The sequence below is a fragment of the Gardnerella sp. C0684A1 genome (assembly GCF_055326835.1).
In genome coordinates this window covers 115343-173013 of sequence record NZ_JBLTSX010000001.1, presented here as the reverse complement: position 1 = coordinate 173013, position 57671 = coordinate 115343, and the positions used below count along the sequence as shown (strand labels likewise).

At 42.7% G+C, this 57671-nt stretch carries 52 protein-coding genes (1 of these 52 cut by a window edge); 15 read left to right on the top strand and 37 right to left on the bottom strand.

Going from position 1 to position 57671, the window contains the following annotated elements; translation table 11 throughout:
• The 21 genes from ACNEUN_RS00720 to ACNEUN_RS00620 form a co-directional block, all read right to left on the bottom strand.
• Positions 1-22, bottom strand: the 5' portion of a protein-coding gene (locus tag ACNEUN_RS00720; RefSeq protein ID WP_463630183.1) for an ABC transporter ATP-binding protein. Its footprint begins 680 nt before the window's first position; 22 of the gene's 702 nt are visible here — the first part of the coding sequence; its start codon is at positions 20-22; its stop codon lies off the left edge, out of view.
• A gap of 126 nt (positions 23-148) precedes the next feature.
• A complete protein-coding gene (locus ACNEUN_RS00715; RefSeq protein WP_427875909.1) occupies positions 149-775 on the bottom strand; it encodes a DUF5701 family protein in 627 nt (208 codons plus the stop codon).
• A gap of 52 nt (positions 776-827) precedes the next feature.
• Positions 828-1895 (bottom strand): aspartate-semialdehyde dehydrogenase, encoded by a 1068-nt coding sequence (locus ACNEUN_RS00710; protein ID WP_463630181.1) that lies wholly within the window; start codon positions 1893-1895, stop codon positions 828-830.
• Positions 1896-1955: 60 nt separating this feature from the next.
• Complete coding sequence (locus ACNEUN_RS00705) at positions 1956-2525, bottom strand: ACT domain-containing protein (RefSeq protein WP_427875911.1); 570 nt, start codon at positions 2523-2525, stop codon at positions 1956-1958.
• 87 nt (positions 2526-2612) lie between these two features.
• Entirely contained in the window at positions 2613-3377 is a 765-nt protein-coding gene (locus tag ACNEUN_RS00700) for an aspartate kinase (RefSeq protein WP_463630180.1), read from the bottom strand.
• Positions 3378-3515: 138 nt separating this feature from the next.
• A complete protein-coding gene (gene recR, locus ACNEUN_RS00695) occupies positions 3516-4124 on the bottom strand; it encodes a recombination mediator RecR (RefSeq protein ID WP_427875913.1) in 609 nt (202 codons plus the stop codon).
• 3 nt (positions 4125-4127) lie between these two features.
• Positions 4128-6416: a DNA polymerase III subunit gamma/tau gene (gene dnaX, locus ACNEUN_RS00690; RefSeq protein ID WP_463630178.1), complete on the bottom strand. Its 2289-nt coding sequence runs from the start codon at positions 6414-6416 to the stop codon at positions 4128-4130.
• 101 nt (positions 6417-6517) lie between these two features.
• On the bottom strand, positions 6518-6925 hold the full coding sequence (locus tag ACNEUN_RS00685; protein WP_463630176.1) for an Rv3654c family TadE-like protein: 408 nt from the start codon (positions 6923-6925) through the stop codon (positions 6518-6520).
• Entirely contained in the window at positions 6922-7323 is a 402-nt protein-coding gene (locus tag ACNEUN_RS00680) for a TadE/TadG family type IV pilus assembly protein (protein WP_427875916.1), read from the bottom strand. The genes ACNEUN_RS00685 and ACNEUN_RS00680 overlap by 4 nt, the downstream gene beginning before the upstream one ends.
• Before the next feature lie 44 nt (positions 7324-7367).
• Positions 7368-7643: a DUF4244 domain-containing protein gene (locus tag ACNEUN_RS00675; protein ID WP_427875917.1), complete on the bottom strand. Its 276-nt coding sequence runs from the start codon at positions 7641-7643 to the stop codon at positions 7368-7370.
• Between the two features lie 173 nt (positions 7644-7816).
• Entirely contained in the window at positions 7817-8389 is a 573-nt protein-coding gene (locus tag ACNEUN_RS00670) for a type II secretion system F family protein (RefSeq protein WP_463630174.1), read from the bottom strand.
• 43 nt (positions 8390-8432) lie between these two features.
• Positions 8433-9077 (bottom strand): pilus assembly protein TadB, encoded by a 645-nt coding sequence (locus tag ACNEUN_RS00665; protein ID WP_463630173.1) that lies wholly within the window; start codon positions 9075-9077, stop codon positions 8433-8435.
• A gap of 29 nt (positions 9078-9106) precedes the next feature.
• Positions 9107-10093, bottom strand: a complete 987-nt coding sequence (locus ACNEUN_RS00660) for a CpaF family protein (protein WP_463630397.1) — start codon at positions 10091-10093, stop codon at positions 9107-9109.
• A 100-nt stretch (positions 10094-10193) separates the two neighbouring features.
• Positions 10194-11300, bottom strand: a complete 1107-nt coding sequence (locus tag ACNEUN_RS00655; protein WP_463630171.1) for a hypothetical protein — start codon at positions 11298-11300, stop codon at positions 10194-10196.
• An 83-nt stretch (positions 11301-11383) separates the two neighbouring features.
• Positions 11384-12727 carry a ClC family H(+)/Cl(-) exchange transporter gene (locus ACNEUN_RS00650; RefSeq protein WP_463630396.1) on the bottom strand — a complete coding sequence of 448 codons (1344 nt, stop codon included), beginning with the start codon at positions 12725-12727 and terminating at the stop codon, positions 11384-11386.
• Between the two features lie 71 nt (positions 12728-12798).
• Complete coding sequence (locus tag ACNEUN_RS00645) at positions 12799-13215, bottom strand: fluoride efflux transporter FluC (RefSeq protein WP_463630170.1); 417 nt, start codon at positions 13213-13215, stop codon at positions 12799-12801.
• Complete coding sequence (locus ACNEUN_RS00640) at positions 13215-13736, bottom strand: FluC/FEX family fluoride channel (protein WP_463630169.1); 522 nt, start codon at positions 13734-13736, stop codon at positions 13215-13217. The genes ACNEUN_RS00645 and ACNEUN_RS00640 overlap by 1 nt, the downstream gene beginning before the upstream one ends.
• A gap of 159 nt (positions 13737-13895) precedes the next feature.
• The gene (locus ACNEUN_RS00635; protein ID WP_463630168.1) at positions 13896-15197 is read right to left on the bottom strand and encodes an adenylosuccinate synthase; all 1302 of its coding nucleotides are present in this window, start codon (positions 15195-15197) and stop codon (positions 13896-13898) included.
• Positions 15198-15315: 118 nt separating this feature from the next.
• Positions 15316-16371: a class II fructose-bisphosphate aldolase gene (gene fbaA, locus ACNEUN_RS00630; RefSeq protein ID WP_463630166.1), complete on the bottom strand. Its 1056-nt coding sequence runs from the start codon at positions 16369-16371 to the stop codon at positions 15316-15318.
• Positions 16372-16480: 109 nt separating this feature from the next.
• The gene (locus ACNEUN_RS00625; RefSeq protein ID WP_463630164.1) at positions 16481-16840 is read right to left on the bottom strand and encodes a chorismate mutase; all 360 of its coding nucleotides are present in this window, start codon (positions 16838-16840) and stop codon (positions 16481-16483) included.
• A gap of 17 nt (positions 16841-16857) precedes the next feature.
• The gene (locus tag ACNEUN_RS00620; protein ID WP_463630162.1) at positions 16858-17319 is read right to left on the bottom strand and encodes an Lrp/AsnC family transcriptional regulator; all 462 of its coding nucleotides are present in this window, start codon (positions 17317-17319) and stop codon (positions 16858-16860) included.
• A 383-nt stretch (positions 17320-17702) separates the two neighbouring features.
• Between ACNEUN_RS00620 and ACNEUN_RS00615 the strand changes: the two genes are divergently transcribed.
• The gene (locus tag ACNEUN_RS00615; protein ID WP_427875928.1) at positions 17703-18908 is read left to right on the top strand and encodes a pyridoxal phosphate-dependent aminotransferase; all 1206 of its coding nucleotides are present in this window, start codon (positions 17703-17705) and stop codon (positions 18906-18908) included.
• A gap of 202 nt (positions 18909-19110) precedes the next feature.
• Here ACNEUN_RS00615 and rho read toward each other — a convergent pair whose 3' ends face one another.
• The 7 genes from rho to gatC form a co-directional block, all read right to left on the bottom strand.
• A complete protein-coding gene (gene rho / locus ACNEUN_RS00610) occupies positions 19111-21105 on the bottom strand; it encodes a transcription termination factor Rho (RefSeq protein ID WP_463630160.1) in 1995 nt (664 codons plus the stop codon).
• 305 nt (positions 21106-21410) lie between these two features.
• Positions 21411-23030 (bottom strand): NAD(P)/FAD-dependent oxidoreductase, encoded by a 1620-nt coding sequence (locus ACNEUN_RS00605; protein WP_463630158.1) that lies wholly within the window; start codon positions 23028-23030, stop codon positions 21411-21413.
• Positions 23031-23118: 88 nt separating this feature from the next.
• Positions 23119-23433 (bottom strand): DUF2469 domain-containing protein, encoded by a 315-nt coding sequence (locus ACNEUN_RS00600; protein ID WP_004105898.1) that lies wholly within the window; start codon positions 23431-23433, stop codon positions 23119-23121.
• Positions 23430-24341, bottom strand: a complete 912-nt coding sequence (locus ACNEUN_RS00595) for a GNAT family N-acetyltransferase (RefSeq protein WP_463630154.1) — start codon at positions 24339-24341, stop codon at positions 23430-23432. The genes ACNEUN_RS00600 and ACNEUN_RS00595 overlap by 4 nt, the downstream gene beginning before the upstream one ends.
• A 211-nt stretch (positions 24342-24552) precedes the next feature.
• Positions 24553-26052 carry an Asp-tRNA(Asn)/Glu-tRNA(Gln) amidotransferase subunit GatB gene (gene gatB, locus ACNEUN_RS00590; protein WP_463630152.1) on the bottom strand — a complete coding sequence of 500 codons (1500 nt, stop codon included), beginning with the start codon at positions 26050-26052 and terminating at the stop codon, positions 24553-24555.
• A 32-nt stretch (positions 26053-26084) separates the two neighbouring features.
• A complete protein-coding gene (gene gatA, locus ACNEUN_RS00585) occupies positions 26085-27626 on the bottom strand; it encodes an Asp-tRNA(Asn)/Glu-tRNA(Gln) amidotransferase subunit GatA (protein ID WP_463630150.1) in 1542 nt (513 codons plus the stop codon).
• A gap of 3 nt (positions 27627-27629) precedes the next feature.
• The gene (gatC, locus tag ACNEUN_RS00580; RefSeq protein WP_391496148.1) at positions 27630-27926 is read right to left on the bottom strand and encodes an Asp-tRNA(Asn)/Glu-tRNA(Gln) amidotransferase subunit GatC; all 297 of its coding nucleotides are present in this window, start codon (positions 27924-27926) and stop codon (positions 27630-27632) included.
• A 106-nt stretch (positions 27927-28032) separates the two neighbouring features.
• Here gatC and ACNEUN_RS00575 point away from each other — a divergent pair, with 106 nt between their 5' ends.
• Positions 28033-29133 carry an ABC transporter ATP-binding protein gene (locus ACNEUN_RS00575; RefSeq protein ID WP_463630147.1) on the top strand — a complete coding sequence of 367 codons (1101 nt, stop codon included), beginning with the start codon at positions 28033-28035 and terminating at the stop codon, positions 29131-29133.
• Positions 29130-30260, top strand: coding sequence for a hypothetical protein (locus ACNEUN_RS00570; RefSeq protein WP_463630145.1), 1131 nt, complete (start codon positions 29130-29132; stop codon positions 30258-30260). The genes ACNEUN_RS00575 and ACNEUN_RS00570 overlap by 4 nt, the downstream gene beginning before the upstream one ends.
• A 124-nt stretch (positions 30261-30384) precedes the next feature.
• Here the strand turns inward: ACNEUN_RS00570 and ACNEUN_RS00565 are convergent, their stop codons facing one another.
• From ACNEUN_RS00565 to clpB, 6 genes are all read right to left on the bottom strand, one after another.
• Positions 30385-31368, bottom strand: coding sequence for an ABC transporter permease subunit (locus tag ACNEUN_RS00565; protein ID WP_463630143.1), 984 nt, complete (start codon positions 31366-31368; stop codon positions 30385-30387).
• A complete protein-coding gene (locus ACNEUN_RS00560; protein ID WP_463630141.1) occupies positions 31365-32357 on the bottom strand; it encodes an ATP-binding cassette domain-containing protein in 993 nt (330 codons plus the stop codon). Before ACNEUN_RS00560 ends, ACNEUN_RS00565 begins: the two co-directional genes overlap by 4 nt.
• Before the next feature lie 133 nt (positions 32358-32490).
• Positions 32491-33297, bottom strand: coding sequence for a TrmH family RNA methyltransferase (locus tag ACNEUN_RS00555; RefSeq protein ID WP_427875938.1), 807 nt, complete (start codon positions 33295-33297; stop codon positions 32491-32493).
• Between the two features lie 51 nt (positions 33298-33348).
• On the bottom strand, positions 33349-34197 hold the full coding sequence (locus ACNEUN_RS00550; protein ID WP_463630138.1) for a hypothetical protein: 849 nt from the start codon (positions 34195-34197) through the stop codon (positions 33349-33351).
• A 58-nt stretch (positions 34198-34255) separates the two neighbouring features.
• Positions 34256-35596, bottom strand: coding sequence for a DNA recombination protein RmuC (locus ACNEUN_RS00545; protein ID WP_463630136.1), 1341 nt, complete (start codon positions 35594-35596; stop codon positions 34256-34258).
• Positions 35597-35756: 160 nt separating this feature from the next.
• Complete coding sequence (gene clpB / locus ACNEUN_RS00540) at positions 35757-38351, bottom strand: ATP-dependent chaperone ClpB (RefSeq protein ID WP_463630134.1); 2595 nt, start codon at positions 38349-38351, stop codon at positions 35757-35759.
• Between the two features lie 326 nt (positions 38352-38677).
• Here clpB and ACNEUN_RS00535 point away from each other — a divergent pair, with 326 nt between their 5' ends.
• A complete protein-coding gene (locus tag ACNEUN_RS00535; protein ID WP_463630132.1) occupies positions 38678-39493 on the top strand; it encodes a fumarylacetoacetate hydrolase family protein in 816 nt (271 codons plus the stop codon).
• 25 nt (positions 39494-39518) lie between these two features.
• Here the strand turns inward: ACNEUN_RS00535 and ACNEUN_RS00530 are convergent, their stop codons facing one another.
• The 3 genes from ACNEUN_RS00530 to ACNEUN_RS00520 all read right to left on the bottom strand — a co-directional run bounded on the left by ACNEUN_RS00530 (position 39519) and on the right by ACNEUN_RS00520 (position 42296).
• A complete protein-coding gene (locus ACNEUN_RS00530) occupies positions 39519-40307 on the bottom strand; it encodes a YggS family pyridoxal phosphate-dependent enzyme (protein WP_463630130.1) in 789 nt (262 codons plus the stop codon).
• Between the two features lie 35 nt (positions 40308-40342).
• Positions 40343-41392, bottom strand: a complete 1050-nt coding sequence (locus ACNEUN_RS00525) for a glutamyl-Q tRNA(Asp) synthetase (RefSeq protein WP_463630394.1) — start codon at positions 41390-41392, stop codon at positions 40343-40345.
• A gap of 172 nt (positions 41393-41564) precedes the next feature.
• Positions 41565-42296, bottom strand: coding sequence for an MIP/aquaporin family protein (locus ACNEUN_RS00520; RefSeq protein WP_463630128.1), 732 nt, complete (start codon positions 42294-42296; stop codon positions 41565-41567).
• Positions 42297-42962: 666 nt separating this feature from the next.
• Here ACNEUN_RS00520 and ACNEUN_RS00515 point away from each other — a divergent pair.
• The 11 genes from ACNEUN_RS00515 (at position 42963) to rplJ (ending at position 57637) form a co-directional block, all read left to right on the top strand.
• Entirely contained in the window at positions 42963-45200 is a 2238-nt protein-coding gene (locus ACNEUN_RS00515; protein ID WP_427875945.1) for an RNA degradosome polyphosphate kinase, read from the top strand.
• A gap of 289 nt (positions 45201-45489) precedes the next feature.
• Positions 45490-46932: a cell division protein gene (locus ACNEUN_RS00510; RefSeq protein ID WP_463630126.1), complete on the top strand. Its 1443-nt coding sequence runs from the start codon at positions 45490-45492 to the stop codon at positions 46930-46932.
• A gap of 96 nt (positions 46933-47028) precedes the next feature.
• Entirely contained in the window at positions 47029-48363 is a 1335-nt protein-coding gene (locus ACNEUN_RS00505) for a C1 family peptidase (protein WP_463630124.1), read from the top strand.
• A 257-nt stretch (positions 48364-48620) separates the two neighbouring features.
• Positions 48621-49805, top strand: a complete 1185-nt coding sequence (locus tag ACNEUN_RS00500; protein ID WP_463630122.1) for a 3-deoxy-7-phosphoheptulonate synthase — start codon at positions 48621-48623, stop codon at positions 49803-49805.
• A 195-nt stretch (positions 49806-50000) separates the two neighbouring features.
• Positions 50001-50702: a 5'-methylthioadenosine/S-adenosylhomocysteine nucleosidase gene (mtnN, locus tag ACNEUN_RS00495; RefSeq protein WP_427875949.1), complete on the top strand. Its 702-nt coding sequence runs from the start codon at positions 50001-50003 to the stop codon at positions 50700-50702.
• Between the two features lie 189 nt (positions 50703-50891).
• On the top strand, positions 50892-52136 hold the full coding sequence (pstS, locus tag ACNEUN_RS00490; RefSeq protein WP_463630120.1) for a phosphate ABC transporter substrate-binding protein PstS: 1245 nt from the start codon (positions 50892-50894) through the stop codon (positions 52134-52136).
• A gap of 70 nt (positions 52137-52206) precedes the next feature.
• The gene (gene pstC, locus ACNEUN_RS00485) at positions 52207-53178 is read left to right on the top strand and encodes a phosphate ABC transporter permease subunit PstC (RefSeq protein WP_463630118.1); all 972 of its coding nucleotides are present in this window, start codon (positions 52207-52209) and stop codon (positions 53176-53178) included.
• A complete protein-coding gene (pstA, locus tag ACNEUN_RS00480; protein ID WP_463630116.1) occupies positions 53178-54206 on the top strand; it encodes a phosphate ABC transporter permease PstA in 1029 nt (342 codons plus the stop codon). Before pstC ends, pstA begins: the two co-directional genes overlap by 1 nt.
• Before the next feature lie 57 nt (positions 54207-54263).
• Entirely contained in the window at positions 54264-55043 is a 780-nt protein-coding gene (pstB, locus tag ACNEUN_RS00475; protein ID WP_427875952.1) for a phosphate ABC transporter ATP-binding protein PstB, read from the top strand.
• Positions 55044-55330: 287 nt separating this feature from the next.
• Positions 55331-56734 carry an NCS2 family permease gene (locus ACNEUN_RS00470; protein ID WP_427875953.1) on the top strand — a complete coding sequence of 468 codons (1404 nt, stop codon included), beginning with the start codon at positions 55331-55333 and terminating at the stop codon, positions 56732-56734.
• 381 nt (positions 56735-57115) lie between these two features.
• On the top strand, positions 57116-57637 hold the full coding sequence (gene rplJ, locus ACNEUN_RS00465) for a 50S ribosomal protein L10 (protein ID WP_427875954.1): 522 nt from the start codon (positions 57116-57118) through the stop codon (positions 57635-57637).
• Positions 57638-57671 lie beyond the last annotated feature (34 nt).

Genomic DNA, 57671 nt, shown 5'->3' with positions numbered 1-57671 from the left:
GATCAAACGTTATATATGCCACGATGCACTCTCTTTATCACTGAACAAGTACCCAACTTATGCAAATAATTATAAAACAATATTACTAGAATTATTATTGCACCGCATCAAGCAGACACGTTATGTGCAACATATTTTTGTTGGCATATTAAAGATTAGCCAAAGATGATACACCGCAACGTTTAATACAATAAGCATTGCCAAGCCAAGTGTGACGAGAATTAGGCCAAACCGATCCTAATCTAGGAGCACCCTGGCTCATCCAAATACTAGGAACTCTACCATCTGCACTACGTGAACCTAGCAAGTTAAAACCATTCTTGCTTTCTAAACAATCAGTGTGCTGTGTTACCATTGCCAATCCCTCTTCAAGAGTAAGAGGCAAACGCTCATCTGAATCAATTAGTTTCAAAGCAACATCTGGTTCACGATTCAAATACGAAGTGCCCATATGCGGTTCAATTACCAAATAAAACGACTCGTTCTGGAAATCAAAATCATCGCGCGGAAGAAAACTTAGAATATCTCTCGGCGGCATAGTAGTAAAACCTGCCATACGGTTTATGCTAGTTCTAGCAATAAGTGATTCCGGAGACACAAGTTTACGAGTAGGAACAAGAAGAATATTCTCGCCAAGATTACTACTATCAAGCGCATTAAGCAGAGGATTAGCAAGAATTCTGAAATCCGATTCACTCATATCCGCAACATCCGGATATCCGAGAGCTACAATGCGGTTCAACTGCTGCTTTACTACTTCTGATGCTATTGACATGTTTCCAGTTTACGCAAAGATTTACACAATCGCGAGCATAACAGTATGGAAATTAATCTACAAAATGTCGCTTTTTAGCTACTATTTCTGCTAATTGCACAGCGTTCAAAGCTGCTCCCTTACGCAGATTATCGTTCGAAATAAACAAAGATAATCCGCGTCTACCTTCTACAGCTTGATCTTGACGAATTCTACCAACGTAACTTGCTGACTTACCAGCAGCTAACTGTGGAGTTGGAATATCATTAAGTTCAACTCCTGCAGCATCTCGCAATACTTCTCGAGCCATATCTGGAGTTACATCGCGCTCAAACTCAGCATTAACGCTCATACCGTGGCCTGTAAAAACGCCAACTCGCACGCAAGTGCAAGAAGCTGCAAGATTAGGCAAATGCAAAATCTTACGACTTTCGTTACGCAACTTTTGCTCTTCGTCTGTTTCTTCTGAACCGTCATCAACGATTGCGCCAATAAACGGAACTACGTTAAAAGCGATAGTTCGAACAACTTTTGTAGGTTCAGGGAAATTAATTGCACTTCCGTCAAAAACTAGCTTATCTGCACCCTGATCTAGCGCAGCCTGAGCTTCATTCATAAGCTGCAAAGCACCAGCGCGACCAGCTCCAGAAACAGCTTGATACGATGATACAATCAAACGCTTCAGACCAAAAGCATCAGAAAGTGGCTTTAATACAGGCATGCATGCCATAGTTGTGCAGTTAGGATTAGCAACTATTCCGCTAGGAATATTATCGAGATCTTCCGGATTTACTTCAGAAACTACCAGCGGCACGTCATTATGCATACGCCATTGAGAAGAATTATCTACTACGATTGCGCCAGCTTCAGCAAAGCGAGGAGCCCACACTTTGGAAGTACCACCACCGGCAGAAAAAATAGCGATATCAATACCATGCAAATCAGCTTTTTCCACGTCTTCTACAACTACGTCTTTACCACGGTATTGCAAAATAGTGCCAGCGGAATGAGCAGAAGCCATAAAACGCAAGTCACGAACAGGAAAATCACGCTCGTCAAGTACGCGACGCATTACCATACCAACTTGACCGGTAGCTCCCAAAACTGCTACATTTACGCCGATTTCATTGATAATTGTCATCTCTATCTCACCTTTATAAAACTCTCTACGTAACTTTCAAAATATGCGATTCGACTAATTTCAGCGACCGCTTCCGCCATAAACTACGGCTTCTATTTTACTTGCGTCCAATCCATAAGACGTGTGCAAAGCGCGAACAGCGTCATCAAGCTGCTCAATTGGCACAAGAGCAGCAATACGAATTTCAGAAGTGGAGATCATTAACACGTTAATATTATGTTCACTAAGCGCTTTAAAGAACTTTGCAGCCAAACCTGACTGAGTTTTCATACCAACTCCAACAACCGCAACTTTTCCTACAGTTGGATCTACGTCCATAGAAGTGAATTGCAACTCACCATGCGCTTCTTCAAGCACTCGACGCATATCTTCCAAAGATGAACTTGGAGCTGTTAAAGAAATATCAGCAGTACCGGTAGACGCGCTAGCTTGCGCAATCATATCGACGTTAATTCCTGCTTTCGCAAGAGCAGTAAACACTTTAGAAGCCATACCAGGCATATCAGGAATTCCGCGTACCGTAATCATGCATTCGCTACGATCGTGAGCAACACCTGAAATAACAGGTGCTTCCGGACCCAAATCCGGGAACAAGTCACCCATGGTAGAACGAATATCTTGACTTACCATTTTTACCGCCCTTATTTGTTGAGTACGTTTTAATTAGTTTTAATTTTCGTATTTTCGTTTTATTTTGCGTTTAACTTTGTTTTAGATTCAACCCAAATTCGGCAAACTATTTAAATCTGTGCCTTTAGGAACAATTAATGTGCCATTGCGATGAGAGAAAGAACTTCTCACATGAAGAGGCATGTTAAAACGTTGCGCATACTCTACACAACGAAGTGCAAGAACTCTAGAACCGCATGACGACATCTCTAACATTGAATCGTAATCAATAACTGGAATTCTTTTAGCTGTGGGAACAATACGAGGATCTGCAGTAAAAACGCCATCAACATCAGTGTATATTTCGCAAACATCCGCACCTAAAGCAACCGCGAGCGCAACGGCAGAAGTATCTGAACCACCTCTGCCAAGTGTAGTATCGTCTCCAACTTCGCTAATACCCTGGAATCCGGCAACAATAGCGACACTACCCTTGTTTAGTGCTCTACGTACGCGATCTGGTTTAACAGCACGAATATGAGCTGCACCGAATTGAGTATCAGTCATAAAACCAGCTTGTGAACCGGTAAAAGAGTAGGCGTGAGAACCCTGAGCATGAATTGCCATCGCTAGAAGGCTCATAGAAATTCTCTCGCCAGCAGTCATCAGCATATCCATTTCTCGAGCAGGAGGGTTAGCATTAACACTCATTGCCTGATCTATAAGATCATCTGTGGTATCTCCCATAGCAGAAACAACTACCGCAACATCATTACCTGCAGCTTTAGTGTCAAGAATCCGCTTAGCTACGCGCTGTATTGCTTCAGTATCTTCTACTGACGAGCCGCCGTATTTTTGTACAATAAGCGCCAATTTTCACCCCTTAAGCTCGGGTAACGCGCAAAACGAGTTACAAGCTTACCAACCAATATCAAAATTAGATTACCAACTATGCTCTATTTTAATAAAGTTTCAGATACGCATAAAACACTTTCATCAGTTTGCGTTAAATTAAACGCTTTGTCTTCCAGCAAAAGCTCTACCTAGTGTTATCTCATCCGCATACTCTAAATCTCCTCCAACAGGAAGACCACTTGCTAAACGAGTAACATTAACCCCAAGCGGTTCAAGTAAACGAGCTAAATACGTAACTGTAGCTTCACCTTCTATATTCGGGTCAAGAGCGAGAATAATTTCTTTAATTTGCGTATCTTTTAGTCTTTCTAAAAGTTTAGTAACTGTTAAATCACCTGGACCGATATTTGCCATTGGATTAATAGCACCACCAAGCACATGATACACACCTTTATACTCGTGCGTGCGCTCAACGATCATAATATCTTTAGGCTCTTCTACTACACAAATCTTTGTATGGTCTCTTCGTGGGTCTGCGCAAATAACGCATGGGCTTTGCTCGCACACGTTACCGCATATTTCACAAAATCTTACGCTCTCTTTTACATCATTAATTGCTTCTATAAGCATTTGAGCATCAGAATCTGGAGCAGAAAGAATATAAAAAGCGATTCGCTGCGCACCTTTAGGCCCAATTCCAGGAAGACTAGAAAAAGCGTCAATAAGGCGACCTATAGCGCCATCATAAGACGATGCATTATGCACGAATTACTCCTCCTGCCTCTTTTTTGCTGCCAAAACCATATTTTTTGGATTTTTTGGATCACTTGCAGCAAATTCTTCTACTGCTTTAACTTCAAAAATCTGCTTTAGTTCGTCAACGTTTACATTCGCTGAAATATCTAGCGAATCGTCATCCATAGAACATTCGTCTTCTTCAGCTCCTGTAGATATGGTTTTAGTTGAAGAAGTTTCCTGCAGCTTAGATGAGTCAACTTCAGATTCATTCGCTCCACTGTTAGCAGCATCGTTATTAAAATTACGAGTAATAGATGAGTAATTTGCAGAAGAAGCATTTTCTACAGTGTTTTTAGCTACAACGCTTTCTTGCTCTTGTTTAGAGCTAAAAGCTTTTTGCTCACTAAACGGCATGCTCATAACATCAGCCATCGGCACAGATGACATATCTGCCCAAGCATCATCATCTACACTCGATATTTGAGCATTAGTAGCAGCACTTTCCGCAGTTTGATTATTAACTACTGATGCTGCGGAGCCATCAGCGTGAAGAAAATCCGAATCAGAAGTTGTTGTGTTATTCTCTTCCAGATTTTCGTTTTTTTCTTGCGTTTTAGCTTTTTCTTTAAGATTTATTCCTGTAGAAATACCGGTTTTTCGCAATAGCACTTCGCGTTTAACTTTTGAAAGTGCCTCTTGACTCATTCGAGACACAGATTCAACTCTTTCCCCGTTTGAAGCAACAGGAGCAGGCGCAATCATTGTATCTGCACCAAAAATTTCTCTTACTGCTTGCATAACAACAACAGGAACTTTCTTACCTTCGTAAGGACTTGTTGCGCACAAAGCGAGTGCAAAAGCATGCTGACTTATAGGCTGATCAAAAGTTAAAACTAATTTTTGTCTACCATTTTGGTCGCTAGAAAGAGATACTTCCGGCACATTATTGCGCGTAACATATTCACGTACGTCTTCCGGAAGTCCTTTTACTACTAGATCCCACTTTTCGTCAACACTTAGCTTTTTAACAGTACTAGTAGAAGTTTGCGAAACTTCCTGCTCTATTTTTGCATTATCGGAATTAGATTTTGAACCAATAAAATGACTTACAGCAGGTTTTTCATGAGTTTCACTACTATTAGTTTGCTTTACTGAAGAATTATGCGAAGCAGAATTAGATGAAACTGTTTTAGAAGAAGATTCATTAATCTTTTCGTCACGCTCAGCTAATAATCTTGCCATCAAAATTTCAAGATTCATTCTAGGAGAAACTGCACTTGCCATACCAGCAAATGCATTATTCACAGTTTGCGCCATACGAGATAAATCAACCAAAGTTAACTTATCTGCTTGTTTACGCAAATCTTCCAAATCTTCAGGCGCCATATCGTTAAAGAAACCAGCTGATGCTTTTTGACCAGCAGATACTATAAGCAGTAAATCACGGAGACGGCCGAGTAAATCTTCTACAAATTTACGCGTATCAAATCCACCAACAATAACTCTTCTTACAACGTCATAAACTGCAGCTCCATCAGCGTTAATAAGAGCATCAACAACTTCTCCTATTAGCGAACTAGGAGTAAATCCTAGTAACGCTACTGCAGAGTCTAAAGCAATAACACCATTTTCAGCACCAACCATTAATTGATCTAATACTGAAAGAGTGTCTCGCATTGAACCTGCACCAGCTCGCATCGCTAAACGCAACACTCCAGGAGCAGGCTCAATGCCCTCCTTCTTGCAAATATCTTCCAAATATGGAGACATTACTTCTGGAGGAACAAGCCTAAACGGATAATGGTGTGTACGAGAACGAATAGTACCAATCACCTTATCTGGCTCAGTTGTGGCAAAAATAAACATTACGTGCTCTGGAGGCTCTTCGACAATTTTTAAAAGAGCGTTAAAGCCTTGAGGAGTTACCATATGAGCTTCGTCAAGAATAAAAATTTTGTAACGGTCTCGCGCAGGTGCAAAACCTGCACGCTCGCGAAGCTCTCGAGCATCATCAACACCGTTGTGACTTGCAGCATCTATTTCTACAACATCTATAGAACCAGGACCACCAGTTGCTAAATCTTTACAACTCTGACATTTTCCGCAAGGATGAGAAGTAGGCCCTTGTTCACAATTAATACAACGAGCCAATATTCTCGCAGAACTCGTTTTTCCGCATCCGCGCGGCCCAGAGAACAAATACGCGTGCGTAATACGACCTTTATCTAAGGCTCTACACAACGGAACGGTAACTTGATCCTGTCCAATAACCCCATCAAACGTGTCCGGACGATAACGTCGATATAGTGCAAGTGCCATGATTTCTAACCTACCGCCACCTAACTATTTCCCCAATATAACTTACTCCAGATTAGCAGTATCCTTTGCCTTGAAAGCTGACGAACTTCAAGTTACAAAATTTACCGAACTTTTGCGCAATCTTCTAAACCTGCACGCACTATTACACTTACGTTACTAGCAAACGGAAGATTTAAAGGAACACTAACTTTCACGGTAACATCATCATTAATAATTTTGCAGGATTCCATTATCGCATTATTAGCACTTACTGTACTTGCGACAACATCACACGCATCACCTTCCGCACGTTGCAAAGTAGCTGCACCAGAAAGAGCAGCAACGCTTGCAACAGCGTGAGCACGATGTTTTGCAATTAAAACTGATCCTAAAACTGCCGAAAACGTTAGCATAGCGCAGATTGCTAGCACTAGCATAATGCCAAGCATTGTGCCAGCACCGCAATCTGCTTTCTTACATGCGCGTCGAAATAAAATAGCAAAACGGTTACACTGCAGAGAATGCTTCATGACACTACCTGCGATATTCTACTTTCAACAACAGTAGGAAGAATATGCAAAGGATCTGGGAACACCTGACAACGTACAACAATATCTGCAAAATTATTGTTTTTAGTCACACGCACAGAAGCGCCCGGACCAGCTACTTTAGTAACAATGTTATTAACATCACGAGTATTGCGATGAGTAACAATATAATATGCCACTTGAGCTGCAGCATCGTGACAATTCATACTGCATACAACAGCTCTACCAACACCAAATAGTACAAGCGCAAGAAGTACAACAGCTGGAAGAACAACAGAAAATTCTGCAGTTACAGCACCGTCATCAAAAGCTTTTAAATTATTGTGCTTAAGATTATATTTCAGATACTTCTGCACATTTTCTAACAACCGATTTTGCATAATAGGCTCATTTCATAAAACTAATACAATTTTCTTACGATTTATTAGCCAATTTTGAGCGCTTTTTTCACTACATCAGTAAGCGTTTTGCGAATATCATCTGATTTCAAAATAGCGACTAGAAGCGCAGCAAAACCAGTAGCAGCAATAAGTACAACAGCATATTCTGCTGTTACTGCACCTTCGTCACTTTTATGAGTTAATTTGATTAGCTTCGCATGCCACTTTTCTACAGCCTGTTCGGCTGCGATAAGTCGTTCGTTGCATTGCATCCCAACAACAATGCACCGAGACGACAACTCTTGTGCAATCCCAACCATAATTAATCCACCTTTCAATTTAAGGCATCCGAAATTTTCGGATAAAACTATTTTTGCAACAATGCAATCTCTTACAAAGAAAAAATATGCATTGTGGATACAGGCTATAAACACCGCAAAAACGGCGGCATTATGCGGAAATGTAGAATATTCCCAACAAATTAATTAAAAAATTAACGAACCATTGAAACTATTGTTGGCAAAATACCTATGCAAAGAAAAGCTGGAAGAAAACACAAACCAACTGGCAGCAGCAAACGCACTGATAATCTTGCGGTTTCTTGCCTAGCAACATTACGCAAACTTTGCTCATAATTATTTGTAAGAGCGCGAAGCACAGGAACTGGAGAAGCACCACAACACCACGATTCTTCCAAAGAAGTAGAAAGCCAGTGAGACAGCATCAAAGAGTTGCTTCCGCTTTTAGTAGAATAATCAACACTGTACGGAGCAGACCAAGCTTCACGCCATGTGCATCCAGAAAGAAGCGCTTTAGAAACAGATTCCATCCACAAACCTCTTCCTCCAGGCATAGCATCTCCAACAGTGTTTAATGCTCGTGGAATAGACACTCCACTTCGAAGCGCAACCATAATCATATGCAGTCCTAGAATTGGGTCAATATCTTCTGAATTACTGCATCTTCTTTCATACTTTAAACTCATTCTTTGCAATGGCAACAGCGAGCGCTCACCTAAAGCACACGCTTCTTCACTAACATTGCAGCACTGCCATACAAAAATCATAAAAAATGGAAAAATAAGCCATAGTTGATGTAAATATTCCAAATCACACCCCCGATACTGCTTTTAACATTGCGTTCCTAGAAGAACGAATAATTGTTTTTATCCACAAAACCCCAAAACCGTAGCAAGATAATCCAATTGCAAGAAGCACCCAACCGTAAGAATTTGTTATCAACATATTCACAGGATGACCACCTAAGAATTCTCCAGCAACTAAAGCTAATGCCGGCAGCGCAGAAAGTAATTTAATAGTTGCTTGTGGCATAGCCGCAACGTCTGCACGCAAATCTTCTGCCCTACGTTTTGCGCGATAAGATGACATAGTTGCTTCTACGCACTCTGCAATTGCGCAGCCAAGAGTATTGCTCAAAGTGTATGCAGCCATTAAATTTTCTGAAACTTCACGAATATTTTTCTCGATCACAGAACGTTTTTTAGCGTTAATTTTCTTATATTCACTAAGGCATCGTTTTTCTAACCACTTTTGAATAGAAACAATGCTTACTGAATTACAATTACACTTTTTTACACGCGTTTTTAAATTATTTTGCGAAAAATTTTTATTTCGTAAGATAACTATTTTTTTCTCTCCACTCTTTTCAACTTGTTCTCTTTGCATAATCGTTTCAAATGAAGCCCCAGATCTTAACGCTGCAACTAAAGCAGCAAGTGCTTCTTCAATATCCATATTCTCCCCGCATTTTCTCTCACACTATTTCATACTTTGCAAACTGAGTTGGAAGATTTGCACAAACCCCATTTTTTTGCAAAAATGTTCCATTCCGGAAAAATTTTTATACTCATATGTTTAGAATCCTTATTTACTCTCAGTATTGAAATTCCTTTCAATATTTCACCGCCGTTTATAGATTGCAATACGCCCAATTCACGTATATAACGTTTACCGTCAAGTTCTCGTTGGACGTGAATAACCACATCAAAAGCTCCTGCAGCTAAAGAACACAATGCTTCTGGCTTAAGCCCCGCAAGTAAACCTAATGCCATAAGTCTTGCTGGTACTCTATCAACCTCATCAGCATGTAAAGTTGTCATTCCACCATGATGACCAGATGTGAAAACTCTAAGCAAATCTGCTATCTCTTCGCCTCTACATTCGCCTAGTATGATTCTGTCTGGTCTCATTCGCAAAGTTGCTTTCACTAGCTGCGGCAATCCTACAGCCCCAGCACCTTCTACATTTGCTTCTCGCACACTTAATGACACATGATGAACTGCAATATTCCCTAATTCTCTTACCTCTTCTACAGACACAATACGATCTTGAGCATTCGCAGCAGAAAGTAGCGCTTTCATCAACGTTGTTTTTCCAGATCCTGTGCTACCCGTAATAAGTATATTTGCCCGCATTTTTACAAGTTTTTCCAACACTAATAGGATTTCTTTTGGCATCATTCCTATATCACTTAATGTAGCTAAATCGTAATGTTGCAATGCTGGAAATCGTATAGATAGTGCAGCCCCTTTAGACACAATTGGAGATATAACTGCATGAATTCGTATACCTGATTCACTAGAAGCGTCTGCAATAGGACATGCGTCGTCTAAACGTTTACCTAATTGCGCACACAGCCAAACTGAATACTCTCGCAAAACAGAAGGATTACTTAAAGGCACTCTTGTACTTTTTTCTTTAAGACCTTCACCTTTATCTACCCAAACGCGACCATCTTCCGTAACAACCATATCTGTTACTGAACAGTTTTCTGCAAAATTTTGCAATATTCCAAAATCTATATCGCATTCTCTTTTTTCATAGCATGATTGTTCTTCAATTTTTGCTCGATCAAAATCTTTTATTAGCATGATTCCCCTTTGATTTTGTTGCGTGACGACGATAACGTCGAGAAGTATTTGCTTTCTGATCTCCAAAAAGCCACTCATACAACTGTTTCATTGCTTCTTCTGAAGATTTTGGTATACATTTGATGCCATATCCGCCAATAATATCTGCATATAGTTTTGAGTTATGAACTACTCTTCCAGATACTGAAGTTTCTAAATATTCAGCTGCTTCATTGGTATTCAGTACTGCTGCTCTAGATGAAAGACCTCTAGGATCTAACCCAATAACAGTTAAATTAGCTTCATCAGAGAATAGTTCATTTTCTTCGGATAATCTTTTTAAATGCATACGAAGTCTAGCTAATGACAATACAGAAAGTTCAGTAGCAAAAATTGTTGGAACTAAAGAAAGCATAGGAGTATTTTCTAGTAGTTTCCTTGCTGCAGCACCAGAACCTATATCTATAATCACAACATCACAAACATCTGCGAGTGCGCGTATAGCAGCTTCAACAACCCACGGTTTAGGAGCATCTCCATGCCAAGGAGCATAAGCCAACACGTTCACACCATCCCAGTGCAGAATTTCATGTTTCAAAACATTGCCATCGCAACGTCCCAATGGTGCTTCTACTTCTTGCAGTCTTCTACCTTCATCAGATTCAAGACCTAATAAAACATCTATACCACCGTTATCCATATCGGCATCAATTAATGCAACACTTAAATCTTGATCTGCTAAATATTTTGCGAGCATGGATAGAGTAGTACTTAAGCCTATACCATCGCAAGCAGCAGAACCAACTACTATATTATGAGGAAATTCTTTAAGATCCTCTTCCTCATAAGATTCATATGAATCTGTAATAAAATCTTTCGCATCATATACATCCTCATATTTTGAAAATGTATTTTCAAACGCACTATCAGCGTTTATGCAAGAAGTTACAGCAGTATTTTTTACAGCAATCTCACTACCAACATTTTGAGTTCTAATATCTTTACTCTGCGAAAGCTGCGGAGGGTAGGTATATATTTGCCTACGCTGTTGAACAGGCAAATCACTTCGTGTATCAGTATTAACATTCATGCGCCTATTGAAACGCATAACACTAAATCATTGCAATAGTTTTTTACTAATGTGGATACAGCCTCAATAAAGGTTGAAATTATGCCAAAAAGTTATACACATTACTTGCTTGTGACTACAAGATCACCATGATCTTTCATATAACGATTAAGCAATTCACCATAAATAGGCTTAGTGCGCAGCATATCAGACACGAGTAAAGCTATAAAAGCTGATGCAGCAACCGGCAAAGTATGAAGTAACGTTCCTGACATTTCAACAGTAAGCAGAATAGATGTCAATGGTGCTTTAACGGAAGCAGACAAAGTTCCTGCCATAACGCAAACCGCAAACACTGCAATAAACTTTTTATCAACCCCAAATATTGACGTATCCGTAATAGCACGAGCAGCAACGCCGCCAGCAAGAGCACCAACTGAAAGAATTGGCATGAAAATTCCGCCAGGAGCACCACAGCCAAAGCTAGTAGAAGTAAAAATCATTTTTGCAACAAACAGTACGCACAAAAACAGTATGCTAATTCTTCCATATTCAGAAATACGTATAAGATTGGCTCCACCTCCAAGAACTTCCGGCAAGAACAACCCTACTGGAATTGCTATTAAGCAGGCTAGCGAAACTGGCATCCAAGAAGGCAAACGCTTATACAAAGTTTGCAATCCAAGAAGAGAACGGTTCATCAAAGAACCAACTATTCCGGAAAAAATACCTAAAGGTATAAGCCACCAATGAAGTTCAATAGGCAAATCTGGGATAATACCAAAATCTAAAACCGGTTTAAGACCTAAACAAGTCTGAGCAATAAAATCAGCACATAAAGATGCAGTAGCTGCTGTAATAAGCACAGTAGAAGAAAGACTGTGCCTAACTTCCTCCAAAGCAAACATAAGACCAGAAAGCGGTGCGCTAAATGCTGCAGAAAGACCAGCAGCTGCACCAGCAGTTACCATATAATGTTCATTCTCATCGCCGTAAGTCTTCTTACCTCGCAAAACTCGCGAAAGCATTTGACCGCCGCAAGCTCCAATCTGAATAGATGGGCCTTCACGTCCAAGAGATAAACCAAATAAAGAACCAAGCAAGCCGCCAACAAAACGAACTGGTAGAATAGTGTTCCATTTCATATCAAGGCCGTGTTTTTCATAACCAACAACCTGAGGAATTCCACTTCCTGAAGCCATGCTTTCACGTCTGCTCATCCAACCAATGAACAAACCAATAAACACTGCTCCTACAATGCACAATACTATCCAAAGCCAGTACGTTTGAATTTTCACATACGCCCAAAGAGCAAAATCAGTACCATACTCAATGCCAAAACGGTACAAAACTACTAAAGCACCAGAAATAATACCAACAAGAGCACCAGCGCACACTTTTTTCCAGCGAAGAAGTCTAAAAGTTTCCCCAAAACGAGCGGAAACTGCACGTAAAACGTTATTCATGCTTTTTAAAATCACAAATCGATCCTTATTCACTCTGATCTCTAATCAATAAACTTCGAAGATGGAAAACACTATATTCTTGCAATAGAAAATATAAACAGTTGAACCAATACAAACCCAGACAAAGCACAGAATAACGGTATAAATAATTCCAAACTGAGAATCTTAATGCAATTTCTTATATCTTTCTTTTGCATAAACTCAACGCCCTCAAAAATTGCTGTAGAAAAAGTAGAGAATCCACCCAAAAATCCAGTTATCGCGCATAAAGACAATCCGCGCAAAGGAACAAAATCATATATTAAACATTGCGAAGCAAACATTACTGCTCCCATAACAAAAGAAGCAAACGCATTTATGATAAGCGTCGCAATAGGAAAATTACGTTTCCAAATATGTGAAATTCCGCGAGTAACAGCGCATCTGCATACTGCTCCAAGTCCACCACACACGCATGGAATTAGTATAGGCAAAATACAAGTTTCCACTATTTCACCGCCTCGGAAGTCATACTATTCTCATCAATATTTTCCTTGCGTTTTAAGCTAATTTTTTCGGCAATACTGCTACCTAATAAACTTCCTGCTAAAGCGCTAAAAACACCTAAAACCATTGACAATATCATAAGAAGCAAAGCAAATATGCCACACGGAAAAATAAGAGAAGCCATACCTTCAAAAGCAAAAGTAGACATTGTTGACAATCCGCCGCAAAAACCCGTTCCCAACGCATATTTGCATAATTCTTTGCGCCTAGAAGATGCTATTGCAACTACCAGCGAACTTACTGCAGCAAAAATAAAGCATGCAAGCATATTTGAAATAAAAGTGCCTAAAGTAATATGACCGAATATAAGAGAATGACCTTCAGAAGTGTGAATAATGCGCGAAAAAGCAGAAATACCAGTACGCACCAGTACTCCAAAAACTCCTCCAATAAACACAACCGCGTAAATTCTCAAATCGAAGTGTTTATGATTATGATGAGATTCATTTTCTTTTGCGTCCATTAATCGCACCACCAAATTTTTGCAAATCATAAATTTTCTATCCACAAGCCGTTATAAATACCCACTAACTGCATTGCATAAACCAAAACGGCACTTCTATAAACAAAAGTGCCGTCCTGGAATACTCAACAATTCATAATAAACCTCTAGTAAATCACATTAGTCAATCAACGAATGAACGCTAATAATGTGATCACGCTGAGGACCTGTGCCTATGGCAGAAATACGACAATGCGAAAGCTCTTCAAGTCGCTTAACGTAGCTTTGAGTGTTAGATGGCAAATCTTCAAACTTATGAATTTGTGAAATATCTTCGCTCCAGCCTGGAAGCATCTCATAAACTGGTTTTGCTGAAGCGAACATAGATTGATCTACTGGCATCTCATCTACGCGCTTTACTGTTCCGTCGCTTAAAGTTACGTCGTAAGCTACGCATACAGGAATTTCTTTTAAGCCGGTAAGAACGTCAAGTTTAGTAAGAACAATATCGGTTAAACCGTTCACGCGAGTAGCGTATCTGCTTACTACAGAATCAAACCATCCGCAACGACGTGGGCGACCAGTTGTCACACCATACTCGTGACCTTGTTCTCTTAACCAGTCACCTTGTTCATCTAAAAGTTCAGTTGGGAATGGGCCTTCACCAACTCGAGTTATATAAGCTTTAGCCACACCAATTACGCGATTAATGCGTGTAGGACCTACGCCAGTACCTGTGCAAGCTCCACCTGCCGTAGGATTTGATGATGTTACGAAAGGATATGTGCCGTGATCAACGTCGAGCATGGTAGCTTGTCCGCCTTCAAACAGTACAGTTTTTCCTTCATCCATCGCCTTGTTCAATATCAATGACGTATCTGCAACATATGGCTTTAAGCGTTTTCCAAGTTCCACAAGTTGAGCAGTTACTTCATCAACATCTAGAGGATGCTGATTGTACAATTTCACAAGCATCTGATTCTTTTGATGCAAGCTAGCTTCAACTTTATCGCGCAAATGTTCAGCGTTGAACAAATCATGCACACGAATACCAACACGATTAATTTTATCCGCATAAGTAGGTCCAATACCACGACCAGTTGTACCAATCTTATGCTTTCCAAGGAAGCGCTCGGTAACTTTATCGATTACGCGATGATACGGCGTAATAATATGCGCAGCTTCACTTAGCAACAGTCGAGAGCAATCAACTCCACGAGATTGCAATGCGTTAATTTCTTCAAGAAGAACTTCAGGGTCTACTACAACACCGTTTCCAATAACAGGTGTCACATTAGGACTGATAATACCACTTGGCAGTAAGTGTAAAGCGTAAGACTTATCGCCAACTACTACTGTATGTCCAGCGTTATTACCGCCGTTAAAGCGTGCAACAATGTCGACTTTAGAGCCAATTAAATCTGTCGCTTTGCCTTTACCTTCGTCACCCCATTGAGCACCTATAAGCACAATTCCAGGCATGCCGCACCTCCATTTTTTGAGCTAACATTGCTCAAATTTCACAACCCTACCGGGTAATAGCCTAGCGCTATGCCCCTACCGAAATAATAAAAATAGGCAGAATTGCGTAAAACTGTTATTATTTCAACGCTTTGCCGGCTGAACCAAGCTCCACGCAAGCTTGCACAACGCGCTTTGCCATAGCTTTTTCAGCCTCTCTGCCCCAAGAACGAGGATCGTATAGTTTCTTTTCACCAACTTCACCGTCTATTTTCAAAACTGCATCATAATTTCGGAACATATGACCAGCTATAGCGCGAGTAAAAGCGTACTGCGTGTCAGTGTCAATATTCATTTTAACTACGCCATAATTAACGGCTTCAGCAATCTCTTCAGGTTTAGAACCAGAACCGCCATGAAATACTAGTAAGAATGGTTTTTTAGACGTACCAAAAGCACGTGAATCGCAAGTTTCTTTATACTTTTCGTACACATTCTGCTGAATTTCTTGAAGAAGCTTTGGTCGCAGTTTCACAACTCCCGGCTTATATGAGCCGTGAACATTGCCGAAAGTAAAAGCAGCCATATATCTTCCACGTTCGCCTAATCCAAGACTTTCTACAACTTTTTCTGCATCTTCCACTGTTGAATAGAGACGCTCATCGATATCTGCTTTTTGGCCGTCTTCTTCGCCGCCTACTGCACCAATTTCAATTTCTAGAATTGTACGAGCTTTCTGTGAGGCATCGAGAAGCTCTTCAGCAATGCGCAAATTACGATCTAAAGGAATAGTTGAACCATCCCACATATGTGATTGAAAAAGCGGTTCCTCACCTTTTTTTACTTGCTCTGCTTCGCGTAAAAGTAGCGGACGAATCCAATCGTCTAAATACTGTTCAGCGCAGTGATCTGTGTGAAGCGCGATAGTGATATTAGGGTAATGTGATGCAACTTCGTGCGCAAAACTTGCGAAAGCCAAGGAGCCGACTACACGATTATTTACAGACTGTCCTGAAAAGTACGATGACCCGCCTACAGAAATTTGAATAATACCATCAGATTCAGCCTCAGCAAATCCTTGAAGCGCAGCATTAAGAGTTTGCGTACTCGTAACGTTAATAGCAGGATAAGCGTATGCTCCACGGCTTGCAGAATCAAGCATTTGCGCATAACGTTCAACAGTTGCGATAGTCATTTTGCCGTCCTCAATAATATTATTTAAAAATAAAACACACTCTGTTTTGTACGCAAATACGCAACTTTTACCGCTTAGCGCAAAATTCTAACAAGAAGTGCTATTCTCGCTATTTTTCTTGATTATCACTATTAGCTATTTCTTTATGTCGTCTTTTTGCCTCAGTAACAACAAAATTATGATATTGCAAAGCTATATCTTCTGATAATCCTGCGTTTTTTGCGACTTCTTTTAGGCGTATTATTTGTGATTTTTCTCGCACTTTGTCTTCTGGAGAAATATGATTTCGCGCTTTAATTACACCAACTTTTTCCGTGCATTTGAAACGCTCAGCCAAAAGCGCAATAACAGCATTGTCAATATTGTCAATCGATTGGCGCAAAGCGAGAATCTCATTGGCACAATCCTCGTGACTGGAATTGTTGAGAGCCTCACGAGCGCCAACCGTTATTTTAGAAAAATCACACATGTGGTATCTAGAATAAATTAATCAAAATATGTTTGCAAAACCATAGTTGTTTCAGTACTAACCGGAACGACCTTGTGGATAGTGTTGATTAATTCTTCCAATTTGCTTGGAGTTGCAACGCGCACTACCAGCATAAAACTAGGGCTGCCAGTAATAGAATAGCAGGCTTCGATGCCTTCAATATCACGAAGCTTCGTCGGTACAGTAGATTCCTGTTCAAAATCTAGTGGCGTAACTGACACAAATGCGCTTACTGGCAAACCACGGCGCTCGTAATCTATGAGGGCACGGTAACCAGTAATAATACCTTTACGCTCCAGTTTTTGCACACGCGACTGTACTGCAGAAACTGACAATCCCGAAGCTTTTGCTAACCGCGTCAACGTTGCACGTCCATCATGCTCAAGGATGTCTACTATTATTGCATCGGTAGAATCCATGACCGTGCTCGCTTCAACTTTATTAGAGTTGTTCGTCATGCGGCCTCCATTCTCGAAATAGACGATAGACCAAACTGCGATTATGTATCCTGCAGTCGATTTTATAGTACCGTATTTTTTAACGAAAAAGAATCAAATTATACAAAAAATTTTGTTTCTACAGAAAAAAATCATATGTTTACCTATCTAAGCACATGCTTAGAATTTTTAAGAATACACAATTTATTGAATAATAAAACCAAAACATTCGAAAAGATTATAGAATTATTTTACGTAATTGAAAAAATTTACAGAACTTTCTATATTTCGTAACTTAATTCAAACGTTGCGTACATCAATAAAATGTACTATCAATAAATACTAAAAATTATTACTACCGTCCGTTTTACAAAATTTATTAGCCCGCACCCAAGGAGTTCCAGATGACAAAAATTGCAGAACACACAATAAAAATACCTAGGTCCGGTATTAGAGACGTATTCGACCGAGTAGAAAAAATACCAAACGCAATATCACTATGTCTGGGCGAACCTGGCGAAACAGCATCACAGCACATAGTAGAAGCAGCATGCGATTCATTGCGCGAAGGAAAAACAAAATACACAGACGTATTAGGCATAGAAGAATTCAGAAAAGCCGCAGCAGCTTATACGAAACGAGTAAAGGGATTAACATACAACGCAGATACAGAAATACAAGCAGTAGACGGCGCTACTATAGGGCTTTACTTAGCAATTAAAGCAGTAGTAGATCCAGGAGACGAAGTAATAATACCTTCACCATACTTCACTTCATACGATGCAGAAGTACTTATGTGCGACGCTATTCCTGTAACAGTAGCGCTCAAACCAGAACACGGAATGCACGTAAACGCTGATGAGATCCGTAAAGCGATTACACCTCGTACGCGCGCAATAATTATCAACTCTCCAGGAAACCCAACAGGTGCCGTAACTACAGCAGAAGAGCTAGCGGAAGTAGCAAAACTTTGTAACGAATTCGACTTGTGGGTAATTTCAGACGAAGTTTATCATCCTTTTATATTCTCAAGCGATGCATCAAGTGAGCCAGAAGGAAAGTTTGTAGCTCCATCAATAGCCGCAGCAGAAGGCATGCACGAACGAACAATAATCGTAGAAAGTTTATCAAAAACTTACGCAATGACTGGTTGGCGCATAGGATACATTCTAGCTCCAGAAAATATAATTGAACAAACCAGCAAAGTCGCAGAAATGATGCACTCTTCAGTTAATTCGACAGCACAATACGGCGCAATCGCAGCTTTCAATGGCCCTCAAGATCACGTAAAAGCAATGCGCGAAGAATACAGATCAAAGCGCAAAATAGTAATGGAAAATCTTTCAGATTGTTCCGCTCTACGACTAGTAGAACCGCAAGGAGCATTCTATGCATTCGTTGACGTACGTCCTACAGGACTTAGTTCCGAAGAATTTAGTAGAAAACTATTAGAAGAAGAATCTGTAGCAGTAGTTCCAGGCGAAGCATTTGGATCAGAAGGATCCGGATTCGTTAGATTGTCGTACGCAGGAAAACCTGAGGACGTTAAAGAAGGAGTAGTTCGTATGCGACGTTTTGCGATTTCTAAGCAAAACGATAAACAGAAATAATTTTCAACAAAAGTAACACAATTTACTTAAGCTGCGTTACAAATAAGCAGCGTTACAAATAAGCAGATAAATAGATAATACTAGAGTAAAAAATAAAGTCGCCCTTACTTAAATAACAAGTACAGGGCGACTTTACTTATAAGATAAATGCGATAATCCACGCAATTAAACTAATGTGCGCAACTAACGAATCTGCTTAAAATCAAACAGCAGACTGTGCAGAAGCACCATTATTAACTGCAGCACCAGCTTGCTGAGTAATAGCAGTTAGGAAGTCACGATTAGAAGCAGTTTTCTTCAAACGCGGCACCAAAGTCTGATACGCCTGCTCAGCATCAAGACCGCCAAACAAACGACGCAAACGATAAATAATCGGAAGCTCATTAGCAGGAGTGATCAGCTCCTCACGACGAGTACCAGACGCGTTAATATCAACTGCAGGGAAGAGACGCTTATCTGCCAAGTCACGACTCAAGCGTAACTCCATATTGCCAGTGCCCTTGAACTCCTCGAAAATAACCTCATCCATCTTGGAACCAGTTTCAACCAAAGCAGAAGAGATAATAGTAAGAGAACCACCGTCCTCAATATTTCGAGCAGCGCCAAAGAACTTCTTTGGAGGGTACAAAGCCTGAGCATCCACACCGCCGGAAAGAATACGTCCAGAAGCAGGAGCAGCAATATTGTATGCACGAGCAAGACGAGTCATAGAATCAAGCAAAACTACAACATCCTGACCAAGCTCAACCAGACGCTTAGCGCGCTCAATAGCAAGCTCGGCAACAGTAGTGTGATCTGTTGCAGGACGATCGAAGGTGGAAGAAATAACTTCACCCTGAACCGTGCGCTCCATATCAGTAACCTCTTCAGGGCGTTCATCAACAAGAACAACCATCAAATGCACTTCAGGATTGTTGGTAGTAATAGCATTTGCAATATTCTGCAAAGTAATAGTTTTACCTGCTTTTGGAGGCGAAACTATTAATCCACGCTGACCCTTACCGATAGGAGCAACCAAATCTATAACTCTGCCAAGAATACGATTTGCAGTAGTCTCTTGCTTAAGACGCTCATGCGGATACAAAGGCGTGAGCTTAGCAAACTGAGGACGAGTCTGAGCATCCTCAACACTCATACCGTTAATAGTATCGACACTTTGCAAAGGAACAAACTTTTGACGCTGATTGCGGCGATCGCTTTCACGAGGAGCACGAATAGAGCCTTGTACTGCGTCACCTTTACGCAAACCATACTTTTTGATTTGGCTCATAGACACATAAACATCATTTGGTCCAGGCAAATATCCTGACGTGCGCACAAAGGCATAAGATTCAAGAACATCTATAATTCCTGCGACTGGAACAAGCTCTTCAGCTTGTTCTTCGCGATGAGACTCACGATCAGCATTACGATCAGATCTATCAGATCTATCATTATGCTCTGCGCGATTCATGCGCTCTGAACGATTCATGCGCTCTGCTCTACTCATGCGTTCGCTGCGATCACCGCGTTCTGAACGCTCTGAACGTTCATCGCGATCAGATCTATCATCGTGTTCTTCATCGTAATCGCGAGTACGAGCGCGCATACGACGCTGGAAATGATCCGAACGTTCGTTTCTATCGTTGTAATCACCGCGATTATAATCTCTTCCGCCGCGTTGACGACGCAAATCAGCATCTCTACTATCAGAAGAACGGCGAGAAGATTCCTCGTCTTCTTCATCACCAGGAAGCAACGCTAAAATCTGATCAAGATCGCGAGAGACATTCTCAGCACCATTATTATCATCATGATTTTGCACAAACCTGCGACGCTCAAAATCGTTTTCTACGCCATTGTCTCGTTCATTTCCGCGTAAAGATTCACGATACCGCGGTTTATCTTCCCGATTGTTAACATTTGCATCTGAAATTTCAATATCATCTAACGCATTACGCGATGCATCAGATTCCATATACTGGCGTTTCGACTTATCATCAGGAACAAGATTTTCCAACGACTCAATGTCATAGCCCGTAACTTTAGGCACACGAACCGTTACACCAGCTGGAGCTTCTCCCCCATTTCGAGCAGCAGTTATAGTTGCAACCAAATCAGGTTTACGCATAGTAGACGTACCACGCAAACCCATCTGCTTAGCAAGATCCCTAAGCTCAGGAAGCTTCATATCTTTAAGATTCTGGCTTATTGCCACTATTATACCTTTCCTTGACTCACGCGGAATAGAACTCCGGAGAGCTTTGTGTGGAAGATTGCGGAAAATCCGCTACGAATTCACGCTCATACATAACAATGTGTAGCATGTGAACTTTTGTAAAGATATCATATGTACGCGACTCACAGCACAAATAAGTTTCTTACAGAGTGTTTCGTATATGCGTAAAAATTTTACACTTCATAAAAAGCAAAAAGCGCTAAGAAAATCAGCTCATGCCGACTAAACTTAGCGCTTTTAGTAAACTACTTTTCTGAAATTAAATTATTTAAAAGTAACTAAACTTACTTCTTTTCGTGATAAGACTTTTCAGTATTAACAGACCAGACATTTGCTTTAGAAGTTGCTCCAGTGTGAATATTCTCAACAGCTTCAATTGCAGTTGCCATGGAATGATCCTGATTATTATAACGATGCTGACCGTTACGTCCAACGCAATACAAATTACCAAAACCATCCAAGTAATCAATCAGCTCAGGCATTTGTGAATAAGTATCGAAGTACGCTGGATAAGCCTTTGGCACGCGCTCACGATGAGAATCAAGAACATCTTCCTCACCGTTGATAACCTGCATACGAGTCAACTCGTCAATAGCCATCTTGCGAGCCTCATCATCACTCATATTCCAGAAATCGTCGCCTTCTTCACAGAAGTATTCAAGACCAATCCAAACAGTATTATCAACATCTTTAACAAGGTAAGGACTCCAGTTGTTGAAAATCTGCAAACGACCGACCTTATAGCCAGGATCCTGAACGTAAATCCAGCAATCTGGCACAATAGGAGGATTTCCAAGAGTTGGGATTGTAGTCGTATTGCGCAAGCGTAAACGCTTTACCAAAAGACCAACAGTTACGAAGTCACGATAAGGCAAGCCCTTAGCAACACGTTGCATTTCTGCTGGAACTTCAGCCTTCTTGTCACCATTCGCACCCTGTTCAAGTGCAGCAACCAAATCCTTAATCGGCATAGAAGATATGAATTGATCAGCATGCAATTCAGAACGCTCACCATTTGCATCTTCAACAACAACGCCAGAAATCTTACCTTCCGACTGTTTAATTGCCACAACTTTAGCATCTGTGCGAACTGTAGCACCATTCTCGCGGCATCTACGTTCTACAGTCTCCCACAACTGGCCTGGGCCAAGCTTTGGATACCAGAACTCTTCAATAAGAGAAGTCTCTACTTCCTTCTTCTTGCCCTTCTTCTTTGGCATAAGCTTAGAGAAAGCATTCTTCAAAACTTCCACAATGCTCAAGCCTTTAACACGCTGAGCACCCCAATCAGCAGAAATCTGGCTTGGATGCCTGCCCCAAAGCTTCTCAGTATAACCTTCGAAGAACATGGAATAAAGCTTCCTACCAAAACGATTAATGTAGAAGTTCTCAAGATTGGTTTCCGGCAACTTATGAATCATAGACCACAAGTAACTAAAACCAACCCTCATAGTCAAAATAAAGCCCATAGAACGCAAAGTAGCTGCAGAAAGAGAAATCGGGTAATCGAAGAAATGGTGATTCCAGAAAATTCTGGAAACACGATGACGCTTCAACATAACTTCATCTTCAACTTCAGGATCTGGGCCACCTGCTTCCAAATCATGATGACGACCAAGCTTTTTATCGTCATAAGAAGGGGAACCCTGCAAAGGCAACATTTCACGCCACCATTGCATGATTCGATCATCCTTAGAGAAGAAGCGGTGTCCACCAATATCCATACGGTTCCCGTTATATTTCACAGTACGCGAAATACCACCGAATTCACGAGTAGCTTCAAGTACGGTCACATCATAGCGTTCAGCACCGCCGTCCTTCACAAGCTCCCAAGCTGCCGTCAACCCTGCCGGCCCTCCGCCGATGATTACCACAGATTCTTTTTGGGATTGCGCTTCCGTCACTTGTCCTCCATACCTCAATACGTAATTTGGCACAAAACTACTAAGCTATGCCAAATTTTTATGCATATCCTAGCTAATCATACGCGTATCACGCGATAGACTCAGGAATATCAATATCAGTTTTTTGTACTTCTTCTACGTTTACGTCTTTAAAAGTAACAATACGAACATTCTTTACAAAACGAGAAGGACGATATACGTCCCAAACCCAAGCGTCTGTAAGCTGCACATCAAAATACACATCTTGACCTGCTGAACGTACATTAAAATCGACTTTATTTGCTAAATAAAATCGACGCTCCGTTTCAACTACGTAAGTAAAAAGCTTAATTACATCACGGTACTCTTTGTACAACGCAAGTTCAGCATCAGTTTCGTAGTTGTCGAGATCTTCGGCGCTCATTGCTTCCCTTCTGTCTCACGTTTACGACCACGACCTATAATACGCCACCATGCTTTCTTTGAAGAAGTTTCTGCTGCTTCGCGCGAATCATACGGCCAAGTTTTCTCATCAGTATTATCACGCTTAACGGGTATTGCTATAGAATGTTGGTGAGAACTTAAAGCTTCTTTTACACCAGGATTTTCTTCAATAACATGCAAACCAAAAGCATCTAATGAACGTATTGCATCATACTCATCCGCAAGAGTATCCATAACAACAAAGTCTTGATATTTATTGTTCTGAGAATCCCAAAAAGCATCGCGAGCAGTACCAGTTTTCACAAAGCCGAGAGACTGATATACAGAAAGCGAACGAGAATTTGATGAAGGAACACCAACCCAAATACGGTGTAAACCAAGACCTGAAGGTTCAGAAGCAAAACCGTAAGTCATAACTCGCGGCATAGCGTCTCTAGAGTATCCACGACTGCGATAATCTTTTCCAAGAACAACCTGAATTCTTGCAGAACGCGACCAGCCATCAATATCAATCAGAAAAATCATTCCGATAATATCTCCACTAGTGTTTTCAGCATCGTCGATAACTTCGGGAACTATAGCCCAAGCCATAGTAGGACGGCACTGCGGATCATCAACGTAACGCTCTTGAGATAAATCATTGTATGCACAAGAACCTGTTGACCACTGATTAGAACGTTGCACCCAGGCATGAACCATTGCTCTTTCACATTGGGAATCTTTACCTGTTATAACGTACGAATTATCAAAGGCATGCAGCTCATCCATTTTCGGCAAATCATTAAGGGATGCTGGCCGCAAATAAGCCATCTCTCCCTTAATATTTGGGATAATCACACTTTCAGGCAGCTTGCGAGAGCTGATATCACCGTCGTTGGTTTCCTTCATACTCACCCACTTGCAACACAATAACTTTTTGCAGCCCGCACTATAAGTTACGAGCCACACACACAAACAAAGATTTTATCAGAAAGGTTATAACAAACTACAACTTTCAATGACACTACTATTAAAAACTTAGAAAAATATAAAAATCTGCGCGCACACGCACATGAATATTCCATTCATAAGCATGAACGCGCAGAATTTATTTTAAATTTCAGGCCTTGATTTTTGCCATTACAATCTTAGTAACGGCCTTAGCGTCTGCTTGACCCTTAGTCGCACGCATAACGGCGCCAATAATTGCGCCCATCGGCTTCATATTTCCAGACTTAAGCTTTTCGGCAACCTCTGGATCAGCTGCAAGAGCAGCATCAACAGCGGCTTCCAAAGCGCCATCGTCGTTCATAACCTTAAATCCGTGCTTCTTAACAACTTCATCAGGCTTACCTTCGCCAGCCAAAACGCATGCAACAGTTTGCTTAGCAAGCTTATCGTTAAGATTGCCATCCGCAATTAGCTTTTCAACTTCAGCCACATCTTGTGGAGTAATAGGCAATTCTTCCAAAGTTACGCCACGAGTGTTTGCTTCGCGAGCAAGCTCACCAAGCCACCACTTTTTAGCACCAGCAGCACTTGCACCAGCCTTAACGGTTTCTTCAACCAAATCAAGAGCATCCGCGTTAAGAATATCGCGCATTTCAAGATCGCTAATACCCCATTCGCTTTGCAAGCGGTTGCGGCGCTCGCGAGGCATTTCTGGCATTTGCGCCTTTATACGCTCAATATGCTCTTTCGTGATATGAAGCATAACCAAATCTGGATCTGGGAAGTAGCGATAATCATCGGCGTCAGACTTTACGCGGCCGCCAGCAGTAGTCTGAGTTGCCTCATCCCAGTGACGTGTCTCTTGCAAAATCTCGCCGCCTTCGCTCAAAATAGCAGCCTGACGACGAATCTCGTATTGCAGCGTCTTTTCAATTCCGCGGAATGTGTTCACATTCTTAGTTTCAGAACGCGTGCCGAACGGATCGGTTGGCTTTCTACGAAGCGAAACGTTTACGTCTGCGCGCATATTGCCCTGCTCCATGCGAGCGTGGGAGATGTTGAGAGCGCGAACAATATCGCGAATAGCGCGCATGTATGCGCCTGCGATTTCTGGAGCGCGGCTGCCAGCACCTTCGATTGGCTTAGTCACAATCTCAATCAAAGGTACGCCTGCGCGATTGTAATCAACCAAAGAATGATTTGCGCCTTCGATTCGGCCATCTGCGCCGCCAACGTGAGTATTCTTGCCAGCGTCATCCTCAATGTGAGCGCGCTCAATCGGAACGCGGAACACAGTGCCATCTTCCAGCTCAACATCCAAGTAGCCGTTGCCATTAGTTGGCTTATCGTACTGGGAAATCTGATAATCGCGAGGCATATCTGGGTAGAAGTAGTTCTTACGAGCGAACTGGCTCCACTCGGCAATCTCGCAATGCAACGCTAAGCCAAGCTTAATCGCGTAATCAACTGCAGTCTTGTTTACAACTGGCAAAGAGCCTGGCAAACCAAGGCTTACAGGTGTTAGCTGAGTGTTTGGTTCGCCGCCAAAAGATACTTCTGCTGGGCAGAACAGCTTCGTGCGAGTGCTAAGCTCAACGTGAGTTTCCAAGCCGAAAACTGGGTCAAATTGCTCCACAGCATCGGCGTATTTCATAAGTTTTTCAGCCATGAGAATCCTTCTTACTTAAGCTTTATTTCACTTTACTTAGCCAATGAATCGAGCCAACCAGCTTTAAGCGACTTCCAGATTGGGCCGCTCCACTTTTCTTCGAGCGCTGCTTCCAACGCTGCTGCAGGCTTGTACATCTTTTCATCATGGCATTGCGGAGCAATAATCTGAATACCAACAGGCAGACCATCGTCGCTTAAGCCAGCTGGGAGGCTCAAAGCTGGAACGCCAGCCATGTTTGCAGGAATCGTAGCAATATCGTTCATGTACATTGAAAGTGGATCGTTCATCTTCTCGCCAAACTTAAATGCCGTTGTAGGGCTTGTTGGAGAAACTAGAACATCTACCTTATTAAACGCTTCTTCAAAGTCGCGAATAATAAGCGTACGAACTTTTTGTGCAGAGCCATACCAAGCATCGTAGTAGCCAGCGGAAAGTGCGTAAGTGCCAAGAATAATACGACGCTTTACTTCGTCGCCAAAGCCAGCTTCGCGAGTTGCAGCCATCATGTTTGCAGCAGTTTGAGGCTTATCTGCTGGTGGCATTACGCGCAAACCGTAGCGCATTCCGTCGTAGCGAGCCAAGTTGGAGCTAACTTCGGAAGGCATGATTATGTAGTATGCAGATAGCGAGTAAGGGAAGTGAGGGCAGGAGACTTCTGTTACTTCTGCGCCCATATCTTTAAGCAATTGCACAGCCTCATTAAAGCGTGCTTCAACGCCTGGCTGGAAGCCTTCGCCGCTAAGCTCTTTAACAAGACCAACCTTTACGCCCTTCAAATCGCGGCGAGCACCCTCGCGCGCAGCTTGAGCCATTGGAGGAACAGGAGCTGGAATCGAAGTAGAATCGCGCCTATCGTTTCCGCCGATAATCTCCTGCAAAAGCGCAGAATCAAGAACGGTACGAGAAACAGGTCCAATCTGATCCAAGGAGCTTGCCATAGCGATTGCACCAAAACGGCTAACACCACCATAAGTTGGCTTCGCACCAACTGTACCAGTTAAAGCACCTGGCTGGCGAATGGAACCACCAGTATCTGTGCCCAAAGCAATAGGAGCCTCGAACGCAGCAACCGCTGCAGCTGAGCCGCCGCCGGAACCGCCTGGAACACGCTCAGTATCCCAAGGATTGCAAGTAGTTTGATAAGCAGAATGTTCTGTAGAAGAACCTTGAGCGAACTCATCCAAATTGGTTTTACCTAAAATTGGCATGCCAGCTGCTTTGAGCTTTTCAATAACAGTAGCATCGTAAGGTGGAACCCAGCCTTCGAGAATCTTAGATGCTGCAGTAGTAGGAATGCCCTTAGTAACAATCATGTCCTTAATTGCAATTGGCACACCAGCCAACTCAGGCAATCCTTCAGTCTCACCCTTAGCATTCTTAGCATCAAAAGCATCTGCCTGCTCAAGAGCAATATCTGCAGAAACATGCAAGAATGCCTTGATTTCTGGTTCTGCAGACTCAATAACTGACAAGTGAGCTTCAACAAGTTCGCGGCTAGAAACTTCTTTAGATTTCACAGCCTTTGCCATCTCGGCAGCAGAAAGCTTTACTAAATCTTGAGTATTAGTCATGTTTTACTCCTCCCCCAAAATTCGAGGCGCTACAAACATGCCAGACTCACTTTTAGGAGCACCAGAAAGAGCTTCTTCTTGAGTCAAAGGTGTAGCAGGCTCATCTGGACGCAAATAAGCCTCCAAAGGCACTGGATTTGCAGTAGGTGGCACATCTTCGCCAGCAACTTCCTGCACTTTATTAATAGATTCTGCAATGACGTTTAATTCGCCTTGCAAGCGACTGATTTCTTCGTCGCTTAAGGCAATCTGGGATAGAACACCCAAATGCTCAATTTCTTCACGTGTGAATGTAGGCATAATCCCAACTATATGTGTGATGCGTGACCTTTCCACTAAGTAAAAATACTCGTAGAAGCATTAATAAACATAAATTTTGTTCTGTGCCACGAAGTAAAATTCAACTATGTTAGAGATACGAAATATATCTAAGTACTACGATAATAAGCAAGTACTAAAAAATGTTTCTTTTGTAGCAGAAGATGGTAAAGTTACTGGTTTTGTCGGGCCTAACGGTTCCGGAAAATCTACTGCACTATATTGCGCAGTCGGACTTATGAAATCTAATAACGGCAGCGGATTCTTTGACGGCATGCCGTATGAAAGTCTTCCATCTCCAATTGAAACAGTAGGAATTGTATTAAATACCAAAACTGAAGATGAAAGCATAAGTGCATTAAATCACTTAAATGCTTTCGCAGCAGTTTATAAAATTCCAAAAAGTCGTGTACAAGAAGTTATAGACATGGCCGGCCTTAATTCTGCTAAAAATGTTAAGATTGGCGCAATGTCACTAGGCATGCGTAAGCGACTTGCTATCGCTACTGCTATTCTTGCAGACCCTCACAATCTTATTCTTGACGAACCATTTTATGGATTAGATCAAGAAGGTATTAGATGGGTGAGAGAACTTTGCCGATACTATGCAAGTAGAGGCGGAGCAGTTTTGCTAAGTTCAAATTCGATTAGAGAAGTTGCTCTCACTGCAGATAATCTTGTTATTATTGCTCACGGAGATATTTTGCAGAGGACAAGCGTTGAAGCTTTTACTGCAGCTTATTCTCAGTATTCAGCAGTTCGTGTAATTACACCTGATCCAGAAAAACTTTTGAATATTATGCAATCAAAGTACAGCAATTGTACTGTTACACCTGTTCCTTACAAAACCGAAGATGTACAAGACGGAGCATCTTTTGTAATAACTAATGTAAATATTTCAGAATTAGCGCAATATTTCGCTGATCAGCAACTAGTTACATACCAGTTAAATAGAGAGTGCTCTTCACTTGAAGATGCGTATATGGCAATAACCAACGGACATACTCAGTATGTATCTAAGCCACCGTACATCTTCAATAAAACTCGAGATCAAGCAGCACTTCAAGAACAGTATTTGAATCAACAAGCAAATCAAATGCAATATGCACAACCTGATCGAATGCAATATGTGCAGCAATCACAAAACACTCCGCAGTTGCAACATAATATTCAGGGAGGGGCAAGATGAACGCATCAACTATTAATGGTGAAAATACAATGACGAGTGATCCTAGACACAAAACTACTGCTGCAGTAGCTCCAAGAAAACTCACGCGATACAATTTAACTTTCATAAACGTATTAAAATCTGAAACAATTAAATTGGCATGCGCAAAGTTTACATGGTGGTGCACTGCGCTGATTATTGTTATTCCAATTTTCACCTCATCAATTATTTCTACTTTTGTTCACGGTATTGTTCCTAAGGGAATGAATCCAATATTTCTTTTAGCACAAGGCTTACAAGGATCAAAAGCTGTTATACCTTGCACCCCAAGTAGCATGTTCATGAATTACACGGCAGAAGCTGGATGTAACCCTCAGGAACCGCTCAATACTGTAAGAAATATAACCACGTCAATATTTATTACTGCTATTTTGTCTGCCGCTATAGTATTTATTGTTTTTGCTGCAAAAGCTGCTACACGAGATCGTAAGAATGGATCCCTAAAAGGCTCTATTATTGCTGTGCCTCGTCGCAATTTGCTTATAGTAGCAAGATTAGTTGTAGTAATAATTTATGCATTCATTATGCAAATAATCTCTATGATTATATTAAATATTGCATCATCAACAATGTTCTCCGACTGCTTCTTACTATGGCAAGGACAACAAGTTCACTTCTTCAATGTGTCTATTAATATGATGATACTTTCGGCAATTTGCATGGTTTTCTTTGCAATTATGGGATACGGCGTTGGAATGATATGCAAGTCTGCAGCTGCCGGAACTCTATGGCTATTGATAGTTCAGTACACTATATGGATAACTATGATCGTATCATTTATTTGCAGTTCCATCTCTGAACTTACACATATTGCAATTATGTATGGAGGAAGTAATATCTTTGCCTCTTCCGCTTCTGTTACTAATTTCATTACTTCAGATCCTGCAATATCTCCTCTTTTAAACATTCTGCAATTCTTACCTTCAAACGCTGCAAATAATTTCTTGTCTGACGCAGAATTGCACACTAGTACCACGAATGCGTTTATACCAAACTTCATGATTTCGTTCATGTACATGCTTGTTTTGGCAGCTATTTTATACGGCATCGGACACGCTATAGAAAGAAGCAGGAACGTTATGAAATAGCTTGCGCTGTTCACTCAATTTGTGTTGTGTGAACACGCTTAATTAAAAACCCCATCCGTTCTTCGAATCATTATGAAACGAAATTGGATGGGGTTTACTTATTTTTTATTTAACTAGTTTTAGATCAAATATCGCGATGCTTTTCAAGCATGTATCCGATTGCATACATAATCACAGCCCAAGCAAGAACCACTAAACCGGACTGCCACCATGTGAAAACATATGCGTTTGGTGGAAGTTGCAGCCCAGAATTAGCGGAGGCTCCTAAGAATTGGCTTACAGCACTGCCTGGCAAAATCTGAATAAGTATTGAAGTCCACTTCGCAAAATTGCTTGCAAGCATAATAATGCTAACAATGGTCTGCAGAATCACCACGGCTCCAATAACGCACATAATTCCGCCAGCAGTTGACTTGCAAATCATGCCAAAACCGTAGGCCATTGCTGACACAACAACCATAATTGCAGGAGAGCCAAGGAACAGAGTAAGCGGCAATTTCCACACGTTGCTTCCCGATAATCCGGAAATGTTATCTCCCATAAAAGCTAATTCTGCAGCAGCTAAAGAAACTGCCATTGCAATAAGTTGGGCTACAAAAACATAGATTGCAACCGCAATAAACTTAGCCGTAAAGAACATACCCCTTTTAGGTACAGCAGTAAGAGAAGCCTGAATCGAAGTTGTAGAATGCTCCGCGGTTACAGCAAGCACTGCAAAAATTGCCAAAACAATCAAAGATACAGAAGCAAAGCTAATAACTAAGTGGAAAATGCTATCTTGAGATGCAATAAGGCTACTTTTATTGCTCAGCCCAACAGTAATTGCAGCGCTTGATTTGCCTTGATTTGCTCCATTCTTAATGTCAACTTTAGACATTGCTTTTTGCACAATCGCTATAATAAAGCTAAAGATTACTGGCAAAACAATTGTTAATGCCATGCACCACCATGTTGACGCAAGTCCGCGCAACTTAACAATCTCGGATTTAAGCGTGTGCATAAATGTTAGACGCAAGTGCTGAGAGTTCATACTTCTGCCGGTTTTGTAAGAGTTGCTTGTTTCTTGATCAACAGATTGATTAACAGATTGATTAATTTGCTCACTCATTTTGCGCTTCCTCCATCTGCATATTGCGTTCCAGTCGCAGCAGCAGCATTTGGCAATGCTTTTGTTGCGTACTGCTCTTGACCGTGCGTAAGAGCCAAATATGCTTCCTCAAGCGAGGCGTGCTCTTGATTTAGCTGGTAAACCATAATTTGATTATCTGCAATTTCCCGAGCAAGCTGATTAAGCTCACAACCTGTTATCTTAAAAAGCTCACCTTCCTGGACATCTTGTGGAGTTCTACTATCTGGCAAAATCTTGCATTCCGGACGATTTTGAGTAAGCACAGACTTTAGTTTTTCGCCTTCAGGTGTCACTAAACGTATAGCATGTTGAGAATGCGCATTAACAAAATCTTGTACCGTCGTGCGCTCCAAAATTTCTCCATGCGCAATAATCACAAGATTATCTGCAGTAAGAGCAACTTCGCTCATTAAATGAGAACTAAGCAGTATTGCACGACCTTGACTTGCGTAATACTTGCATAATTCACGAACCCACTTAACGCCTTCTGGATCCAAACCGTTAACCGGTTCGTCAAGTATGAGATTATGCGGGTCTGCTAAAAGAGCTGCAGCGATTGAAAGACGCTGACCCATGCCAAGCGAGAACGAACCAGCCTTGCGTTTTTTTACACTAGTCAAACCAGTAATATCAATGACTTCATCAACACGTTTCTTTGATATTCCATGAGTTAAAGCCAGTGAATACAGGTGATTGTAAGCGGAACGACCCCTGTGAGCAGACTTTGCATCAAGAACTGCGCCAACTTCTGTCATTGGAGATGCGATTTTTGCGTAAGGTTTTCCGTCAATAAGAGAAGTGCCACTATTTGCATGAATAAGATTTAATGCACAACGCATGGTGGTAGATTTACCAGCACCGTTAGGACCCAAAAAGCCCGTGACTTTACCGTCTTCAGCGACAAAAGAAACGTCTTTAAGCACTGTTTTTGCGCCAAAACGCTTTGTAATATGTTGAAATTCTAACATATTGCAATATTATCACTATTAAAAAAAAAAATACACATTTTATGTAAGTGTTTATGAGTACAAACTACTACGTTTTGTAATGCAATCGTTTGTTTGCGATTGTTTGTTTATATTTGCTTGTTTGTAGCTTGTATCAGCAGTTTGGTGCTGCATGTTGCGCAATCCACGCGTGCATGGAAACAGCCGCAGCGGCTCCTGCATTTAGTGAGCGAACAGATCCGAATTGCGAAATATAAACAACATCGTCCGCCATTTCTAGTGCTTTTTTAGAAAGACCCGGACCTTCCGCACCAAAAAGCATAAGGCAACGTTTAGGGAACTTGTAGTTTTCCATAGCAACTGCGCCTGGAATAATATCTAGAGCTATAATGCGAGCGTTTTTAGCGTCTTGTTCCTTGATATTTGCGATTTTTTCGACTTCTTTATTGCCTTCTTCTTGCGCTTTAAGTAAAAGTTGATGCGCTTCTTCTGTTTCTCGTGCTATATTTTCGCGCCAATTAGTTACCAGAGTTTCAATAGTTGGGCAGCACTCAACGTATTGGTATAGCTCAGTCATTAACGAGCCTTTGCGATTCCATTTATGAGGCCCTACAATATACACTTTTTTCGCAGTAAACGCGTTTGCAGTGCGAACCATAGAGCCTATGTTGAAATCGTGAGTCCAATTTTCTACTGCTACTTCAAACTCATGACGACCTTTAGAATCGAGATCCGCTTTTATTGCTTCCACTTTCCAGTATCTGTAACGGTCTAGAACGTTACGCTGATCGCCTTCGTCTAGTAATTCAGTGCTAAACCGCGCATCGTAATTTGGCGATTCTGGATTATCTGGACGAGGCTCACCTGGGTGTTCTTCTTCCCACGGGCCAACTCCTATAGGTCGGAATTCTGGCTCATCGGAAGCTTTTGCAGCCAAAGTAATTGGATTCGGTTCGTGCATGTGTGAGTTTTACTCCACTTAAAGTATTAATTTGCGATTAATCTGGGCAAACTAATCTTGGCAGCCGTCAGTTGCGCAATCACCTGTGCAACCTGACTTGCAATGACCGCCACAGCAATCATCCTCACAGCATGGCTCAGTGCAACCGTCATGAGCACAATCACCCGTGCACTCTACTTTGCAACGACCACCGCAGCAGTTATCTTCGCAGCAAGGCTCAGTGCAGCCGTCATGTTTGCAATCACCAGTGCATTTAACCTCACAATGACCGCCACAGCAATGATCGTTGCAGCAATCTTCGTGATCTGCATCTGCACGTAATTTTTCTTCATCGAAAGCTTGAACAAATGCCATTTTAGTATGCTCCTCACTTATTGGATTTACTAATTGAAGATGCCTCATGCCTTGTTCGTCGGCGTCAACACCACCAATTAATGCAACTATAGCAAGAATTTGCGCTCCTTGCTGCTTAACAATACCAAAATCAAGACTTAATTCATTGCCGTGTCGTAAAGTCACAAGCGAAGAAGTTTGAACATACGACTTTTCAGAAAGCCAAGAGTCAAGCAACAATACTCGCTTGCCTTTAACTGACGGACCTTTTGTTGCAGGAAAAACAAAATCCATAACAAATCCGTCAAGTGCAATTCCTTTACGTTCTGCAGCATGAATAAGCGCAAAAACCATCGGCACTGCAGCAGCAGTTAACGCACCAACAGCATCAACATCGCGCTCTAACGAATACCCAGCTCGTTCAATCGCATCAAAAAGAACGTCACCAACCAGCTTAGAGCCGCGCTGATTAAAAGTAACAGAAAACAGTTCGCTAAATGGTTTCGCACTCATATCTGCACAAAGCATGCGTTCAAGCTCAGCACGTTCTTCTTGCAATTCTGCCATTGTTGCGCTCCTTAACGTTTAAAGTTCTTCAATTTTTGATGCTTTAATGTTTTTATGCTTAACGATCTTCCACTGATACTTCCGGAGCACTCAGCTCTTTAACATCAGCTTTATCAGAATCTATAAGATCTATTGAAGCAATAACTTTACTTTGATCTAACTTCTGAAGTTTACGCGCTGTTACCAACACTCGCGACTCAAGCGAAGAAGCAAACTTATTGTAAGCTGCAACCGTTCTTGCCAAAGATACGCCAAGTTTTGAAGCATTTTCTCCAAGAACCGCAAAGCGATCGTACAATTCTCTAGATAAATCGAAAAGTTCTTTTGCGTCATCTGTAAGACTTTGCTGCTGCCATGCGTACGCAACAGACTTAAGCACAGCCCACAAAGTAACTGGAGAAGTGAGTGCTACTTTTTGCGCAAAAGCATCATCAATAAGCGTTGGATCCGCTTCAAGAGCTGCCTGAAGCAACGCTTCGTTTGGAATAAATGCAACTACAAAATCTGGTGCTGTTTCAAAAGCCTGCCAATACGCTTTAGCTCCCAATACTCTAACGTGTTCTCGCAAAGCCTTAGCATGCGCTTTTAGAAGCTCACTTCTTCTAGCTAATTCTTCGTCACTTGCATTATCTGGTATTTCGCAAGCGCGCTGATAATCCGCATACGGAACTTTTGCATCAACTGGAATTGTTTTGCCTCCTGGCAGATGCACAACCATATCCGGTCTCTGCTGTTCGCCATTTACTCCCGTTACAACAACTTGCGTATCAAAATCAACATGCTCAAGCAAACCTGCAGATTCAACAATATTCTTTAGTTGAGCTTCACCCCAAGCTCCGCGAACCTTATTATTTCGCAATGCTGCAGAAAGCGAACTTGTTTCGCGGTCAAGCCTTGTTTGCTGCTCGCTTAAGCCTTTAAGCTGAGTGCTCAGCACACCCATTTCTTGCTTACGCCCTTCTTCAATTTGCGAAACTTTATTCTTCAATGCTTCGAGATTGTCTTTTACCGGAGCAAGCGCTTCCAAGACTTTACCTTGCTCTTTCAAAGTTTTTTCACGATTTAATCGTTCGCGTTCTTCTCTCTCTGAGCGCAATTGCTCTTCACGATTCACTCTTAATTGTTCCGCTTGCTGCGCTTTTAACAGCTCCGTCTCAACAAATTTCAATCGCTCAGCGAGCTGCTCTGCTTGTGTGCGATATCGTATAGCCTGATTGCCATTTTCTTGCGCTTGAGCGCGCGCTTGTTCATACTGCGAGCGCAATTCGTTAAATTCGCGCTGGTTTACGCCATTAACGCCTTGCGTTCCAGAGTTGTGCTTAACAATAGCCAGCACAACAATGGCGGTTATTACAACAGCAACCACCATTAAAACAAACATCACAATATTATCGAACATACGTTCTATTAAACACTATTGAGTTGACTTTTAAAACATAATTAAACACGTGCATTATCTAATACAAAAATAGCGCGCTGTCTAATGGAAAATAATCCAATAAACAGCACGCTTTGTTTTATTTGACTACATTATTTGACTACATTGAAGAATGCAGGCACTAAGCAATCTTGAGAGTCACATGGTCGCTAGTATTCTCACAATCCGCAACCACGCGAGCGCCATCATGCACCTTTCCAGAAAGCAGCAATCGCGCAAGTTGATCGCCAATTTCCGTTTGAACCAATCTACGCAACGGACGAGCACCATAAACTGGATCATAGCCATGCTCCGCAAGCCAAGCGCGAGCAGAGTCACTCACGTACAAGCTGATTCGGCGATCGCTCAAGCGTGCAGCCACTTGACGAACTTGAATATCCACAATTCCACCAAGCTCTTCACGAGTAAGCGGATGGAACATAACAAGCTCATCCAAACGGTTAATGAACTCTGGCTTAAACTCAGCGTGAACAGCGTTCATAACAGCCTTGCGTTTAGCAGCATCGTCCAAGCCCTCTTTCACAAGGAACTGCGAACCCAAGTTTGATGTCATAATCAAAATCGTATTCGTAAAATCAACCGTTCTACCCTGACCGTCAGTCAAACGACCATCGTCCAAAACCTGCAACAAAACGTCAAATACTTCTGGATGTGCCTTCTCAACTTCATCAAAAAGCACTACAGAATACGGACGTCTACGCACAGCTTCAGTAAGCTGGCCGCCTTCCTCGTAGCCAATGTAACCAGGAGCAGCACCGATAAGACGCGAAACAGAAGCCTTTTCCATGTACTCACTCATATCAATGCGAACCATTGCACGCTCGTCGTCAAACAAGAAGTCGGCAAGAGCCTTCGCAAGCTCCGTCTTACCAACGCCAGTAGGACCCAAGAATAGGAACGAACCAGTCGGACGATTAGGGTCTGCAATTCCAGCACGGCTTCTGCGCACAGCATCCGCTATAGCCTGAATTGCTTCGCTTTGACCAACAACGCGCTTAGAAAGCTCCTTTTCCATGTTGAGCAGCTTCTCGTTTTCGCCTTGCATCAAGCGACCAACAGGAATGCCCGTCCATTCACTAACAACGCCTGCAATAGAATCAGCGTCAACCTGGTCTGGAACCATCGGCTCTTTCGCTTCACTCTTAGCATTAGCAGCCTCGGACTCCGCTTCTTCCAAAGCTTTTTGAATGCTTGGGATTTCGCCATACAAAATACGGCTTGCTTGTTCCAAGTTGCCTTCGCGCGTGAATTTGTCGGCTTCTACTCGCTTAGCGTCGAGTTGCGCGCGCAAATCACCGACTTTGTTGTGACCGGCCTTTTCTGCATCCCAACGCGCTTTCAATCCAGTAAGCTTTTCGCGCGAGTTTGCCAATTCTTCCTGCAACTTTTCTAAGCGTTCTTTAGCAGCAGCATCTTCCGCCTTCTTTAATTGCATTTCTTCCATTTCAAGACGCGTAACTTTGCGCTGCAATTCGTCGATCTCTTCTGGCTGTGAATCAAGCTCCATGCGCAAGTGAGCTGCCGCTTCATCAACCAAATCAATCGCCTTATCTGGAAGCTGTCTGCCAGTAATATAGCGGTTTGAAAGCGTTGCTGCGGCTACGATTGCATCGTCACTAATAGTCACCTTGTGGTGTGCTTCGTAACGTTGCTTAAGTCCGCGCAAAATCGTCACTGTGTCTTCAACAGAAGGCTCACCAACGAACACTTGCTGGAATCTGCGCTCAAGCGCCGAATCCTTTTCAATATGCTCGCGATACTCGTTAAGCGTAGTTGCGCCAACCAAACGCAGCTCACCGCGCGCAAGCATTGGCTTAAGCATATTGCCAGCATCCATTGAACCTTCTGCAGAGCCTGCGCCAACAACAGTGTGAATCTCATCAATAAACGTAATAATTTGACCGTCTGATTGCTGAATTTCCTTCAACACTGCCTTTAAGCGTTCCTCAAACTCACCGCGATACTTCGAACCTGCAACCATCGAAGCCAAGTCGAGACTGATAAGACGCTTGTTCTGCAAAGTCGTAGGCACATCTCCGGCAACAATTCGCTGAGCCAAGCCTTCCACAACTGCCGTTTTACCAACGCCCGGCTCGCCAATTAGCACAGGATTATTCTTCGTGCGTCGAGAAAGAATCTGAATTACACGACGAATCTCCTGGTCTCGTCCAATTACTGGGTCGAGCTTTCCTTCGCGAGCGCGCGCAGTCATATCAACAGAATACTTTTCAAGCGCTTTGTAGTTGCCTTCCGCGTCTGGACTTGTAACTTTCGCCCCTCCACGTACAGTTGGCACAGCCTTGCGCAACGCGTCTGCGGAAACGTTGTGCTTTTTGAAAATATCCGCAACAGCGTTTGGCGCACTTGCAACCATGCCAACAAGCATGTGCTCTGTAGAAACGTATTCATCTGCCATTGTGCGCATTTCTTTTTCTGCCTGGCTTAGCGCAGCCAAAAGCTGACGGCTTGCGTCTGGCTTAGTTGTAGTTGAGCCAGTAGATGAAGGCAATGCCACTAATGCATTACGAATTTCAGCACCAATTTGTTGCGCATCTGCACCAGCCTGCGCAATAAGCGCGCGAACGACGCCCTGCTCTTGGCGAAGTAAAGCATCCGCCAAATGCAAAGTGTCAACTTGCGCATTGCCAGCTGCCGCTGCACTTTGCACAGCATCACTTAATGCATCTTGCGCTAAGGTTGTAAACTTTTGTTCCATATCTACCTCACTTCCACGAAAGCTCTAAAACACATTTCAGTTAAGTCAAATCGCTGCAACTTTCACTGCAACTTTCACTGCAATTTCAAGCTTTTTGACAATACTTTCGAGTTCTAACGAGCTTTCACTTTCATGTATCTGATACGTATAACAGATTTTCTATAACTTTATTCCTAAAACTTGAGTGTACTAGACTCAAGTTTTGTTTTCAAGAATTTTTAATCGCAAATAATTTACGCAAATAATTTAATTAAGCAGCCAGCAAAGTTCGGTTAAGTAGTAAACAAGGTTTAATTAAGTAGCAAATATGTCGTAATCTTAAAAACATGAGAATTGCACGTTTTTCGTATAATGAAGTTCCGCAATACGCTTTCGTTCAAAAAGACGAAACCGACGGTAAAGATTATTTAGTAGCGCTTGAAGGGCATCCTTTAAGCCCGCAAGGAGTTAAGCCAACTGGTAAACGTTACGCGTTGGATGCGGATGGCGTTCGCTTGCTTGTGCCTGTAATTCCTTCAAAAGTTTACGGATTGGCAAAAAATTACGATACGCGTTCTGACGACGAGCGCGCTACTTCTCCTGCGGCATCTTCGCATACTGCTGCAGATATGGTGATTTTTACAAAGCCGAGCACTTCTGTAATTGGCCCAGACGATCCGATTGTAATTCCTGCTTTCTCAAACGACATGAATTTTGAGCCAGAAGTGGCAGTCGTCATTGGCAAAATCGCCAAAAATGTAACTGCAGATACCGCAATGAATTACGTATTTGGTTTTACGTGCGTAAACGACGTAACTTTACGAGATTGCGCAGGAAGCGACCCAATGTGGACGCGCGCAAAGGGTTTCGACACTTCTTGCCCACTTGGACCTTGGATTACAACCGAGCTAAATTGGCGCGATGCACATATTTCGTTTACTCTTAATGGCGAAAATGTTCCGGAAGCTGACGGCACTACAGATCGACTTATTCACAGTATTCCTGAACAAATTGCTGCAATTTCAAGCTTCTCGACACTTCTTCCAGGAGATGTGATTTTGACAGGAACCCCATACCCAGCTGGAACTTTACGCGGCGGCGACGAGGCTATCGTACACGTAGATGGCATCGGTTCGCTGCGCAATGTGATTGTGCATGCGTAACTAAAATCATCGATTTAACTTAAGACTACACAAATGCGCGCGGGCCAAAGATTGCCGAACCGATTCGAACCATCGTCGAACCTTCGGCAATCGCCCACGACAAATCGCCAGACATTCCCATCGAAAGCTCTAATTTTGCAGAGTCTTGCACGAGTTGTTTACTTACAGAATCTCTAATTTCTCGCAATGCTGCAAAACCGCTTCTTACTATCTTTTCATCGTCTACTCGCGCTCCAAGCGTCATAAATCCGCGCAAATTAAGCGCTGGCAGACTAGATATAGCGAGTGCTTCGTCAATCGCGCGTTCTGGTTCACACCCCGATTTTGTAGCTTCTCCAGAAACGTTCACTTCCAGCATAATGTCTACGCAAAGTCCCAAATTTTGCGCACGAGTAGATATTTTTTGCGCAAGCTCAATACTATCGACTGACTGAATTCCATTCGCAAGTGGCAAGACTTTGTTTATTTTATTGCTCTGCAGCTGGCCGATTAAGTAGAGCGGAATTTCGCCGTTTATTCCTATACTTAAATTCTCGCGAGCTGCTTGCGCGCGTAAAATTTCAGCTTTCGCAACAATTTCTTGCGGGCGATTTTCCCCAATTACTCGCACTCCAGCACGAAGCGCTGCCATAATTTCGCCAACATCTCGCGTTTTTGTTGCAGCTAGTAACGTAACAGATCCAGCTTTGCGTCCGTAATGCGATTCGGCTTGAGCAATAGCGTCTTGTACGTTGTGTACACCGTCGGCAATTTGACGCGCGCGAATACAATCGACCTCAGTATTCGCTAAATCTTTTTGCGTCATATATGCCATTTATTGCCCCAATCTATCAAACCTAACTACATAGTTTAGTCGAGGAAGGGCACGGATTTGTCGTCTAGGTTTGCGCGAACAGAATCCCACGGCGTGTCAAAGCTTTTAAATAACGCGAGCGCATCGGCAGCACTCATATCTACCGGCTTATTTTGCCCAGGCTTTCTGTATCCCAAAAGATACATACAGTAGCCAATCATGCGCTCGGCGCTCCAGCCAGATTCTCGAAGTGCACCAACGTCTAGTGAATGCTTACTTTTTGCAAGTCGCTCGCCTTGAGCGTTGTCAATCAGCGGCAAGTGCGCAAATTGCGGACGCACGTAATGCGTACCGTGAGCCGCAAAAAATCCAGATTTTTCAAGCAATTCACCAATCCAAATTTGAAGCGCAGCAGAGCGCAACAAATCACGGCCGCGCACAATATCATTTACTCCCGAAAGCACGTCGTCAACAACAACCGCAAGTTGATAAGAAAAAACGCCATCCGCGCGGCGAATCACCATGTCCCCCAAATCGCGATCAATATTAAAAGATTGCACACCAAAAATCGCGTCTTCAAAACTCACATTTGCTTGCGGCGAATCAGCCGACGGTACCGCAAGTCGCAAAGAGTGTTGCTGATTATTTTGCAAACGCTTTTCGATTTGTGCCAAACCTTCCGCGTTTTTACGAAGATTTCTGCACGTACCTGGGTAGCGTATAAAACCATCGCCTTCTTGCGGAGCTGCGATTGCGCGAATATCGGAACGCGAGCAAAAACAAGGGTAGATTAACGAATTTCCGTCACTATCTTTCAAAAATTCTAGTGATTCAAGAGCTTCTTTGTAGATTGCCGTGCGCTCATGCTGATAAGTCGGCTCTCCTACCCAATCAAGGCCGGCCCACTTCAAATCTTCAATAACTCGCGCGCTGGCATCTTTCGGCATTCGCGCAATATCAAGATCTTCCAAGCGCAAAAGCATTTGGCCGCCTTGTGATTTTGCGGAAAGCCAAGCCGCAAGCATAGCAACCATGTTTCCAATATGCATGCGTCCGGATGGAGTCGGCGCAAAACGACCAATTGCAATAGTTGACTTAGAAAACATGATTTCGTCTTTCTTAATATCTTTCTTAATATCTTTCCTGATATCTTTCCTAATACCCTTCTTAATAAGCATAAACTTGCAAAATAAAAAGCGCGCAACGCATTCATACTAGCATTACGCGCTTCTTACAATCGCAATCAATCGAAATCAATTGCAATCAAAAGCAAATGTTTTATACAAACAAGACCTTATACATAAGAACGCCCAGGATTGCTCCAGCTGTAGGAGCAACAACTGGAATCCACGCTTCACCCCAACGAGAAGATCCCTTGTGTGGGATTGGCAAAATTGCGTGAAGCAAACGCGGCATAAGATCTCGAGCAGGATTCAAAGCAGGACCAGTTGGACCACCCATAGAAGTCACCAAACCCCAAACCACGAAGCCGACGACGATTGAAGCACCAGCCAAATTCCCCTTACTCCATGGAGACTCAATGCAGCAAAGTGCGGCTAGAACAAGCACGAGCGTGCCGAAGAATTCGTTAAGGAAGTAGTTAAGCTTGTTGTTATATGCATCAGTAGTGCAGAAAGTGCCAAGAATAGCTCCCGGCTCCTCAGTTTCGTTGTAATGCGGCAAATAAGTTACGTACACAATAAGCTGACCAACCAACGCACCCAAAAGCTGAGCTGCAATATAAGGCGCAACGTTTTGCCACTCAAACATTCCATTTGCAGCTTGCGCAATCGTCATAGCAGGATTGATATGCGCACCTGAAATCCCGCCGAACATTAGCACCGGGAACATTACGCCAAAACCATAACCCATTGCAATGTTGAGCCATCCGGCATGGTGTCCTTTAGTATTTTTTAATTCAACGTTTGCTACAGCACCGTTTCCAAAAATCATAAGAATAGCAGTGCCAATAAATTCTGCAGCCAACTTCGTCATAAACGAATATTGCATGGTCCTTCGATCCTTCTTACCTGTTTCAAACTCCGCACACGTAATCACTCGCCAAAATTTAACGACTCGTCGCTTAACAATCGTTCAACAACTCGCAATTGCGCTTAGCACAGCATGGAACACAATATATTCTCATTTTCAAAGAAGCTAAGAAAATGAATTCCAACGATTATTCTTTGATAGTTTCCACTATGAGCGCGACAGTCTGCACTAGCAGTAAAATCACCACCCATATCAAAAGAGGCTCGTCACTTTGGCGAGCCTCTTGTCTACAAAAACAACTTCAGCGGTTTCATCTGCACAACATCCTCGTTGCAACGGTTAAAGTCTTAAGTATTCCGTCCAACGTCCACGGATTTCATATCCATACACTTTTGTGGGTTACCGCTAACTCTTTTTTGTTTTTGTACTTTTATTATCTCTGCTTTTTGCTTAATAGTAAAGCTCAAAATAGCCTTTGTTCACATATTGTCAATACTGTTCAATCGCACGCAAAAAATCACGTAACTTGCACTGTTTTGTGAACATACAGCCACCGTATTGTGCACTTACGTTCATATGCAATAATCATCGGCGTGTCGCAGACTGATTTTGCGATCAGAAAAACACTACGCAAAGGCGACACTCATTCGCATACATCCCTTCTAACGCATACAATTACGGATTATGGTACAGATTTTTGACGCTCCCTCAAAGGCGATTCTGCGTGGTCAAATTGCAGAGCATATCGCCGAAGACGAAAAGGCAGAAAAACGTGAAGCTCGTGAGGGTGAGCTACCGTTGCCAAAAGATCGTTTCTTCGACCGTGAATTAAGCTGGTTGAAGTTCAATCGACGCGTGCTTGAGCTGGCTCAGAATACTGATTTACCACTTCTCGAACGCGCTAATTTTGCAGCTATTTTTGCGTCAAATCTCGACGAATTCTTTATGGTTCGAGTTGCAGGTTTAAAGCGCCGAATTGATTCCGGCATAGCAGTAACTGCAGCAAGCGGATTAAGTCCACGTCAACAGTTGCGAGCTATCAGCGAAGTTACGCATCGTCGCCAAGACGAACACGCACATTACGTAATCGACCATATTCTTCCTGAGCTTGCAAAACAGCGTATTGTTTTGCTCAGCTGGGATAAGCTTACAGAATCAGAAAAAGAACGTTTGTCTGATTACTATAAAAAGCAAGTATTTCCAGTTCTTACTCCTCTTGCAGTAGATCCTGCACACCCGTTCCCGTATATTTCCGGAAAGTCCATTAACTTGGCTGTTATCGTCGAAAATCCAAATTCCGGAAAATCTCATTTTGCTCGCGTAAAAATTCCAGATAATTTGAATCGTCTTGTACCAGTCGACGATTTAACTGATGAGGAAGGTCGCGAAGAGCGTTACGGATTCATTACTATGGAAAAGTTGATTGCAGCACACTTGGAATCGCTTTTCCCAGGCATGATTATTAAAGAAGCGCGCTCATTCCGCGTTACACGTAACGAAGATATTGACGTTGAGGAAGACGATGCAGAGAATCTTCTGAACGCTATGGAAAAGGAACTTCTTCGTCGTCGTTTTGGACCGCCAATTCGTTTGGAAATTTCCGACGAAGCTAGCCCATTCTTATCGCAGCTTCTTGCTAATCAGTTGCGCGTAAGTCCTGAGGAAGTCTACCGTTTGCCTTCTCCACTTGATATGACTGTACTATTTGAATTACAGGCGCTCGATCGCCCAGATTTGAAGTATCGTCCGTTTATTCCTACTACTAACCGTCAAATTGCGGAAGTTGAGACTAGCCACGCGCAGGATATTTTCGCTTCGATTCGTGAGCATGATATTTTGCTTCATCATCCTTACGATTCGTTCTCTACTTCTGTACAAGCTTTCCTCGCTCAAGCCGCTGCAGATCCAAAAGTGCTTGCAATTAAGCAAACTTTGTATCGCACGTCTAGCAATTCGCCAATTATTGACGCTCTTGTTGACGCAGCTCACGCTGGCAAGCAGGTACTTGCGTTGGTTGAGATTAAGGCACGATTTGACGAGGACGCAAATATTGCTTGGGCTCGTAAACTCGAGCGCGCAGGCGTTCACGTTGTGTACGGCATTGTTGGTTTAAAGACTCACTGCAAGCTTTCTCTTGTGGTTCGTCAGGAAGCAGAAGGATTACGCCGCTACTGCCACGTTGGCACGGGTAATTACAATCCTAAGACTGCTCGTCTTTACACGGATTTGGGTTTGCTTACTTGCGATCCTGTAGTCGGTCAAGATTTGACTCGCCTGTTTAATCAGCTTTCTGGTTACGCTCCAAAGTCTAGTTTCCATCGTCTGCTTGTAGCTCCTCGCACAGTTCGAACTGGCATTATTGCTCGCATTCGTCGTGAGGAAGCTGCAGCTCTTGCTGGTAAGGAAGCGTGGATTAAGATTAAGGTTAATTCTGTCGTCGACGAGCAGACTATTGACGCATTGTATCGCGCATCTCAAGCTGGCGTGAAAATCGATATTGTTGAGCGTGGAATTTGCTCGCTTAAGCCTGGTATTGAAGGATTGAGTGAGAATATTCGCGTTCGTTCTATTCTTGGCCGATTCCTTGAGCACAGCCGCATTTATGCGTTTGCTAATTCTTGCGGCCCGCAGATTGGTGACGGTCCTGCAAGCGGTCCAGAAGTGTGGATTGGCTCGGCTGATTTGATGCACCGTAATCTTGATCGCCGCGTTGAAACTTTGGTTCGCATAAGTTCGCCAGATCAGATTGAAGCGTTGATTCAGTACATTGATTTGCAAATGGCTGATTCTACTGTCTCGTGGTGGATGGATGGCGATGGCACATACACGCTGCATTCTCGCGATAAGGAAGGCCGTCCTCTAGTTGACAGTCAAGCTTACTTAATTCGCACGCACACGCGTAAGCCTCGCGGTGCAAATTAAACGCAAGTAATTAAGTGACTAAGTAGTAATTAATAAATTAAAAACAAAAGCCAGAGTCAATAATATGATTCTGGCTTTTTGCATTCGATTTGCACATCATTTTTAATACCTTCATTATCTTCAACAAAAAGGTAACAACAATAAATTGACTTATATCTACTTTTTTGTGTAAGCTTCGCGAAAACTTACAACCGCTGAGAGTGTTTAACGCGTGCAAGTGATAGCGTTGTTGCTGATAATAAGTGCACGGCGGCGGCTACATGCTGTGCGGGGGTCTGAAAGGAAAATTATGGTAACGGAGTTATTCCCAACCGCGCTGCGTGGGTACGACAAAGACAAGGTAAATGAAGCCTTTGCAAATTACGAGCGTACAATATCACGTTTGCGCGAACAAGTGCGTTCCAGCGACGAATCAATTCTACAATTACAAGCACAATTACAAGAAGAAAAGAACAATGTAAAACGTGCAAAAAGTGGCAACACATTCGCATCCCTCGGCGCGAACGCACAACAGCTTCTGGCATCTGCTGAACAAACCAGCGCGCAGTTGCTAGAACGAGCAAAACAAGATGCAGCATCAATCAAAAAGAGCGCACAAGCACAAGCAGGAACGCTGCTAAACAACGCAAAACTTGATGCAGAGCATCTACTACAAGAAGCACAAACAAAAGCAGATACAATGCTTTCAAGTGCCACAAAACAATCGCAACAAATGATGCAAGCAGCGCAAGAAGATTCAAAACGCTTGCGCGACACAACTGCAAAAGATATTGCAGCACAAAAAGATGCTGCAACACTGGCTCTAAATAATGCTCACGAAGAACATACAAAGCGCATGGCATCTGAGAAAGCAGAACAAGAGCGAGGAATCGCAGAGCTTAAATCAGAAGCAGCACAAAAAATTGCAGAACAGCGTTCAGCAGCGAACGAAGAAATCGCACGCGCAAAAGCAGAAACTAATGATCAGATCGAATCAGCATTAGGAGAAGCAAATAAGAAGCTCGCCGACATGCGAGAGCACGCATCTAAGATGATGGCAGATGCACAGCGCAAAGCTGGAGAAATAACAGATGCTGCAGCAGCAAAAGCGCAGGAAATAGCCGACGAAGCGCAAGTTGAACGCACTCGAACATTAAGCCAAGTTAGTGCAGAAGTTGAGCAGATTCGAGCAGATATAGCTGCACAGCAGGAAGAAGCAACCAAGAAAGTAAACGCACTTCTATCTGGTCTTAAAGAGCGCGAAGCAGCTGCACAAGAAGAAGCTGACGCATTAGTAGCTCGAGCAAAAACTATTCATCAAGATGCTGATGATTATGCTGAACAAACACACAAGAATGCCGACGAACAAGCTGCAAAGATTGTGCGAAAAGCAATGCAAGATGCTACGGCACAGGTAGAAGAGCGTCGAGCTGCAGCTCAACAAGAATTAGACGGAATGACAGCACGATTAAGCCAATTACAGCATCGCGAAGCAACTATTACGCAACGAGTAACCGAATTAAGATCTTTGTTCGCAAACGCATTCTCTGGATTTGACTTCGGTGACGCAGCACAGCAGGAAGCTGGATCTAGTTCCGTCTCTGATGGTAGTGATGAAGATTCATATGCTGATAATTCTGAAAGCGGCGCTAACGCATCAGAAATGAGCGAAAACGATGCTAAAAAAGCTCAACGCGAAGTGCAGAAAGCACTAGCAGAAGAAGCATCCGGCAAAGGAAATAATAAAAGATAAATTTTGCAACTAAAATATCTTAACTAAATTCGAATAGTTAAATAGGTTTATTAAGATAGTTGAAGTTATAAGGCTAAAATTAGGAAAGGTAGTATAGTGGCTGAAATTTCTGCTTTAACTCCAGAAGCATTGCAAGGCTTACGTGAAGATTTTGAAGCTAATCCATTAAATCGTCTAGCAATGAACGGCGTAACTGCTGCTGGCATTGATAAAGTTGCTCGCAACTATGATCGTGCTCGACTTTTACAGCGTCGTTTTTCAACGATTGTAGATAATGGCGATGCCACACATCAGGATCATTCTGGACGTTGCTGGCTGTTTAGCTCATTGAACGTTGCTCGCTTTGTTGCTAAAAAATCGCTTGGTTTGAAGGAATTTGAGTTTTCACAAAACTACGCAATGTACTATGACAAGATTGAACGCGTGAACTACTTTTTGAAGGATGTTGCTGCTCTCGTACGTGCAGGAGAACCTTCGGATTCTCGTCTTGTGCAGCATCTCCTGAAAGACGTTATGGGCGATGGCGGCCAGTGGACTATGGCAATGAACGTTTACAAAAAGTATGGTGCTGTGCCAAAAGATTTGTTCCCAGAAACCGCCTCATCTAAGGATACTGGAGACATGAATACTCAGCTTCGCGCTCTTTTACATACTGCTGTAGCGCATATGTACACTAACGCCGCTGAAATTGACGAAATTATTGCTGATACCACTGCTGCAGGCCACAGGATTTTGACTATTCACTTGGGCGAACCTCCAAAGAGTTTCGACTGGGAGTGGACTGATAAGGACGGAAAGTTCCATCGCGATGGCGAAATTACTCCAGTTGAGTTTTGGAAAAAGTACGTTACAGCTGGTTTAGAAGATTATGTTTGCTTAGTGGATGATCCTCGAGCAGAGCACCCAAAGGGCAAGAAGATTGCTATTGAGCACTTGGGTAATGTTGCTGGAGGTGACGCTACCGAATATCTGAACGTACCAAATCAGTTTATGAAGGATTGCGTGCGTAAGGTTCTTGTTGAGCAGGGTATTCCTGTATGGTTTGGAGCTGATTGCCATCCTATGATGGATCGTGAGAACGGCGCTTGGGCTACTGATTTGTTTGAGTATGGTCGCGTTTACGGCGTTGATTTTAACTTAAATAAGGAAGAGCGTGTACGTTTTGCTGATTCCGCTATGAACCATGCAATGGCTTTTGCTGGTGTAGATGTTGCTGAAGATGGTACTACTACTCGCCGTTGGCGCGTAGAGAACTCTTGGGGCGCGGATATTGCGGACAAGGGTTACTTTACGATGAGCGATGATTGGTTCACTGAGTACGTGTACGAGGTGGCGGTACCTAAGGCGCTTTTGCCAGAGGAATATAAGAAAGCACTGGAAGAACCAGCAATTGTTTTGCCGGCGTGGGACCCAATGGGCGCACTCGCTTAGGCTAATTTCACAGGGAAATTAGCCTAAGCGAGTGCGCCGCGCTCACGCGAAAAGCACGGTGTGCTTTTCGCGTGAGCGCGGCGGTGTTCTCGTCTTTATCTTAAGACGAGAACACCGGCCACATTAAGTTGGGTGGATTCTCTGCGCGAGTTCGGTCGTTTGTGCCGCCAAATGGCACAAACGGACCACACCAAGTTAGGTTATACTTCCAACGCAAGCGCGGCGGTGCGCGGTTTGTTTTATAGGATGGTGAACAAATGTCTTCTACGGCTGAGCAGCGTACTTCTCGCGCGGTAAAGAAGGAGGTTGAGGAGGGGCGCAACCCTCTTAACTCTGCGAAGTTCCAGCGCTGGGAAGACCAGGTTGGTGTAGATCGCATTATCAACCGCCGCGTGCTTGAGCTTGAGCCACTTCCAACTCCTGCTCAGGTGCTTGGCGAGTTGCCGTTGTCGCCGTATGCGCAGGATATTGTTGCTGAGTCTCGCGATGAAATACGCAGTTGCTTAAACGGCGAAGATGATCGCCTTTTAGTAATCGTAGGTCCTTGTTCTGTGCACGATCCGAAAGCTGCTTTAGATTACGCCTCTCGGCTCTCAGAACTTCGCAAAAAACTCGAAGGTGAGCTTTTGATTGTTATGCGCGTGTATTTTGAAAAACCACGCACAACAGTTGGTTGGAAGGGATTGATTAACGATCCTGATATTGATGGCACTCATGATATTCACAAAGGTTTACTTCTCGCTCGTCGCACACTTCTTGGTGTGCTAGATACTGGCTTGGCTGCTGCAACCGAGTTTTTGGAGCCTACTAGCCCACAGTTTATTGCGGATGCTGTTAGCTGGGGAGCAATTGGCGCGCGTAATACTGAGTCTCAGATTCATCGTCAGCTTGCTAGCGGTCTTTCTATGCCAGTCGGTTTTAAAAACGCGACTGACGGTTCTGTTACTGCCGCAGTAAACGGTTGTTTGGCCGCAAGCCAGCATCATACTTTCTTTGGAATTGACCATCTTGGACGTGCGTGCGCAGTTCAAACTCTTGGAAATCCTGACTGTCACGTGGTACTCCGCGGTTCAAGCAGCGGCCCAAATTATGATGCAGATTCTGTTGCTGCTGCTGTAGCTTCAGTACGTTTACATCTTGGAACTAACTGTATGGCATCTAATGGTGTTGTAGTTGACTGCTCACACGGAAATTCAGGTAAAAATGAGTTCCGCCAGGCACAAGTTGTTAGGGAAATTGCAGATCGTATCGCTTCTGGCGAAAGTGATATAACTGGCGTAATGATGGAAAGCTTTTTGCAAGGCGGCAATCAAGATCCTGCTCCTCTTAGCGAGCTTGAGTACGGAAAGTCGATTACGGATCGATGCATTTCTTGGGAAGATACTGCCGATTTGCTAAAAACTTTAGCTAAATCTGTAGCTGCGAGACGTAATTGTATTTAACGTAATTAGCGAAATTTACGTAATTCACGTGACTTTCGTAACTTTATGCAAACTTCGGAAAATTTATTTATATCAAATTAAAAAGTATCCGAAAAATATGCGAAAAGTAATTAGATAATAATTAATAATTAATAATTAATAATTAATAATTAATAATTAATAATTAATAATTAATAATTAAAGGGGATGATAGTAATGTCAGAAATTTCACGAGTTGCCATTATTGGCGCTATGGAAGAAGAAGTTGCACATATTGCTAGCGCGCTTGAAAACGTGACTCACGATAAGTCTGCAAGTCTTGACGTATCCTGTGGAACTCTTGACTCGGTAAATGGTAACAAAATCGAAGTTGCTGCAACAGTTGGTGGCATGGGCTTGGTGAACGCGGCCGCAACAGTACAGTATTTAATTGACAAATACAATCCGCAAGCTGTAATTTTCTCTGGTATTGCAGGAAATCTTAACAAAAATCTACATATTAACGATATAGTGTTAGGTAAAACTTTAAGATATTTAGATACAGATATGCGTTTAATCGGTCAGTGGAAGCCGTTTACGAATGAGTTTCATTCCGATGAAAATTTGCTAAAAGTAGCAAGCGAAGCTCTTAATAAAATGGGCATTGCGCATATTGAAGGAACTATCGCATCTGGAGGCTATTTTGTAGATACTCCTGAAAAAGTTGCGGAAGTAATTGAACAAACTCATGCAGATGCGGTAGAGATGGAAGGTGCAGCAGTTTTGCACGTAGCTGCACGAAACGATATTCCAGCGCTGGTAGTTCGCGCTATGAGCGATAATGCTGATACTGAATACGAAACTTTCCACACATTTGACATTTCAGAATATGCCGACACTGCTGCAAAAATGACAATTAATATTGTGCGAAATTTGTAATATTTTCGGCATAATTTGTGACATTTCGACACGCTGATGTGGTCGCCGACCTTCATTTTGCTTAAGTCGCGTCAAACATAGCGCCAAATACCGCCATTTTTGGTACCCGCTTTATTTTTGCCGGTGAGGTTTAACCCACCTATTTATGATGATTGCGTTAATAAAAAAAGATAGGGATTAATTAAGAAAATGCGCCCAATTCGCAAATACGGCTATAGGAACGCGAAAGTGTGGTGGGGCGCAAGGCAATTCTTCACGAAAGGAAAGAAGAATATGCGTAAAAATAAAATAATGTCTAATGCAAATAATCATAATATTCGTATTACCGCCGCGGTTATCACTGCGGTTTCTTTGTGCGCAAGTATGGCTGCTTGCGGAGATAATACTCCAGCAGGCGCATCGCACGATTCTTCTAGCGCTTCAGGCGCGCGTATTTCTGGCAATTTCCAAGGTTCCGGCGCATCCTCTCAGCAGGTTGCAGTAGAAGCATGGATAGCAGGATTCCAAACAAAAAATAGCGGCGCAAAAATCGCATATAATCCTACCGGTTCCGGAGCTGGAATTACAACCTTCCTAACAGGCGCAACAGCATGGGCCGGATCAGATAAATCTTTAAGCGATGACGAAATTTCACAGTCTAAAAAAGTATGCGCAAACAACACATCTGCTTTTGATGTACCAGTTTACGTTTCACCAATAGCTGTTGTTTTCAACCTTAAAGGCGTATCGGATGCTGGCCAACACATCAACATGGACGCTTCCACGATTGCGAAAATCTTCGACGGAAAGATTACGCGCTGGAACGACGACGCTATAAAGAAACAAAATCCTAAATTAAAACTTCCAGATACTTTGATTACAGTCGTGCACCGTTCAGATAAATCAGGCACTACACAGAACTTCCTTAGCTATCTGAAAGATGTGTCTCCAGAAGATTGGAAGTATGATCTTTCAGAGAATTGGCCAAATAGTGTTGGCCAAGGCGCTAAAGGCACTTCAGGCGTTGTTTCTACTATTCGCATGGCAGATGGCGCTATAGGCTATGCTGATTTCTCGCAGGTTGGCAAGTTAGGTACGGTTGCCGTAAAAGTTGGAGACTCATACAATGAGATTTCCGCAAAAGGCGGCACAAAAACTTTAGAAGATTCTGAAATAGATTCAGCTGCTACAGAAAAGTCAAATCACCGCGTGGTAGTCAAAATAAATCACGCAACGCAAATTAAAGGCGCGTATCCTATTGTGCTAGTTTCGTACGATATTGTTTGCCCAGCGTATAAAGATGCTGCAACAGCAAATTTTGTAAAGTCATGGCTTAGTTACGTTGTAAGTGGAGAAGGTCAGGGCGCGGCTTCCAACGCTGCAGGAACTGCTCCTCTTCCGTACGATATGATTAATGAAATTAAAAAATCTATTAGTGCAATAAAAACTAAGTAAATAGAATAGATATAAATCAGCGCAATACCTGTAATTTGATAACATAAAAATACGTATCAAAGGAGCATGAGTGAGTCCCAGCAAGCGAACAGCAGTAGCTGCAGGCACACAGCCTACTAAAGTTAGAGGGCATGTAGCGGATCGCGTTTTCAAAAACGCTGCCGCAGCCTGCGGAATGATAATTCTGCTAGTACTAACAGCAGTAGCAGTATTTCTGCTGTTTCGCGCATGGCCACTTATTGGCGGAAACAAAGATCAAGTAAGCAAAGTATTTTCCGACTTTACAGGCGGAAAAGCACATGATTTTTGGGAGTACGTTATTCCACTCGTGTTTGGAACTGTACTTATATCTGCCTTGGCGCTCGCTGTTGCGTTTTTTGTAGCTATTGGTATTGCGCTGTTTATATCTCATTATGCTCCGAAAAAAATAGTTCCATTGCTAAGTGGTGTAGTTGATTTGCTCGCAGCAATTCCTTCTGTAATATACGGCTTATGGGGTGGTCTTGTACTTGTGCCAGCTGTATATCCTCTTTGGGAATGGGTTTCTAGAGTTTTTGGATGGATACCTATTTTTGCCGGACCTGTAGCTATGCCTTCTAGATCTTCTGCATCTGTGAGTCTTGTATTAGCAATTATGATTTTGCCAATTATTACTTCTATTGCTAGGGATATTTTCCAGCAAACTCCGCGATTGCAGCAAGAAGGCGCTTTGGCTCTCGGAGCTACAAAATGGGAGATGATTAAGCTTGCTGTCCTTCCATTCGCGAAATCTGGAATAGTTTCTGCTTCTATGCTTGGTTTAGGACGTGCGCTTGGAGAAACAATGGCAGTTTTGATGATTCTTTCTCCTGGTTTTACTTTCAAATTTAATATTTTGCAGGCTTCACAAAATCAAACTATTGCTGCGAATATTGCCGCACAGTATCCTGAAGCGAATGGTTTAGGCGTTAGTGCGCTTATAGCTACCGGATTAGTACTCTTTGTAATTTCCTTTGCAGTGAACCTGATTGCACGCAAAATTACAGATAAGGTTGGTGCGTGATGCTAAATCAAAATCACCAACTCGCTAATACTGTAGATACAGAAACCTCAAAAACTACTGCAAATGCAAAAACTGCTCCAGTAATTGATTTTAATAAATTCCGACCAACGCGATCCTCGATTGCTGCACGAAAACGTAAGGATATGCTTATGCGAGCGCTTATTTTCCTTTCGTTTGTTGTTGCTCTTATACCTTTAGTTTCTCTGCTTCTAACTACTATTTTTAATGGTTTAAAGCGTTTTAATTTTGATTTTTTGACGCATAATATGACGTACGTAATCGGCGGAAACGCTACAGTTAGCGGCGGTTACGGCGGTATTTTGCACGCTATTATTGGAACTCTTGAGATCACTTTTGGCTCTATGCTGATTTCAATTCCAGTTGGCGTTATGTGCGCAGTTTATCTTATAGAGTATGCACGTGGAAGTAGGATTGCGCGCATTATCAATCTTCTTGTTGATGTTATGAGCGGCATTCCTTCTATTGTTGCCGGACTTTTTGCATTCTCAAGTTTTACTATCATCTGTGGTCCTGGAACTATTAATGGTTTTGAAGGTTCGGTTGCTCTTTCGCTGCTAATGTTGCCAACTGTTGTGAAATCTTCGCAAGAAATGCTAAAAATTGTTCCTAACGATTTAAGAGAAGCTGCTTTAGCTTTAGGCGTAACTAAGCAGCGTATGATTACGAAAATAGTTTTACGAACTGCTTTACCTGGTATAGTTTCCGGCTGTATTTTGGCAGTTGCTCGCGTTATTGGTGAAACTGCTCCTCTGCTTATGGCTGCAGGTTTCATTTCGTCTACTAATTTCAATCTTTTTGACGGTCAGATGACGACTTTGCCGGTTTATGTTTATCAGGAATATTCAAAACTTTCGGCAAATTGCCCAGCTAATGCTCCTGCTTCTTGCGTAACGTCAATCCCAATGGAACGCGCGTGGGCCGCGGCATTAACGTTGATTATTATCGTTCTTTTGCTGAATATTATCGGCAGGATTGTGGCTCGAGTGTGCTCTGTAAAAACGAAGTAAGCCTGAAAGCATGAGTCAAAATACAATGCGAATTGGATTAGAAAGTGAGTTTGTGAAATGGGTCAACGCATAGACGTAAAACATTTGAATATTTACTACGGTGATTTTCTTGCAGTAGAAGACGTGAATATTAATATTGAGCCGAATAAGGTTACAGCTTTTATCGGCCCTTCCGGATGCGGAAAATCAACAGTTTTGCGAACTCTTGATCGAATGCATGAGATTACGCCGGGCGCGCGAGTAGAAGGACAAGTTCTTCTTGAAGGCCGCGATTTGTACGGCAAAGATGTGGATCCTGTGGCTGTCCGCCGCGATGTTGGAATGGTTTTCCAGCGTCCAAATCCTTTCCCAACAATGTCTATTCGCGAAAATGTGCTTGCGGGAGTTCGCTTGAATAATCGTCGTATAGCAAAATCGGATGCTGACGATTTAGTTGAGTGGGCTTTGCGAGGCGCGAACTTGTGGAATGAGGTTAAGGATCGTTTGGATAAGCCTGGAATTGGTCTTTCTGGCGGTCAGCAGCAGCGACTTTGCATTGCTAGAGCTGTGGCTGTGCATCCGCAAGTTTTACTTATGGATGAGCCTTGCTCGGCACTTGATCCTATTTCTACGTTGGCTGTAGAAGATTTGATTAACGAGCTTAAAAACGATTACACGATTGTGATTGTGACTCACAACATGCAGCAGGCTGCGCGCGTTGCTGATTATACTGCCTTCTTTAATTTGAAGGCTGTCGGGAAACCAGGTCATCTGGAATATTTCGCAGATACGACTACCATGTTCAACAATCCGCACAACGCTGAAGCTGAACGTTATATTTCCGGCCGTTTTGGCTGAGTTTTAAGCTGAGTTTTCAGCTGTGTTTTCAGCTATTTTGCTGAATTTTTAAAAATTTTGCCTTGGTGCGTTGGTCAGTACGTGCGCGTAAGGTCAGACCTGTTCGGTTGTTCAGAGCCTTTGTGAATTTCATGTTTTTCATGACAATTCACAATGCCTTTTCTTGCCGACGAGTCGCAGTAACCTCTGCGTGAATGCCCAAATGTAATTGCGTGCGCGATTGCTCAAGTGCTTTCGCTACGCTTTTTCTGGTCTTTTGCGCTTGTAAACCAAGGAACCGAGAGTTTATGGAAAAGTTCTTCCATCTCAAAGAAAACGGCACGAATGTATCAACGGAGATCACTGCAGGTCTCACTACATTCTTCGCAATGTCGTACATTATCATCGTAAATCCAAAAGTATTAAGCGAAACTGGTATGCCATGGGGCGGCGTGTTCTTAGCAACAATTATTGCCGCTATTATTGGCACGCTTGTTATGGGCTTGTTTGCTAATGTGCCTTATGCTCAGGCTGCTGGTATGGGCTTAAATGCATTCTTTACGTTCACAGTCGTAAAAGGCTTAGGCTTTAGCTGGCAACATGCAATGTGCATGGTGTTCTTATGCGGTTTAATTAACATTATTATTACCGTTACTAAAATTCGTAAAATGATTATTCGTGCCATCCCGACTTCGTTACAACACGCAATCGGCGGTGGCATTGGTTTATTCGTGGCTTATGTTGGCATGGTGAACGTTGATTTGATTAAGTTCACTCCAAAGGATGATAAAGCTGCAAAAATTGCGTCTCATTTTGGTGCAACTCCTGCAATTCCGGGTCTTGCTGTTTTAAAGAACCCAGTATTGTGGTTGTTCCTCATTGGATTGCTTTTGGCAATCGTTCTTACTGTGTTGAATGTTCGTGGATCTTTGCTTATTTCCATTGTTGTTACCGCATTAATCGGTATTCCAATGGGACTTACAACCATGAACAACTCTGTTTCAGTTTCAGAAGCTTTTAATAATTTGCCAACTACTTTCTGCGCAATATTTGACAACGAAGGCTTCCCAACGCTGTTTGCAGACCCTTCGCGCGTTCCGCTTGTTTTGATAACGATTTTTGCATTCTCAATGTCTGATACTTTCGACACTTTGGGTACTTTCATTGGAACTGGTCGTCGTACTGGTATCTTCTCTGAGGCTGACGAAAAGGCTTTGGAAAACGGTTCTGGATTTAGCTCCAAGATGGATCGTGCTTTGTTTGCTGATTCCATCGCAACTTCCGTTGGCGCTATTTTCGGTACTTCCAACACCACCACTTATGTAGAGTCTGCTGCAGGTATTGGTGCTGGCGGTCGTACTGGTTTGACTTCTGTAGTTGTGTCTATTTGCTTCGCGCTTTCGATAGTGCTTGCCCCTGTAGTTTCAGCTGTTCCTGCCGCTGCAACTGCCGGCGTGCTTGTGGTTGTTGGATGCATGATGGCGAGCTCTTTGAAGGAAATTGCTTGGGATGATATTACTGAGGCAATTCCTGCATTCTTCGCTGCAGTGTTCATGGCGTTCTCTTACAACATTTCTTATGGTATTGCCACTGGCTTTATCATGTACTGCTTAGTGATGACTTGCAAGAAGCGTGCTAAAGAAGTTCATCCAATGCTTTGGATTGTTTCTTTGCTGTTCTTACTTGATTTTGTTGCTAATGCTGTGCTGTAAATGTGCATTTAATAAGCAGTGAGCTTGTGAAACAAAAATATAAAAACAAAAATTAAAAATTAGAGGGTGTGTAAATTACATACCCTCTTTTTATTTTTTTATTTTCATAGTATTTTTCTTGACATTGTCTTAAATACATATTAAACTATCCCAACGTAAACCACAGACCGTTGGTGGAATTGAAAAATTCCTGAAATTGATTTGTCAGGCCAGCACAGGTTGAGCGATGATTTGCAAAATGTTTGTTGTAAATCAAAAATTTAAGCACGCTTTAGTGCTTCTTATGTTGCTCTGCCAGTGCGCAGGGCTTTTTTGTTGCCCTGTTTAAATTAAGCTTGATGTGTTTCTTTCAAATCGACGGCCAATTTAGGAAGGAACGCCATGAAGAGGCCCGAAAAGGAAGCGGTAGTTGCCGAACTTACGGAACTGTTCCGTAATGCTGACGCTGTCTACCTTACCGAGTACCGCGGGCTTACCGTTCCGCAGATTTCCGCTCTGCGTGAAAAGCTAGGCCGCGATACTTCCTATTCTGTGGCGAAGAACACGCTTGCTCGTATTGCTGCTAAAGAAGCGGGCATTGAAGGTCTTGACGAACTTCTCGCCGGTCCAACTGCTATCACCTTTGTTAAGGGTGATTTCATTGAGACTGCTAAGACCTTGCGTGATTTTGCCAAAGAGAATAAAGCCCTCGTCGTTAAGGGCGGTTTCGCAGATGGAACCGTTTACGATGCCGAAGGTACAAAGCAGCTCGCCGACTTGAAGTCGCGTCCACAGTTGCTTTCCGAAATGGCCGGCGCGCTCAAGGGCACCATGTCCAAGGCCGCCTACCTGTTCAACGCTCTGCCAACCAAGGCTGTGCGTACTATCGACGCTTTGCGCGAGAAGCAGGAAAAGGCCGCTTGATTCCCTTGCAGCTTGCTGCATGAGACCAACCAAT

Coding starts and splice junctions, on each gene's coding strand:
- ACNEUN_RS00575 (WP_463630147.1), top strand. CDS start 28,033: ATGTTAGAGATACGAAATATATCTAAGTACTACGATAATAAGCAAGTA.
- ACNEUN_RS00545 (WP_463630136.1), bottom strand. CDS start 35,596: ATGTTCGATAATATTGTGATGTTTGTTTTAATGGTGGTTGCTGTTGTA.
- ACNEUN_RS00640 (WP_463630169.1), bottom strand. CDS start 13,736: ATGGACGCAAAAGAAAATGAATCTCATCATAATCATAAACACTTCGAT.
- ACNEUN_RS00650 (WP_463630396.1), bottom strand. CDS start 12,727: ATGAATAACGTTTTACGTGCAGTTTCCGCTCGTTTTGGGGAAACTTTT.
- ACNEUN_RS00600 (WP_004105898.1), bottom strand. CDS start 23,433: ATGAGCGCCGAAGATCTCGACAACTACGAAACTGATGCTGAACTTGCG.
- ACNEUN_RS00550 (WP_463630138.1), bottom strand. CDS start 34,197: ATGGCAGAATTGCAAGAAGAACGTGCTGAGCTTGAACGCATGCTTTGT.
- ACNEUN_RS00685 (WP_463630176.1), bottom strand. CDS start 6,925: ATGAAGCATTCTCTGCAGTGTAACCGTTTTGCTATTTTATTTCGACGC.
- ACNEUN_RS00660 (WP_463630397.1), bottom strand. CDS start 10,093: ATGGTTGTTACGGAAGATGGTCGCGTTTGGGTAGATAAAGGTGAAGGT.
- ACNEUN_RS00680 (WP_427875916.1), bottom strand. CDS start 7,323: ATGCAAAATCGGTTGTTAGAAAATGTGCAGAAGTATCTGAAATATAAT.
- gatC (WP_391496148.1), bottom strand. CDS start 27,926: ATGCCTACATTCACACGTGAAGAAATTGAGCATTTGGGTGTTCTATCC.
- ACNEUN_RS00705 (WP_427875911.1), bottom strand. CDS start 2,525: ATGGTAAGTCAAGATATTCGTTCTACCATGGGTGACTTGTTCCCGGAT.
- pstS (WP_463630120.1), top strand. CDS start 50,892: ATGCGCCCAATTCGCAAATACGGCTATAGGAACGCGAAAGTGTGGTGG.
- ACNEUN_RS00510 (WP_463630126.1), top strand. CDS start 45,490: ATGGTAACGGAGTTATTCCCAACCGCGCTGCGTGGGTACGACAAAGAC.
- ACNEUN_RS00710 (WP_463630181.1), bottom strand. CDS start 1,895: ATGACAATTATCAATGAAATCGGCGTAAATGTAGCAGTTTTGGGAGCT.
- pstA (WP_463630116.1), top strand. CDS start 53,178: ATGCTAAATCAAAATCACCAACTCGCTAATACTGTAGATACAGAAACC.
- rplJ (WP_427875954.1), top strand. CDS start 57,116: ATGAAGAGGCCCGAAAAGGAAGCGGTAGTTGCCGAACTTACGGAACTG.
- dnaX (WP_463630178.1), bottom strand. CDS start 6,416: ATGGCACTTGCACTATATCGACGTTATCGTCCGGACACGTTTGATGGG.
- ACNEUN_RS00715 (WP_427875909.1), bottom strand. CDS start 775: ATGTCAATAGCATCAGAAGTAGTAAAGCAGCAGTTGAACCGCATTGTA.
- gatA (WP_463630150.1), bottom strand. CDS start 27,626: ATGACTAATACTCAAGATTTAGTAAAGCTTTCTGCTGCCGAGATGGCA.
- fbaA (WP_463630166.1), bottom strand. CDS start 16,371: ATGACTATCGCAACTGTTGAACGTTATGCGCAAATGCTTGATTCTGCA.
- ACNEUN_RS00625 (WP_463630164.1), bottom strand. CDS start 16,840: ATGTGTGATTTTTCTAAAATAACGGTTGGCGCTCGTGAGGCTCTCAAC.
- mtnN (WP_427875949.1), top strand. CDS start 50,001: ATGTCAGAAATTTCACGAGTTGCCATTATTGGCGCTATGGAAGAAGAA.
- ACNEUN_RS00595 (WP_463630154.1), bottom strand. CDS start 24,341: ATGAAGGAAACCAACGACGGTGATATCAGCTCTCGCAAGCTGCCTGAA.
- ACNEUN_RS00470 (WP_427875953.1), top strand. CDS start 55,331: ATGGAAAAGTTCTTCCATCTCAAAGAAAACGGCACGAATGTATCAACG.
- ACNEUN_RS00520 (WP_463630128.1), bottom strand. CDS start 42,296: ATGCAATATTCGTTTATGACGAAGTTGGCTGCAGAATTTATTGGCACT.
- ACNEUN_RS00530 (WP_463630130.1), bottom strand. CDS start 40,307: ATGGCATATATGACGCAAAAAGATTTAGCGAATACTGAGGTCGATTGT.
- ACNEUN_RS00670 (WP_463630174.1), bottom strand. CDS start 8,389: ATGATTTTTGTATGGCAGTGCTGCAATGTTAGTGAAGAAGCGTGTGCT.
- ACNEUN_RS00565 (WP_463630143.1), bottom strand. CDS start 31,368: ATGAGTGAGCAAATTAATCAATCTGTTAATCAATCTGTTGATCAAGAA.
- ACNEUN_RS00500 (WP_463630122.1), top strand. CDS start 48,621: ATGTCTTCTACGGCTGAGCAGCGTACTTCTCGCGCGGTAAAGAAGGAG.
- ACNEUN_RS00525 (WP_463630394.1), bottom strand. CDS start 41,392: ATGTTTTCTAAGTCAACTATTGCAATTGGTCGTTTTGCGCCGACTCCA.
- ACNEUN_RS00620 (WP_463630162.1), bottom strand. CDS start 17,319: ATGACGAACAACTCTAATAAAGTTGAAGCGAGCACGGTCATGGATTCT.
- ACNEUN_RS00615 (WP_427875928.1), top strand. CDS start 17,703: ATGACAAAAATTGCAGAACACACAATAAAAATACCTAGGTCCGGTATT.
- ACNEUN_RS00635 (WP_463630168.1), bottom strand. CDS start 15,197: ATGCCTGGAATTGTGCTTATAGGTGCTCAATGGGGTGACGAAGGTAAA.
- ACNEUN_RS00560 (WP_463630141.1), bottom strand. CDS start 32,357: ATGTTAGAATTTCAACATATTACAAAGCGTTTTGGCGCAAAAACAGTG.
- ACNEUN_RS00535 (WP_463630132.1), top strand. CDS start 38,678: ATGAGAATTGCACGTTTTTCGTATAATGAAGTTCCGCAATACGCTTTC.
- ACNEUN_RS00555 (WP_427875938.1), bottom strand. CDS start 33,297: ATGCACGAACCGAATCCAATTACTTTGGCTGCAAAAGCTTCCGATGAG.
- ACNEUN_RS00675 (WP_427875917.1), bottom strand. CDS start 7,643: ATGGTTGGGATTGCACAAGAGTTGTCGTCTCGGTGCATTGTTGTTGGG.
- gatB (WP_463630152.1), bottom strand. CDS start 26,052: ATGGCTGAAAAACTTATGAAATACGCCGATGCTGTGGAGCAATTTGAC.
- clpB (WP_463630134.1), bottom strand. CDS start 38,351: ATGGAACAAAAGTTTACAACCTTAGCGCAAGATGCATTAAGTGATGCT.
- ACNEUN_RS00515 (WP_427875945.1), top strand. CDS start 42,963: ATGGTACAGATTTTTGACGCTCCCTCAAAGGCGATTCTGCGTGGTCAA.
- ACNEUN_RS00655 (WP_463630171.1), bottom strand. CDS start 11,300: ATGCGTTTCAATAGGCGCATGAATGTTAATACTGATACACGAAGTGAT.
- ACNEUN_RS00665 (WP_463630173.1), bottom strand. CDS start 9,077: ATGGATATTGAAGAAGCACTTGCTGCTTTAGTTGCAGCGTTAAGATCT.
- pstB (WP_427875952.1), top strand. CDS start 54,264: ATGGGTCAACGCATAGACGTAAAACATTTGAATATTTACTACGGTGAT.
- ACNEUN_RS00570 (WP_463630145.1), top strand. CDS start 29,130: ATGAACGCATCAACTATTAATGGTGAAAATACAATGACGAGTGATCCT.